Raw genomic sequence first — 57,671 nt, forward strand, 5'->3', positions numbered from 1 at the left:
CCCCGCCACAGCACCCCCACCCCCGCCGTCCCGTACGCCCCCGAGCACCCGGCCACCGATCCGTACGCCGATCGCCCCGCGACCGACCCGTACGCGCCTGAGTACCCGGCAGCTCATCCGTACGCCGCTGATCGCCCCGCGACCGATCCGTACGCCCCCGGGTACCCGGCCGCCGATCCGTACGCCGCTGATCGCTCCGCGACCGACCCGTACGCCGCCGATCGCTCCGCCACTGACCCGTACGTCCCTGGGTACCCGGCCGCCGATCCGTACGCTGCCGATCGCCCCGCGACCGACCCGTACACCCCCGATCGCCCCGCCACTGACCCGTACGCCGCCGAGAGGCAGGCCGCCGACCCCTTCGCCTCCGAGCGTCCGCCGGAAGCGTTACCCCCAGCGCCTCCCGCCGGGGACCCGTACGCCGCCCAGAGGGGGGCCGCCGACCCGTACGACCCCGGGTACCCGGACGCCGGTCCGTACGCTCCCGGGTACCCGGCCGCGGATCCGTACGCCGCCGAGAGGCAGGCCAGTGATCAGGGACATGGCTGGCCGGCGGGCCAGGGCGGGCAACAGTCCTACGATCCGTACGACGAAGCGTCCTCAGAGCCTCCTACGCGGCCCACGCCGCGCCGCCGCCTGGTGGACCGTCCGGACAAACTCGTTGCCTCCGGACCCCCACGCCGGCCCCGGCCACGGCACGCGAGTGGCCCTGTCCGTGACAACACTCAGACTGATCCCCACTCAGGGCCCGCTGCCGCCGGCGCCGCTGACGCGGCCGGCGACGCCGGGGCGACGGCGGCCGGCTCCGCCGAAGGAACGGCCGCCGGCCGCGCCGAGGCGCCGGCCGCGGGGTACGCCGGTGGGACGGTGGACGATCGTGCCGAGGCGCCGGCGGCGGGGTACGCCGGTGGGACGGCGGCGGGGTACGCCGGTGGGACGGCTGCGGGGTACGACGAGAGGGCTGCCGCGGGGTACGCCAGAGGGACGGCTGACGATCAAGCCGAGGCGTCGGCCGCGGGGTACGCCAGAGGGACGGCTGACGATCAAGCCGAGGCGTCGGCCGCGGGGTACGCCGGTGGGGCGGTGGACGATCGTGCCGAGGCGTCGGCCGCGGGGTACGACGAGAGGGCTGCCGCGGGGTATGCCGGAGGGGCGGAGTCGGGTCAGGAGGCGGCTGTCGGGTATCCCGCCGGGGCCGGGTACGCCGGGGAGGCGCCGGACGGGGGGAGGGGCGGGTACGCGGCGGGGTATGCGGCCGGTGCTCGGTATGCGGAGCATCACGAGCCGCCGGCTCCGGCTCAGGCCGGGTTTGTCGGGCAGCGGGACGGTGGGGGGGTGTCCGGTATCCGGGTGGGGCGGAACATCCCCGCGGAGCCGGAGATCACCTACACCACGGACATGCCAGACGATCCCGGCTCCACCGATGAACGCATCGGACGGCCCCCAGGAGGGCGTCCCGCCACGCCGAGGCGGCCGTTGGCTTCCAGGCCGCCGCAGCCTGACGTCCTGGTGGCCTCGGGGCCGCCGCGGGGGCGTGGGCGGGGGCGGCACCACCGGGGGCAGGCGACCGCCACGCGCCCGGCCGGGGGGCCGCGGCGGACCGTGGTGCCTCGGCGGGCGGGGCGGGGGCTGCTGACGCCGGTCTTCGTCGTGGTCGTGCTGCTGGCGGCGGCGGGGCTCGGGTTGGTGATCGTCAACTGGGTGAACTCCCCGACCGGTTCGGGGCTGCGCCTGGCCGCGGGGGACGGCGGGTCGGGGGACCAGGCGTTCGTGGCGCCGGCGGGCACCAGCGGGAGCGGTTCGCGGCAGGTGCTCAGCGCCGTCACGTCCGTGGGGTCGACCGTCGTGGCCGTCGGCAGCGACACCACCAGCCCGGTGCCCCGGCCTCTCTTCCTGGTGTCCGAGGACGGCGGCGGTACCTGGCGGCTCGGCAGGGTGTCGGGCCCGGCCGGGTACCAGCAGGCCAGGGCCGCGGGCCGTGTCGCCGGTGGGAACGGCTTGTGGCTGGCCGCGGGCACCGAGGCCCCGGGCGCCGCGGGGCCGGCCGCGCGCGGCATGTGGACCAGCACCGACGGCGGTACGTGGACGGCCGTCGACCCGGCCCGCCTCACCCCGTTCTGGAGCGGTGACCGCATCACCGACCTGGCCCGCACCGAGACGGGCTTCGTCGCCGTCGGCTCCACCGCGCTCCCCGACGGCTACGGCCCGGTCGCCTGGGTCTCCCCGGACGGCCAGAGCTGGAGCCGCGTGGACACCCGCGACATCGGCACCACCGACAAGGTGCGCGCCATCAGGGCGGTGGCCGCGCGCGGCGACGCCGTCGTCGCGCTCGCCGACCCCGGCAAGGACGAGAAGACCTCGGTCATCCTGCGTTCCCCGGACGGCGGCCGCACCTGGCTGCGCACCGCCGCCGCGCTCCCCGGCGTCCGTCCCGAGCCTGGCGCGCTCGCCGCCACGGGCAAGGGCTTCGTTCTGGTGCCGACGCTCCAGGAGCCCGAGGCGGGCAAGGTCAAGGTGTACTGCTCCGAGCTCGGCGACGAGTGGCGTCAGTGCGGCGTCATCGGCGGCCTCGGCCGGGAGGCGACCGGCGTGCGCGGCCTCGCCACGTCCAAGGCGGGTGTGGCGGCGGTCGCCGAGTCAGGCTGGGAGCGGTACGCCGTCTTCACCAGCGACGACGGCAGCAAGTGGACCGAGAGCACCGACCTCGGCCAGATCCCCGGCACCCTGCGCGGCCTCGCCATCACCGACGCGGGCACGCTGGTCGCCGCCGGGGACCAGCGCGCCGACGGCCTGGACAACCTCGCGGTGCTCATGACCGCCGCCAAGGGCAAGGCCGCCGCGCCGGTCCCGCTGGCCGAGGTCGACGGGCTGACCCGCCAGGCCAGGGACACCGCGGCGCTCGTCGCGGCGGGGGAGACGTTCGTCGCCGTCGGCTCGGTCAAGGGCGACGCCGGCATCTGGACCAGCCCCACGGGCCAGAACTGGCGCCCCGCCGGCCCTCCGTCCCTCGGCGGCGCGGGACGCCAGTCGCTGAACGACGTCGCGCACGGCCCGGCGGGCTGGCTCGCGGTCGGCAGCGCCACCGCGGACTCGGCGTTCATCCGCCCGCTGCTGGCCGTCTCGGCCAACGGCCGCGACTGGCGTCCCGCGCCGCAGTCGCCCGCGCTCGGCGCGTCCGGCCGGTACGCCGTGGTGCCGCGGGTGGTCGCGGCCGGGCCCAAGGGGTACGTGCTGGCGGGCGACGACAGCGGCCCCGGCGGGGTGGTCGCCGCGTTGTGGTTCACCGCCGACCTCAAGCGGTTCTCGCGGTCCGCGCCGCAGAGCCTGCCCGCCGGGGGCGCCGACGTGCGCATCGAGGACGTCACCGCGACCGATGACGGCTACCTGGCGGTCGGCGGCTCGGGCACCGCGGGCCGTACCTCCGGCGTGGTGTGGGTGTCGGAGGACGGCCTGAACTGGACGGCACGCAAGCGGGTGGTGCCGGACGGCGCACGCTCGGCGGCGCTGCGCAGGGTGGTGGTCCGCGACGGCGACGTGATCGCGGTGGGCACGGCCACCAACGACAAGGGCGGAGAGCGGCCGTTCGCCGCGGTGTCCGGGGACAACGGGGAGAGCTGGGAGTACTCCTGGCTGCCCGCCGACGACACCGCGACCGTGCTCGACATGAGCTCGTCGCCGTCCGGCCTGGTCGCCGTCGGCTCCTACGGCGCCCCCGCCACCCAGGACGCCACCGTGTGGACGTCCCGCGACGGCCTGGACTGGCAGCGTCACGCGCTCACCGGCGAGGGCATGACCGGTGACGGAGCCCAGTGGCTCGGCGCCATCGCCGTCATCGGCGACCGCGTGGTGGCCATCGGCCGCTCCACGACCTACACCACCGACCACCTGACCCTGTGGCGCACCACCTTCAGCCGGTGACGGCCCGCCGTCGACTCAGCGGGGGTCCAGCACGCGCCAGGCCGTGAGCGCGTCCAGCAGCCCGTGGGTGAGCGGCAGCCCGGTCATGTCGGCGGGGGCGAACCACCCCACCTCGGCGGCGTCGTCCCCTGGACGGGGTGTGCCGTCCTGCGGGGTCGCCAGGTAGTCGTGGATCTCGTACACCACGCCCCCGGGCCCTGGACGTTCCACCGTGCCCGCGAGATCGCCCACCGTCACCGCCAGACCGGTCTCCTCGAGCAGCTCGCGCCGCAGCGCCTCGGCGTCGGACTCCCCTGCCTCCACCCGCCCCCCGGGCAGCGACCACAGGCCCTCACCGGGCGGGCGCCCGCGGCGTACCAGCAGGAAGCGGCCCGCGCCGTCGAGCACGACGCCGCCCACGCACCTCACCCGCATGTACCAAGATTACGCCGAGATAACGGGTAGGGCCTTGACTTCCCCGCACCGGCGGAAGCACCGTGGGTAACTGTGAGAGCCGCGCCCACTTGCCCCCGCTGCTTCGGCGCACTGCGTCCACCCAGCGCGTGGTCCAGCGCGTGGCGCTGTGCCGTGCACGGTTCGGTCCTGCCGTACCGGCCGAGACGGCCGTCCCCCGAGGCGCTCGACCTGGTCACCAGAATCGCCAGAGTGCCGTTCTGGCTGCCGTGGCCCCTGCCCACCGGGTGGCTGGTCACCGGCTTCGGCGACGCGGGCGACGAACGCTCAGGGGCCCGTGCCGGCGTCGTCGCGCTATCAGGGCCGTCCGTCACCCATGGCCCCGCCGACCTGCTCATCGTGGCCGAGGAGCCCGGCATGGGCCTCGGCGCCGCGTTCGCCGGCTTGGACGGCCCCGACCCCGGCCCCGGCTTCGACGACGGCCCGCCGAACGCCAAGATCGAGGCGAACGGCCACCCCACGCCGCTGTGGTGGGTGGAGGGCCTGCCGGACCGCGCGGCGTACGTCGGCGAGGCCATGGGAAACTGGTTGTGGATCGTCGGGTGGCCCACCGAGGCGGGCTGGCTGCTGACGCTCGCCGAGTTCCTGCTGCGGGACCTGACAGAGCGGGACCAGGAACTCGACCTCCCGTTCGGGGCTTTCTCACCGCGGCTCGGTGAGGAACCGTGACATCGGGGCCGGTCGCGGCGGAACGTCATCGGTTTGCTCGCCCTGAGGGGCACGAGTGTTCGGTAAGGTCGTGGCCGTGACAGCGCGTATCGAGCGAGTGGTGACCGAGGGCGTCGTGACAGTCGACGGCGCCGAGCACAAGGTCGAGAACAACACCTGGATCATCGGCGACGACGCGGAGGTCATCGTCATCGACCCCGCGCGCGACGCGGAGACGATCCTCTCCAGCGTGGGCGAACGCGAGGTGCTGGCCGTCGTGTGCACTCACGGCCTGCCTGATCACGTGGGCGGGGCCATCGAGGTGGCCGCGCGCGACGAGGCCGTGATCGCCCTCAACCGCAAGGACCGCCGCGTCTGGCGGGAGACCTGGCAGGAGACCTATCCCGACATCGACATGGAGGACGAAGGCCTGTTCGGCGTCGCCGACGTCGAGCTGGAGGTCATCGCCACGCCCGGCGTGACCCCGGGCGGCGTGTGCCTGTACGTCGAGGCGCTCGGCGTCGTCTTCACCGGCAAGACGCTGCAGGCGGACGGCCCCGGCAAGATCGGCGGGGAGTACCCGGCGCTCGCGGACCAGTTGACCGCCATCGGCGAGCGGCTCTTCACCCTGCCGCACGACACCAGGGTGCTGCCCGCGCACGGCGAGGAGACCACGATCGGCGACCTGGAGCCTCGTTTCGACGACTGGCTCTCGGGCTCGCTCACCGGTGAGACCACCACCGCCGCCGAGGGCCCGCTCGCGGACGGCACCAAGGTCTCCGGCATCAAGCTCGGCCTCGACGACGACTGAGCCGGCCCACCCCCCGATCACCCGGCCGGGCCCCTCACGTGCCACGGGCCCGGCGGTCCCTCCGAGAGGAGCCACAGCCCGCCGTGCGGCAACTCGGTCTCGAACTCGAAGGCATGCCGAGACGGCTGTACTCGTGCACGCCGTCCCGGTTGAACACCTGGCTGGACTGCCCGAGGCGCTACCGCTACACGTACCTCGACCGTCCCGCGCCGCCCAAGGGCCCGCCGTGGGCGCACAACAGCGTCGGCGCATCGGTGCACAACGCCCTCGCGGCGTGGTGGCGCGAGCCGTACGAACGCCGCACGCCCGCCGTGGCCGGCATCCTGCTGACCCGCGGCTGGATCACCGAGGGCTTCCGCGACGACGAGCAGTCCACCGAGTGGCGTGACCGTGCCCGCGACATGGTGATGTCGTACACGGGCACGCTGGACCCCTCAGACGAGCCGGTGGGCGTGGAACGCACCGTGGCCACCCGCACGTCCGTGATCGCCGTCTCCGGCCGCGTGGACCGCATCGACCGCCGCGGCGACGAGCTCGTGATCGTCGACTACAAGACCGGCCGGCGCCCACTCACCGAGGACGACGCCCGGTCCTCCCTCGCGCTGGCCATCTACGCCATGGCGAGCTCCCGCGTCCTGCACCGCCCCTGCCACCAGGTCGAGTTACACCACCTGCCCACCGCCACGACCGCCACGTGGACCCACACCGACGCCTCCCTGCGCCGCCACCTCTCCCGCGCCGAGGACCTCGCCCAGGAAGCCTCGGAAGCCGACGAGTCCTACCGCGCCCTCCGCGAGGAGCACCCGCCCGGCACCGGCGCGGGCCCCGCCAGGACCGCCCGCCTGGACGAACGGTTCCCCGCCCGCCCCGGCCCCATCTGCTCCTGGTGCGACTACCGCAACCACTGCCCCGAAGGCCGCGCCGCCGGCTCCCCGCGCCGGCCCTGGGACGGCCTCGCCGACCCGGACGAGGACGTCAAGGCCACCGGCGGGGATCCCGCAGCCCTCTGAGCCCCCCGCTCATGTCGTACCCGGCCGCCGCCAGCCGCTCGCGCGCCCCGTCGAGCATCTCCCGCGTGCCCGGCATGAAGACCTTCTCGTACACGGTCTCCGGCACCATCTCCAACGCCTGCCGGAACCCCCGCAACGCCACCGTCACCGCCGCGTCCGGCACCGGCGGCAGGAACCCGTACATCCGCCGCGCCCACCGCGGCAGCGTGTAGTAACACAACGCCCCGAACGGCCAGTACAGCGGCTTCCCCAGCCGCAAGTGCCGCAACGACTCCGGCAACGCGGGCGAGACCAGGAACCGCACCGCGGCCGCCGCCTCCGGCGTCACCTCCAGCCGCCCCCGCACCCCCCGGAAGTACTCCCGCATCTGCGCCACCGACCCCGGCACGTCCTCCTCCCGCAACCCCACATACGAAGCACTCCGCCGCTGCTCGAACAGATACCGATCAGCCTGCCCGCGGCTCAGCCCGACCCCCGCCCGCACCACCGTCTCCAAATAGGACACCACCTCCGCGCAATGCACCCACAACAAAAGCTCAGGCTCGTCCACCCGGGAGACCCGCCCGCCGGGCTCCCGGACCCGCAACCCCCGATGCACCCGCTGAACCCGCTGACCGACCGCCTCCGCCTCCTGCGGACTCCCGAACGTCACCCTCCCCACGAAGTCGGCCGTCCTCAGCAACCGCCCGACCGGATCCTCCCGGAAATCCGAGTTCTGCCACACCCCTCGCATCGCCGAAGGATGCAACGCCTGCAACATCAGCCCCCGAACACCCCCCACCCACAGGGCCCGCGAGACATGCACCACCCAGCTGACGGAGGACGGCGGCTGCACCACGACCCCCTCGAGATCGTTGCCGGCCATCGCCCCCCTCCTCTCCGGAGTACTCATCCCCGAATCGCCGCCTTCGGCGCATTTCTATCAAGGCGCCCCGCACCGCACATCCCCAGGTCCGTGTCGCGTGGACGAGCCTTCCGCGAAGCCCTGGCAGGCTAGGGCGAGGCGGCGACCCATCACCATGCGGGAGGTATCACGTGAAACGGCTCGTGGCGCGGGTCTGGCATGCCCTGGCGGGCCCGTTGCAGTGGCGGGTCGTCTATCTGCGGCACGCCAAGTTCGTGGTGGGGGTCACGGGGGTCGTGAGGGACGTGGACGGGAACGTGCTGCTGCTGAAGCATCGGATGTGGCCGCGGACCCGGCCGTGGGGGTTGCCCGGGGGGTACGCGAAGCGGGGGGAGAGCTTCGAGGACACCGTCGTGCGGGAGGTCCGGGAGGAGACGGGGCTCGAGGTGAAGGTGGGAGGGCTGGCCTATCTCAGGAGCGGGTACCGGATGCGGATGGAGATCGCCTACGAGGCGCGGTTCGTGGGGGGCACGCTGCGGGTCGACCCGATGGAGGTCCTGGAGGCCGGGTGGTTCGCTCCGGGGGAACTGCCTGAGGGGCTGCAGGAGCTGCATCGGCGGTTGATTCTCAGGGAGCCGCTGCAGGGGCTTACCAATAGGAGTGAATGACCTGAGACATGCCGACGCGAGTGGGTCTGATTACCTAGGCTACGAACGGGGCGAACCGGTGGAACTCCAGGTCCGTATCCGATGACGCCGGATAAGATCACGGTTTCGTCCCCGAGTCCGATGGGAGGCCCGCCATCGTCAAGCAGGCCCCGGTACGCCGCACCCGGATCCCGGTTCACACCGATCCGTCCGAGGTGACCCTCCAGGACGCGCTGGACGCCCTCGCCGACCCGGTGCGGCGCTCCATCGTGCGTGAGCTGTCCACCGGGCCGGACTTCACCCGGGCCTGCGGCGCCTTCGACCTTCCCGTCTCCAAGGCCACCGCCAGCCATCACTTCGCGGTCCTGCGCGCCGCGGGGCTCCTGGAACAGCTCGACGCCGGGCCCCGGCGCCTCAACCGCCTGCGCCGCCCTGAGTTCGACGCCCGCTTCCCGGGCCTCCTCGCCCTCGTGCTGGCGGAGGAGTAGCCCCGGGAGTGGCAGGTCGGGTCTCACCCCGGGGCGGGAAACTCGGCGTCCGTGTCCACCTCGCCCGGTGAGGAGCACTGGGTCAGGGGTTGTGCAGCAGGTGGCGTTCTGACTGGTTCCAGAAGCGGGTCAGGGTGTGGGCGGTGGTCTCGGGGGCCTCCACGGCGGGGGAGTGGGCCGCGCCGGGGACGACGAAGCAGTCGGCTTCCAGGCGGTCGGCCATTTCCGCCTGGGAGGTGGGGGTCCAGCCGTCGTCGTGCTCGCCGTAGAGGACCAGGGTGGGGACGTCGACCTCGCGGAGGTCGTCCACCCGGTCGATGGCGTCCAGGACCTGTTCGGCCATGGTGGAGAGGCCGGTCAGGGAGTTGGCGAACATCCGGGTGCGGAGGAAGGCCAGGATGTCGTCGGGGACGCCGGCCGCGATGGCGTCCGGCTCGATGCGGTTGGCCCAGAGGTACTCCAGGCCCACCTCGGGGAGGGCGCTGAGCAGGGCGCGGCAGAGTTTCTCGCGCTGGCCGGTGATGCCGGCGGGGCCTGAGCTCATGAGGGTGTAGGACGCCAGCTTGGTGGCGCCGCCGATCACGGTCTCACGGGTGACGAGGCCGCCGAAGGAGTGGCCGACCAGGTGGACGGGCTCGCCGCCGCCGATCGCGGCGGCCACGTGGTCGATGTCCTCACCGAGGGCTTCGCAGGTGTAGGCGGCGGCGTCGTCGGGGCCCTTGGTCTCGTACTGGCCGCGCATGTCGATCGCCACGATGCGGCGCCCGGCGTGGGCGAGGGTCTGCAGGATGGCGATGAAGTCCTCTTTGCTGCCGGTGAAGCCGGGTACCAGCAGCGCGGGCAGCCGCTCGGGCACGCCGTGCAGCGGCAGGGCCTCCAGCGCCGCGAAGGCGCCCACCGGCGTCTCGATCTGCTGAGGACGGACACCCGGAGGCAGCGTCAGGAAGCGCGGCGTGCTCACACGGCACCACGATACTGGGGATTCACGCCGGCATCACCGCCGAGGTCGCCGTGCCGGTCGCGTGGCTGCCTTTCCACATTGCCTCGCACTCCTCCACGGCCGGACCCGTCACGCGGACGGACCCGGCCGTACCCCCTCATCTCGCGTTACCCCCTGCGGCCGCCGCGCTGCTGCGAGCGGCGGCGCTGCCCCCGCTCGGAGGCGGCGGACGGCGCGACCTCCTCGTCCTCGGTGGCGAGGTCGGGCGAGCGGAAGACCACCATGAACGGCGACTCGGGGATGATCCGCTCCGGCTCCGGGCGCGGGACGGCGGTCACCTCCGGCGTGTCGTCCACGTCGTCCCAGTCGTCCTGCTCGTCGTCCCAGTCGTCCACCACCGGCGCGGGGGCGTCGGCGAGGGCCTCGGAGAGCGCGGAGCGGTTGGCGCCCCTGCGCACCCGGCGCACCGGCGGCGTGGCGGCGAGGACGTCGCCCTCCTCCGGGAGCCGGCGGCGCGCGACCCGGCGGGTCACGGCCGGTGCCTCGGCGGGGACGTCGGCGACGACGACGGGCTCCACGGCGATCGGCTCCACGGCGACCGGCTCCGGCGTGAGGACGGTCTCAGCGGCCTCCTCCCCGGCGCCGAGCGCTTGACCGCCGCGGGTGCGGCGGCGCTGCCGGTTGCGGGACGGCCGCTCATGGCGCTCCTCACGATCACGATCACGCTCGTCACGGCGCGAGGTACGGTGCCGGCCGGTCTCACCGAGATCCTCGATGCGCTCGGCGTCCAGCCCGGCCCGCGACCGGTTGGCCCGCGGCAGCACGCCCCTGGTGCCCTCGGGGATGCCGAGGGCGGCGTAGATGTGCGGCGAGGTGGAGTAGGACTCCTCCGGCTCGGCGAAGTCCAGCCCGAGCGTGTTGTTGATGACCTTCCAGCGGGTGAGCTCCTCCCACTCGACGAAGGTCACCGCCACACCGGTGCGGCCCGCCCGGCCGGTGCGGCCGATGCGGTGGACGTAGGTCTTCTCGTCCTGCGGGCAGTCGTAGTTGACGACGTGGGTGACGTCGTCGATGTCGATGCCCCGCGCCGCGACGTCGGTGGCCACCAGCACGTCGATCTTGCCGTTGCGGAACGCGCGCAGCGCCTGCTCGCGCTGGCCCTGCCCGAGGTCGCCGTGCACGGCGGCCGCGGCGAACCCGCGCTCCCTGAGCTGCTCGGAGACCATGTCACAGGCCCGCTTGGTCTCGCAGAAGACCATGGTCAGGCCCCGGCCGTCGCACTGCAGCGCCCGGCCGAGGATCTCGATCTTGTCCATGCGGTGGACCCGCCAGACGAACTGCGTGGTCGTGGACGGGCTGTCGCTGTCGGCGTCGGCGTTCTCGGCCCGCACGTGCGTGGGCCGCGCGAGGTACCGCCGGGACAGCGTGACGATCTCGCCCGGCATGGTGGCAGAGAAGAGCATGGTCTGCCGCTCGGCCGGGATGAGCTTGATGATGCGCTCGATGTCCGGCAGGAAGCCGAGGTCGAGCATGCGGTCGGCCTCGTCCAGCACCAGCATGGACACCTGGCTGAGGTCGAGGTGCTTCTGGCTGACGAGGTCGAGCAGCCGGCCGGGGGTGCCGACGATCACGTCCACGCCCTGCTTGAGGGACTCGATCTGCGGTTCGTACGCGCGTCCGCCGTACACGGTGAGGATGCGCGAGCCGAGCTTGCCGCCGGCGACCAGAAGGTCCTCGGTCACCTGCAGGGCGAGCTCGCGGGTCGGCACGACCACCAGGCCGCGCGGCTTCTTGCGGTTCTTGCGCGGTTTGCCCACCCGCTGGAGCATCGCCACGCCGAAGGCGTAGGTCTTGCCGGTGCCGGTACGCGCCTGGCCGATGACGTCGTGGCCGCCGAGCGCGATGGGCAAAGCCATCTCTTGAATGGGGAAGGGAGAGACGATGCCTTCTGTCTCCAGGGCATCGGCGATCTCCGGTATGACTCCAAGGTCCTTGAACGTGGTCAGCTCTGCCTGCCTAAGTCTCCTGCGAAGGCGGGCTCCGGGACCGCGGGCCGGAGCGTTCTCCCCGGGCCGGTCCGCGCGGACAAGCCAACCCTCATCTCGTCTGGGCGACCGCCGCGGATCTCTCGCGGGGGTTAATCAGTGGGGCGAAACGCCCTGGATGACATACTGCGGTCGCACTCTTACAGAGCAGTGTACTCGATACCACAACTGCGAGCCGATTTCTTCGTGTTCCAGATGGTAAGTGGTCGTCGTCCGGCGCGTCGCGACCGAGGTCACGCGGCGGGGACCGGGGCTACGCTGCCCTCATGAGTGATTCCCCTCCCGGTGTCGTCGACCTGCTCGGTGTGCTCGCCTACGCGGAGCTGACCGCGTTCCTCAAGCTCGCGGAGGACGCCGCGGCCCTCGCCCCCTCGCTCACGGACCGCGCCGCGCTCAGCGACCTGGCGGCGGCGGAATACGCCCATTTCCGGCTGCTGCGCGACCGGCTGGCCTGGCTCGGCGAGGACCCCGAGGCGGCGATGGCGCCGTTCGTCGCGCCACTGGACGACTGGCACGCCCAGACCAAGCCGGGGGACTGGCTGGAGGCGCTGGTGAAGGCCTACGTCGGCACGGGGATCGCGGGCGACTTCTACCGGGAGGCGGCGCGGCAGGTCGAGCCGGAGACCCGCAAGCTGGTCGACGAGGTGCTGGCCGAGGAGAACCGGTCGGAGTTCGCCGTGGAGCGGGTGCGCGCGGCCCTGGCGGAGAACCCCAAGGACGCCGGGCGGCTGGCGTTGTGGGCGCGGCGCCTGGTCGGCGAGGCGCTGAGCCAGGCCCACCGGCTCGCCGCCACCCGCCCGGAGCTCGCCCTGCTCCTGGTGGCCGGCGACCCGGCGGCGGAGGGCGCCGCGGACGCCGGGCTGGTGGGCATCGGGCGGCTGTTCTCCCGCCTCACCGAGGAACACGGCAAGCGCATGTCGGCTCTCGGCCTCGTACCGGGGCCGTAGAGAAGTGTGATTCCCGTGATTCGGGGATCGGCTGGCTGATCGAGCGGCGCGAACGCCCCCGGCGGTTGTAGCGTCGAGACATGAGGGCCTCGCGCCGCTACGGCAGTTCCATGACGAGATGTGCTCCTGATCGCTGGACCTCGCGGCCCGTGCTCCGCAGGGAGTGCGCCGACTGTCCCGCCGCCGCCCGCAAGCGGGACGGCGCGCGCAGACCCCGGCGCCCCTGTGGGTGCTCCCTGGGAGGGCGGGACGTCTGCCCGGGTCTGTGACCCGGGGGTCCTGAAGAACGGGCGGTGCCCGGCCTCGGCGGGCGGTGACCCTCATGGAAGGGTGCCGCCTCGGGATGCCGGACGAGCCCGCACCGGCCCGGACCGGCCGGGCCCGGCCGGGCCCGGTCAGATCAGCGGGTGCCGCCGAAGCCGACGACGCGGCTCTCGTCCTCGCCGATCTCGACGAAGCCGAGGGACGCGACGGGCACGATCACGCGGCGGCCCTTCACGTCGGTGAGGGTGAAGACCCCGCGGTCGGCGGCGAGGGAGTTGCGCAGCTCCTGCTCGACCTCCTCGGCGGTGAGCTCGACTTCGACGACGAGCTCGCGGAGCACGGAGCGTACTGCGATCTTGACTTCCATCGGGGTGCCTTTCCGGCCTCGGCAAGGGGTGGTCGATCCCATCGTGTCCCCCGGTGGGCGATGCCGCCTCCTCTGATCGCGTCAAGCGAACAACGAGGGCGGGCCGGGTGTGAGATCAGGTGGTGCGCGGGAAACCGCTGATGCCCCGCCAGGCCAGGCGCGCCATGAGCTGCGTCGCCATGTCCTTGGGGATGGAGCCGTGCTGGGACAGCCAGTAGCGGGCGCTGACCTCGGCCATGCCGACCAGGCCCACGCCGAGCAGGTGCGCCTCGTCGCTGGAGCAGCCGGTGTCCTCCTGGATGACCTGGCTGATCATCTCGGCGCTCTCGCGCAGCGAGCGCTCCACGCGCTGGCGCACCGGCGCCACGTTGCGCAGGTCGGACTCGAAGACCAGCCGGAACGCCTCACCCTGGCTGGACACGAAGTCGAAGAACGCCCCGATGGCGGCCTGCACGCGCTGCTTGTTGTCTGTCGTGGAGGCGAGCGCCTCGCGGCAGCGGGTGGTCATGTCCTCGACGTGCAGGTCCAGCAGGGCGAGGTACAGCTCGAGCTTGCCCGGGAAGTGCTGGTAGAGCACCGGCTTGCTGACGCCGGCCCGCTCGGCGATCTCGTCCATGGCGGCCGCGTGGTAACCGTTCTCCACGAAGACCTCTTGCGCCGCGTCGAGCAACTGTCGGCGTCGGGCCATCCGGGGCAGCCGGGTGCCCCGGGGCTTGGCGTCCGGGGTAGCGGTCACGGGATTCTCCTTGGGACGATTCACGCGCCACGCCCTCGGTAGGCGCTCAGGCGTTTCATGCTGGTCGATTTGCCGCCGGCCCGGTGCCGCCCAGGCCTCCTGCCCCTCGTCTTCCCCCGGGGCCAGGCCCGGGGGTACACATCCTACGCACGGGTAACCTGCTCAGCGATAGTCGTCGTCGCCGAGGTCGACCTCACGTTCCTGGTCGACGGCGTCTGCGGGGTCCACGTCGTAACGGATCTCCAGCGGCCATTCCCGCTGGTCGGCGCGGATGACCCGGTGCTGCTCGACGGCGTCGGCCTCGGGCACCTCGGTCTCCAGTTCGTCCAGGATGTCGTCCAGAGGGTCCAGCGCGTCCACTGGGCGGCCATCCCCGGTCACGTCCATCTCCGACATGGTGCGTCCCTCCGTCGATGGCGAGCGCGGGCTCGCCGCCTCACATACCCCGCTGGGTCAAGCCTAAGGCCCCTCTCGAGCGGCGCCCCGTTGCGGCACCGCGGACGGCGCCAGGAGATCACCGTGCTCGGCGACGCGTCCCAGCACGTCGTCGGGGGTGAACACCAGCTCGCGGGGATCTTCGCACGCCTCGACCTCCGCCCAGGTGATCGGCGTGGACACCGTGGGTGCCGGGTTCGCGCGCAGCGAGTACGGCGTGACGGTGGTCTTGGCCGGGTTGTTCTGGCTCCAGTCGATGAACACCTTGCCGGGCCGGAGTCGCTTCGCCATCTTGCTCACGATCTGGTCCGGACGCAGGCCCGCCAGCAGCTCGGCGACCGCGCGGGCGACGTCCGAGGGGTCCTCCGCGCGGCCCGTCCACGGCACGTACACCTGCATGCCCTTGTTGCCGCTGGTCTTGGGGAAGCCCTCCATGCCGTGGTCGCGCAGCACCTCGCGCAGGTGGACGGCCACCCGGCAGCACTCGGTGATCGTGGCCGGGGCGCCGGGGTCCAGGTCGAAGACCATGATGTCGGGGGGGAGGGGCCGTCCGGCGGGGTCCACCCGCCACATCGGGGTGTGGAACTCCAGTGCGGCGAGCCCGGCGAAGTACACAAGGGTGGGCAGGTCGTCCACGACGGCGAAGTCGATGGTGTCGCGGTTCTTGGTGCTGCCCGGCGCCGGCAGCCGCGCGGTGCGCACCCAGGACGGCGTGTGCCCGGGGCGGTTCTTCTCGAAGAAGAACGGCGCGCCGACCCCCTCGGGGTAGCGCTTGACGGTGAGCGGACGCCCCCGCAGGTGCGGCAGCATCACCGGCGCGATACGGCTGTAGTAGTCGATGACCTCGGCCTTGGTGAACCCGTGCCCGGGGTACAGCACCTTGCCGAGGTTGGTGAGCGTCAGCTCACGGTCCCCGACCGCCACCCGGACCTTCTCCGCCACCTGTCTCTCCCGCCCCTTCTGCGGCGCTCCCGCCGCCGGTCACCCCTATGCCCGGTTCCCGACAGGGCTATGACCGGATATGGCAATCCACAGTGGGTATCTGCCCATTTAGATACCGCATTGCGCCCTTGTCGCTACCGAACGCGTGTTCGATAGTGGTGCTGAGGTGAGGAGAAGCCATGCGCAGCATCTGGAAAGGCGCCATCTCGTTCGGGCTGGTCACGATCCCGGTGAAGCTCTATTCGGCGACCGAGCAGAAGGACATCGCCTTTCATCAGGTGCATCGGGAGGACGGCGGCCGCATCAAGTACAAGCGTGTGTGCACCGTGGACGGCGAGGAGGTGCCGTACGCCGACATCGCCAAGGGCTACGAGCTGCCCGGCGGCGAGATGGTGGTCCTCACCGACGACGACTTCGCCGACCTGCCGCTCACCACCTCACGCCGGATCGACGTGCTGCAGTTCACCCCCGCCGAGCAGCTCGACCCCATCCTGTTCAACAAGTCGTACTACCTGGAGCCGGAGACCAACGGGGTCAAGCCGTACATCCTGCTGCGCGACGCGCTGGAGCGCACGGGGCAGGTGGCCATCGTGAAGATCGCCATGCGGCAGCGCGAGTCGCTGGCCGCCCTGCGCATCCGTGAGGGCGTGTTCGTGCTGGAGACCATGTTGTGGCCGGACGAGGTGCGCGAGCCCGGGTTCGACTTCAAGGACGAGGACGTCGAGGTGCGGCCCCAGGAACTGAAGATGGCCGAGTCGCTCATCCAGACCATGGCGGGGCGGTTCGACCCCGCCGACTACCACGACGCCTACCGTGAGGCGCTCCAGCAGGTCATCGAGGCCAAGGTGGCGGGCAGGGAGGTCGTGCGGCCGGAGGCGCCGGAGGAGGCCAAGCCCGCCGTCGACCTCATGGCGGCGCTGCGCGCGAGCGTCGAGGCGGCGAAGAAGGAACGTGAGGGTGCGCCGCGCGAACGCAAGCCGGCCGCCAGGACCGGCACGGAGGACGGCGCGGCGGCGGACAGCCCGGAAAAGGAGGAGAAGCCGGCGAAGAAGCGGCGCACCCGGAAGTCGGCGTGACGCGGATTTCGCGGTAATTGCCGTCGGCGATTCGAACGCGGGCCCGCGGAATGCGAAACGGCGCGGGAAGGCCCCGGAGCGGAATTCCGCTCCGGGGCCTCCGGTATGAGATCTCATCGCCGGGCGATCGGTTTCACCGGGCCGGCGTCGGCTGTGAAGGGTCGCCCCGGCGGATGAGGTCAGCGGTCGTGCTTGCCGCCGTGGCCGTGGCCATGGCCGTGGTGGTGCTTGCCGTGGTGCTTGAAGTGCGGGATCCACTTCTTGTCGTTGCGGTAGTAGTTGTGGTGGCCGCCGCCCTGGTTGTGGTGACCGATGATGGCGCGGAAGAACCGCGCCTCGACGACCTTGAAGAAGCAGTTGCGGTGGTGCCCGCCGTGGTGGCGGTGGTGCTTGCGGTGCTTCTTGAAGCCCTTGCCGCCCCAGTCGTCATCGTCGTCGTAGTCGCCGTAGCCGTGGTGGCCGTGGCCGTGGTGGCCATGGTGACCGTGGTGGCAGTGGCTGCCGCCGACGCCGCCGCCGAAGCCGCCGCCGAAGCCGCCGAAGCCGCCGAAGTCGTCGCCCCAGCCGATGTTGGTGGTGACGGCAGCGGACGCGCTGGCGCTGGTGGCGGTGGTGGTCCCCAGGCCGGCGAGGCCGACGGTGAGCGCCGCCGTGACGGTTGCCATAGCGGCGTATTTCTTGACGTTGGGCATTGCGATTTCCCCCTTGACGCATCGGGTTGCCCAGCGGAAAGCATTTACCGAATTAGCTCGACAAATGCTGTGGATTGCTCGGTAAGAGCGTTCCCACTTGTCTAGTTATCCGAGCGCCCCGTGTGACAAACGAGGATCACTCCCTTTTGGCGGCTCCTTAACCTCTCCTTATGTCTTTCAGTTCGATATTTCCCTATTTGTCCGATTTTTCGAGTGATCTTGTCCCCTGTCCCCCCGGCTATCTCCGTCCCCGCCCCAGTGCGGTACGGACCGGGGTACGTCCGGGGGTTATCGTCGGAACGGACGGTTAACGGAAGGGGTGTGACAGTGGAAGAGCCGATACCGCACTGGCCGGGAGAGCTCGTCGAGCTGGACGGGCACACGCTTCACGTCCGCACGACGCCGGCCGGCATCGCGGGCCCGCACGAGAAGGCCGTCTACGTCCACGGCCTCGCGGGTTCCGCCACCAACTGGACCGACCTGATGGCCGAGCTTCGGCCCGACGCCCGCGGCTACGCCCTTGACCTGCCCGGCGCCGGCTACTCGCCCGCCCCGGCCGGCGACGACTACTCCCTCGGCGCCCACGCCGCCGCGGTCACCGCGCTGATCGAGCACATCGGCGGCCCGGTCCACCTGCTCGGCAACTCCCTCGGCGGCGCCGTCTCCGTCCGTGTCGCCGCCACCCGGCCCGACCTCGTGCGCTCCCTCACCCTCGTCTCGCCCGCCCTGCCCGACCTGCTCCCCCGGTACGGCCCGGCCCGGGTGGCGTTCTCCGCCACGCCCCGCCTCGGCGAGTGGGCCGTCGACCGGCTGCGCGTCCTGCCCCCCGAGCAGCGCATCAGGGCCACCATGGCGATGTGCTACGCCGACACCGGCCGGGTGCACCCGCAGCGGCTGGAGGACGCCGTGGCCGAGCTGCGCCGCCGCGACGCGCTGCCGTACGCGGGCCCGGCGCTGCTGCGCTCGGCGCGGGCCCTGGTCAACGAGTACTTCCGCCGCGGCGAGGAGAACCTCTGGCGCCTGGCCGCCAGGGTCGAGGCACCCACCCTGGTGATCCACGGCCGCCACGACCGCCTGGTGGACCCGCGCATGGCCACGCGGGCCGGGCGCACCTTCCCCGACGTGCGGCTGGTGCTGCTCCCGCACGCCGGGCACGTGGCCCAGATGGAGTACCCCGAGGTGGTCGCCCGCCACGTGCGCGGCCTGATGCGGGACACCGTCCTGATGATGCCTCTTTCGGATGATGCGCGAGGCGTGAAGCGTCCTGCATAGTGCGAAGGATCAGGTCGAGTCCGCATGGGTCGGTTAAGATCGCCGATTCGGGAATGCGGGGGAGACCGGGTTAGGTTGTGAAGGACGGCGGGGCGCAAGGCCTGACGGCGAGCCGCCAATCCGGGAGAAAGCCCTGATACGGGAGCGTAGAACTGTGTCGTTGCCACCGCTGGTAGAGCCGGCCGACGAGCTGACCGTTGACGAGGTGCGCCGCTACTCTCGCCACCTGATCATCCCCGACGTGGGCATGGCCGGGCAGAAGCGGCTGAAGAACGCCAAGGTGCTCTGTGTGGGTGCCGGCGGCCTCGGTTCCCCTGCCCTCATGTACCTCGCCGCCGCCGGGGTGGGCACGCTCGGCATCGTGGACTTCGACGTCGTCGACGAGTCGAACCTTCAGCGCCAGATCATCCACGGCCAGTCGGACATCGGCCGCCTGAAGGCCGAGAGTGCCGCCGCGAGCGTGCGCGAGATCAACCCCTACGTCGAGGTGATCATCCACAACGTCGCGCTGACGACGGACAACGTGATGGACATCTTCGCCGGGTACGACCTGATCGTCGACGGCACGGACAACTTCGCGACCCGTTACATGGTCAACGACGCGGCCGTGCTGCTCGGCAAGCCGTACGTCTGGGGCTCGATCTACCGCTTCGACGGCCAGGCCAGCGTCTTCTGGTCCGAGCACGGCCCCTGCTACCGCTGCCTGTACCCCGAGCCCCCGCCGCCCGGCATGGTGCCCTCCTGCGCCGAGGGCGGCGTGCTCGGCGTGTTGTGCGCGTCGATCGGCTCGATCCAGGTCAACGAGGCCATCAAGGTCATCACGGGTGTCGGCGAGCCGCTGGTCGGCCGTCTGATGATCTACGACGCGCTGGAGATGAAGTACCGCGACGTCAAGGTCCGCAAGGACCCCGAGTGCCCGTTGTGCGGCAAGAACCCCTCGATCACCGAGCTGATCGACTACGAGGCGTTCTGCGGCACGATCTCCGAGGAGGCCCAGCAGGCGGCCACCGGCTCCACCATCACGGCCCAGGAGCTCAAGGAGATGCAGGACCGCGGGGACGACATCTTCCTCGTGGACGTGCGCGAGCAGAACGAGTACGAGATCGTCAGCATCCCGGGCGCGGTGCTGATCCCGAAGGGCGACTTCCTGCGCGGCACGGCGCTGGAGCGCCTGCCGAACGACAAGAAGATCGTGCTGCACTGCAAGTCCGGCGCCCGCTCCGCCGAGGCCCTCGCGGTGCTGAAGAGCGCCGGCTTCTCCGACGCCGTCCACGTCGGCGGCGGCGTGCTGAGCTGGGTCAAGACCGTCGACCCGTCCCTGCCCACCTACTGACCTCCGGGGTCCGCGGGCGACCCGTACGGCCGGTGCCCTCCGACGGGGGCACCGGCCGTCGGCGTTCCCGGGGGACGTACGCCGGCGGGCCCGCTGCGGGACGGGTTTCGCCCGGACCGGCCGCGGCCCGTCCGGTGATCGGGTGCTCACGCGCGCGGCGGGGCGGGCTTCGGCGTCCCCGACGACCAGGTCACCACCATCGGGTGCTCACGCGCGCGGCGGGGCGTGGACGGCCACCTCGACGTCGAAGCCGAGTTTCTCGATGCTCATGCGCGCGCGGTGGTGCGGGGAGCACGATGGAATCGCTCGTGGCGGAGCACTCGGTGCTCACGCGCGCGCGGCGGGGCGAGGTGCTCCCGTACGTGCGATCCCGGCCCCCGTGTTTCGGGCGGTCCTGAGGGAACGCCGGATTCCTCCCGGTCAGGGGCGTTAAGGTCGGGCTCGTGAGTGAGTCGCGTGTCTGGCCGTCCCTGCTGGCGGCCTCGGCGCTGATCTTGCTCTGCGCGGTGGTCGCGGGGCTGGCCATGGGCGCCGCCGGGGCCGAGCTGACGCGCGGGCCCACCACCGCCGAGCTTCGGCAGGCCTCGGCCGTGGAACTGGCGCGCCGCTGGCAGGCATGGCCGGCCGGGAGGATCTTCCCCGAGCGGCTGCCGTACGTCGCCGAGCAGGGCGGCCGGGAGTACGCCCGGCGGGTCGGCGTCTCCACCCGCACCGACTGCTCGGCCGCGGTGGACGCCGCGCTGCGCCAGGCGTTCCGCGAGGCGGGCTGCCGGGCCGTGCTGCGTGCCACCTACCTCGACGCGCTTCAGGGAGTGGTGGTGACCGTCGGCGTGGCCGCCTTCCCCGACGCCCGCTCGGCGGTCCGGGCGGGCCGGGCGTTCCCGCGCGGCGGGAAGCCGTCCCCGGGCCTGCGGGCCCTGGCCTTCCCGCACACCGTGGCCGACCGCTTCACCGCCGCCGCCCGCCAGTCCGCCACGCTCGGGCAGGCCGGGCCGTACGTCGTGCTCACCACGGCGGGCCAGGTGGACGGCCGCCCGGCCCGCGCCGTCGGCCGGCAGCGGGCCACGATCTTCGCGTTCGCCGGCGACCTGCGCGAACGGATCCTCACCACGCTCGCCAGCCCCGCACGCCCGGACTGCGCCGGCAAGGACTGGCAGTGCTGAGCCCCAGCCGACGGACCACCCGCATCCCCCTCATCCGCGTCCCGGCCACCCGCGTCCCGGCCACCCGCGTCCCGGCCACCCGCGTCCCGGCCACCCGTGGGCCGGCCACCCGTGGGCCGGCCACCCGTGGGCCGGCCACCCGTGGGCCGGCCGTTCACGGCCTTCGCCGGACGGGGGGCCGGCTGCTGGCGGGGCTTCTGGCGGTCCTGGTGGCGCAGGTCGTGCTCGTGGTGCCGACGGCGGGTGCCGACCAGGTGCGGGGGAGCCAGAGCCGGGTGTTGCGCACCCTCGGCGTGGACGCCGCGTGGCGGGTCACGCGGGGCGCCGGGGCCCTGGTGGCGGTGCTGGACTCCGGTGTGGACCCGCGCCACCACGACCTGGCCGGCTCGGTGGTGACCGGGCCCGACCTCACCAAGGGGGCCGGCCCGCGTGGGGCGCGGCCGAGCCGCCTGCACGGCACCTACATGGCTTCGCTGATCGCCGGGCACGGGCACGGCCCGGGCCGCGCGGACGGCGTGATCGGTGTCGCCCCCGCCGCGAAGATCCTGTCGGTGCGGGTGATCCTGGAGGACGACGAGCCCGGCTTCCGCCGCTTCAACTCCGAGGCGAAGTACGAGAACGTCGTGGCGCGCGGCATCCGCTACGCCGTGGACAAGGGCGCCGACGTCATCAACATGTCGATCTCCAAGGACCGCCCCACCCGGCAGGAGCGCGCCGCCATCAGGTACGCCATCTCCAAGGGCGTCGTGCTGGTCGCCGCGGCGGGCAACGACGGCGCGGGCCGCAGGGACGCGCCGTACTCCTACCCGGCCTCCCTGCCCGGCGTGATCTCGGTCGCCGCGGCCGACCGCGCCCTGCACAGGGCGTCGTTCTCCAACCGCAACTCCCTGGTGCTGGTCGCCGCCCCCGGCGTGGACGTCTTCGGCGCCGGCCCCGGCGACCAGTACTGGGTGGGCCGGGGCACCTCGCAGGCCACGGCCCTGGTCTCCGGCGTCGCGGCGCTGATCAAGGCCAAGTACCCCAGGATGACTCCTGCCCTGGTCGCCCAGGCCCTGACGACCAGCGCCAGGCGCCGCACCGCGCGCCAGTACGACCCCGGCACGGGCTTCGGCGTGGTGAACGCCGCCGGCGCGCTGGCCGAGGCCGCCCGGCTGTCCGGCCACCGCCACACCGCCACGGGGGCGGGCGTGCAGGACCCCGACCTTCCGGTCGCCTCGGGAAGCGGCGGTGAGCGCCCCCAGCTCCCCCCGGTGCGGGTGGTGGACAGGGACACCGGCCTGGTCACGATGTACGGGGCGGTCGCGCTCGGGGCCGCCGGGTGCTCCGTCGCCCTCCTCGCCGTGATGATCTTCCTCATGCGCCGGGCCCGGCGCCGCCGCGAACACGTGGTGATCGAAAATCCCCAACCGGACCGACGCCCCCGGGCGCCGACGTAGCATCGGGGTATGTCGCCTGAAGAGCCGCGGGCGCGGCGGGGTACTCCTTGGCCCGCGCGTGCGCGGACCGCGCGGGGCACACGCCCGCAGTCCTCGGGTGGTTCCGGCGCTCTCCGGGGCGGCCGGGGCGGGCGGCCCTGGGTCGGCACCCGCGAACGCGCCGGGGAGGAGCAAGCGGCACGGGAGCGCCTCCAGTTGGAGCGCGGCGTCCGCTACCGGTCCTTCTTCCTCCTGATCATGGGGGTCATCCTCGCGCTGGCCGCCACCGACGTCCTCCTCGGCGTCGTGGGCCTGCTGCAGGAGACCCGTTCCCGCCCCCTCACCATCGCCGAGCGCGACCGCTACGCCGCGCAGGACATCGCGCGCCGCTGGCACGCCCTGCGCGCCGGCTCGGTCTTCCCCGCCGAGGTCGAGTACGCCGGCCTCAACCGCACCCGGCAACTGGCCCGCCGGGTCGGCATCGCGGCCGAGGCGCCCTGCCCGTCCGTCGTGGATCCCCCCGTGGCGACGGTGCTCAAGCAACACGGCTGCCGCACCATGCTGCGCGCCACCTACGTCGACCAGACCTCGGCGTTCGTGGTGACCGTCGGCGTCGCGGTGTTCCCCGACGAGGAGACCCGCGTCGGCACCGCCGGCGACCTGCCGGTGGACGACCGCGTGGGCGTGCGTCCCGTGGCCTTCCCCAGCACGGTCACCGAGCGGTTCGGCGCGGCGCAGCGCCAGCGCACCGGCTGGGTGGGCGCCGGTCCCTACATCGTGTTCTCCACCGCCGGGTACGCCGACGGCCGCACCCGCGAGTCCATCCCCCTGGAGGAGACCCTGCACAGCGAGTTGTGGTCCACGGCACAGACCATCGCCGGGCGCATCGCCCGGGTGCTGGCCCAGCCCCCCGAGATCCCCCGCTGTACCCAGGGCAACGTGTGTTGAGGCACACCGTGGCGCGTCTCGGCGCCGCTGGGACGGCGTTGACGCTCGCTTGCCTCGTGGCCGCACCCATGCCCGCGGCGTCCGCCAGGGACGTGCGCGGCGAGCAGCAGTGGGTCCTGGACGCCCTGAACGCCGAGAAGGCCTGGGAGGTCACCCGCGGCGCCGGCGTCACCGTCGCGGTGCTGGACAGCGGGGTGGATCCGTCGGTGCCGGTGCTGCGCGGCAAGGTGACCGTCGCGCCGGACATGCAGTCGAGCATGTTCGACGACTCTCCGCGCACCGGGTCCCACGGCACCGCGATGGCCTCGGTCATCGCGGGCTCCGGCCATGACGGCGGCCTGCGCGGCACGGCGCCCGACGCCCGCATCCTGTCGGTGCCGGTGATCGAGGACGATGAGGAGGACCGGGACCCGGACAGCGTCGAGCCGGACGACGGCCTGGGCCCGGCGGGCGAGAGCGCGCTGTCGCGGGGCCTGCGGTACGCCACCGACAACGGCGCCCAGGTCATCAGCATGTCCCTCGGCGGCTACGGCAGCCAGCGCTCCGACCGCGAGGCCGTCGCGTACGCCCTGTCGCGGGGCGTGGTGCTGGTGGCGGCGACCGGCAACGACGGCGACAGCGTGTACGCCCGCGAGCGCGGCACGTCCTTCTGGTCGTTCCCCGCGGGCTACCCCGGCGTGATCGGCGTCGGCTCGGTGAACAAGGAGGGCAAGCCCTCCGGCTTCAGCAGCGACAACCTCTCGGTCATGGTGGCGGCGCCCGGCGACGACGTGCCCGCCGTGTTCCCCAACGGCGGCTACGGCCTGGTCGAGGGCACCAGCGTGTCGACGGCCCTGGTCGCCGGGGTGGCGGCGCTGATCAAGTCCGAGTACCCGACGCTGCGTCCCGAGCTGGTGGCGCAGGCCATCACCTCCACGACCCGGGGCAAGCCCGCCGCCGGCTACGACGACAAGGTCGGCTTCGGCGTGGTGGACGCCGCCGCGGCCCTCGCCAAGGCCGGCGAGCTGAGCGGCTACCGCGTGTCGCTGCCGGTCCGCGACGACCTCCACTTCGGCAACGGCACCACGGCGCCACCGCCCACGCCACCGGGCCCCGACCCGCTGCGCATGTGGGTGTTCGGCGGCGGCGTGCTGCTCGGCCTGATCGCCTTCGGCGTGGGGGTGATCGTGCTGATGCGGCGTTCCGAGCGCCACGCGGGTGCCCGTTGACGGGGCATCCGCCCGGTCGGTGGACGCCCGGGCCCGAACGCGGCGCGACCGGCCGCTGACCGCGCACGGTTCGATCGCGGTCCGACAGTAGTTGGTATTTCTTGTCCCGATGAACGGTAAAGGTTCGCTATGGTACCCGTCTCGTGGGATACGAGTTGCGTGTACACCGCGAGCCACCGCTCGCCTATGCCGAGCTCACCGCGGCGACCGGCGGTGACGCCGGCTTCGTGGTGCGGGGCACGGCCGAGGCCGGCGAGGTGCTCGCCAGGCACGGTGACGGTGAACGTCCCGTCGCGACGTGGCAGGGCCGTCTGTTCGGGTGCCCGGCCTCCGACTGGGAGGTCGCCCAGCTCGCCCGGCTCGCCGGGCTGCTCGGCGCGGGCCTGGTCGGCGAGGACGGCGAGCGGTACGGCATCAGGGGCGGCATCGTCGAGCAGGTCAACGGCGGCACGACGTACGAGTTCGGCAAGCTGGAGGAGATCCTCGACGCCGGCCCCGCCCAGTGGAGCGCCTGAGCGCGGCGGGAGCAGGACAGGGTGAACGATCCGACGCCGTTCGCCGAGCGGGTGCTCGACCTGGTGGAGCGCATCCCGCCCGGCAAGGTCATGTCGTACGGCGACGTCGCCGAGTTCCTCGCCGAGGGCGGCCCCCGGCAGGTGGGCCGGGTGATGGCGACATGGGGCGGCGGTGTGCCTTGGTGGCGGGTCGTGCGCGCGGACGGCAAGCCGGTGAGCGGGCACGAGAGCCGGTGTCTGGCCAGGTGGCGGGCGGAGGGCACCCCGATGCGGGGGGAGCGGGCCGACATGCGCCACGCCCGGTGGGGTGGTGATCACCAGTGATTTCTCAGTAAAGCGCATTACCATTCCAGCTAACGGTCGGACTGGAAAGGCGGTGCCTCCCCGATGGCCACCGGAGCCACGCCCGCGCCCACCGGCGACGTCGTCGCCGACCGGCTGCGGGCCGCCCAGGACCTTCACGACCGGGGTGAGCCGCTCGACGCCGTGATCGCGGCCGTCCACGCGGGCGGGCTCTCCCGCGCGCAGCGGCGCCGCATGCACGCCGAGGTGCTCAACGGCCCGCTCGGCCTGCGCCTGGAGGCCGCCGCCCGGCGGGACGCGACACGTTTACGCCACGCCATCGACCTGCTGCGCGACTATCTCGCCGGGGTGGACGACCACGTCAAGCGCCGCCTGCCGGTGGCGCGCAGGCTGGCGTTCCACCTGGTCGAGCACCGCGACCCCGCCGCGCTGGCCCAGGGCGACGAGCTCGCCGGGCTGGTGGCCGCCGCGGCCGAGCCGTCCAAGCGGGTGCGCCGCGGCCTGGCCTGGTACGCCGACCTCCCGGTGAGCGCGCCGCCGGAGCTGTTCCGGCTGCGCCGCTCCGACCTGGTGCCCGTCACCGAGGTCTCCGACGTCTCCTGGCACGACGGGCGGCTGCGCGTCAGCGGCCACGCCTACCTCGTCGGGTTGTCGGTGCGCAGCCGCCGGTTCAACCGCGCCACCATGGTGCTGCGCGGCCCCCGCTGGGTGCCGCCGATCTCCGTGCGCACCCGCCGGGTCTACCGGCCCGAGGCCACCCACGAGGCGGCCGAGCCGGGCTGCAACTACGACTGGGCGGGGTTCGTCGCCGAGATCCGGCCGTGGTCGCTGCGCTGGCGCGCGGGCCTGCGTGCCGCCGTGCACGGCGTCAAGCGCCTGGTGCGCGGCCGTCCCGCGGTGCGCGACACCACCACCTGGCACGCCGACATCGTGATCTGGAGCCGTGGCGCGCGGGCCACCGGCGCGGTGCGCGGCCCGGTGGTCGGCCGCACCGAGCGCCCGGCCGGGCTGCGGGTGCGCCAGGGGCTCTGGATGCGACCCACCTGGACCTCAGACCGGGCGTTCCAGGTCGTGCTCCAGCCGACGAGGGCCGTGCTGACGGCCGTCAGGCACGCGGGCGACCAGGTCGAGCTGGAAGGCTTCCTGCCCGGCACCAAGGCCACCAAGGGCCGCGCGCGGCTCGGCGGGCACCGCATGGCCGCGGACTTCACCCCGGTGGAGGGCGGCACGCGGTTCACCGTGCAGCTCGCGGTGCCCGCGCTGCTGAAGGAACGCGACGCCAGGCGCCTGTGGGTCGAGCCGAAGGGCGACCCGGCGGCGCCGGTGCTCATGGAGGGCGCGGACGAGGTCCACGTGCCGATCGGCCGCAGCGAGGTCACGGTGCTGCGCGACCGGCGCGACCGCCTGGTGTTGTCGGCCCACCGGGTGTGGCCGGTCATCACCTCCGCCGAGTGGGGCGAGGACGGCTCGCTCACCCTGGCGGGGTCCTACCCCGACACCGAGCCCGGCCAGCGCGAGCTGGTGCTGCGCCAGCGCACCGGGCAGACCTACCGCGTGCCGGTCCGCCGGTCCGGCGCGGAGTTCTCCGTGCGGTTGTCGCCCGCCGCCATGTACCGCTTCGGCGGCACGGTGCCGCTGGCGTCCGGCACCTGGGGCCTGTCGATGGCGGGGGGCAAGGGCACCACCGCGCCGTTGCGCGCCGGCCACGACCTGCTCGACACGCTGGACGAGGACCCCCGCGTCGTGGACGGCCGGTCGTACCGCCTGGTGGCCACCCGGTTCGACGTGCCGGTGCTGATCGCCGCCGAGGAGCGGCCGGACGACGAGAAGGGCGCGGGGGGCCTGTGGTCGCTGCGCCGCGTGCACTACCCCGCGCTGCGGCGCACGCCGCTGCGGGAGGCGACCGTGTACGTCTCCTTCGACGGCCGGTCCTACTCCGACAGCGCACGCGCGGTGTACGAGGAGCGGCTGCGGCGCGGCGACGACCGCGAGCACATCTGGGTGGTGCGCGACGGCGCGTTCGTGCCGCCGGACGCCGCGGCGCTCGGCCTCGGCACCGGCATCACGCCCACGGTGGTGCGCGAGGGCAGCCGTGAGCACTACACCGCGATGGCGACGTCCCGCCACATCATCACCAACACCCTGCTGCCCCAGTGGTTCCGCGCCCGCGAGGACCAGATCTGCGTGCAGATGTGGCACGGCTCGCCCCTGAAGCGGGTCGGCGGCGACCAGCGCCACATGTCCCGCGACCCGCGTCCGCCCGCGTGGTACCGGCAGGCCGCCGAGGTGGCCAACTGGGACCTGCTGGTGACGCAGAGCCCGTGGGCGTCCGAGGTGTTGTGCCGGGCCTTCGGGTACGGCGGCGAGGTGCTGGAGTCGGGGTACCCCCGCAACGACGTGCTCGCCCACCGGGACCGCGCCGACCTCGCCACCGCCGTGCGGCGCGCCCTCGGCGTGCCCGCGGGCAAGCGCGTGGTGCTGTACGCCCCCACCTGGCGCGACTACGACCGCCGCAACTCCTCGGTGCGGCTGGACCTCGCGGAGGCGCGGCGGGTGCTCGGGCGCGACCACGTGCTGCTGGTGCGCGGCCACATGATGCAGGCCGCGCCGATGGCGGCCGGGCTCACCGTGCCGGGTCCCGCGACGGTGGTGCGGCCGGGGCCGATGGCGCGGGAGTCCGCGTTCGCCATCGACGTGACCACCTATCCCGACCTGGCCGACCTGCTGCTGATCGCCGACGTGCTCGTCACCGACTACTCCTCGGTGATGTACGACTTCGCGGTGACCCGGCGCCCCATGGTGTTCTTCGCCTACGACCACGAGCGCTACCGCAACAGCCGCGGCATGTACCTCGACCTGCGTGCGCAGGCCCCCGGGCCGGTGTTGTCCGAGGCCGGGGACGTGCTGGAGGCGGTGCGCCTGATCGACGCCCTGTCCGGCGACTACGCCGACCGCTACGAATCGTTCGTCAGGACCTTCACCCCGCGCGACGACGGCAAGGCCACCGCGCGCCTCGTGGACCACGTCTTCACCGACTCCGCCGGCCGCTGACGAAGCCTTTGCCGCAGGTCGTCCACCGTCAATTCGAACCCTAAATCCAGTGGATATGTCGGTAAATGTGGTCGATGATGCCGGACGTGGGGAGGGCTGATCGGCCCAGGGGACGTCATCGGGGGTGTACGTGGTTTCGACGGCTGTCGACGAAGTCAGCGTCACGGACCTGCCGGTCCGCCGGCTCGGACCAGGGGATCTGCGCGCGTGCCTGATGCTCGCGATCGACCGGCGGTGGTTGCCCGAGGAGGCCAAGTGGCGGCTGCTGTTCGACGTGGGCGAGGTCTACGGCGTGGACGACCCGGCGGGGGGTCTGGCGGGGACGGTGGTGCTGACCCGGTACGGGCCCGATCTCGCGGCCGTCAGCATGGTGCTCGTCGCCACCCGCCACGGCCGCCGGGGGCTCGGGCGGCGGCTGATGCTGCACGTCATCGACAGGGCCGCCGGGGCGACGCTCTTCCTCACCGCCACGCCGTACGGGCGGCCCGTGTACGAGCGGGTGGGTTTCACGACGGTCGGGGAGGTCGTCTCCTACACCGGGCACCTCACCGCGGCGCCGGCTGACGGCGTGCTCGAAGGGCTGCGCCCGGCGCGGGCGGCCGACCTGCCGGGCGTCGTGCGGCTGGACACACGGACCAGCGGCGCGCCGCGCGAGCGCCTGATGGAGCGGCTGCCCCGCTTCGCCTCGCGCACGCGCGTGGTGGAGCGCGGCGGGCAGGTCACCGGCTTCGGCGCCGTGTGGCGCAACGTCGAGAACCACGTGCTCGGCCCGATCCTCGCCGACGGCACGCCCGCGGCCATCGCGCTGATCGCCGAGCTGTCCCGCGGGCTGCACGGGCCCGTGCGGCTGGACCTGGACAGCCGTCACACCGACCTGGCCGCCTGGGCGTCGCGGCGCGGCCTGTCCCCGGCGTTCTCCACCGCGCTCATGGTGCACGGCGGGGCGCTCCCCGGTGACCGCCACCACCTGTTCGCCCCGGTGATGGTCGCCCTCGGCTGACCGCGAGGCCCCGGACGGCTCCGCCGGCCAGCCCCAGCAGCAGGCCGCAGGCGACCAGGGCCGTGCCGGTGAGGTCGGCCGCCGTGGGGCCGCCGAAGCCGAGGACGATGCCGCACAGGATCGTGCCGACCGGCAGGAAGCCGGAGAACAGGCCGGCGCGTTCCGGGCCGAGGCGGGGCAGCGCGTCGTACCAGCAGAAGAACGCGAACGCCGTCACCACCACCGCCTGGTAGGCCAGCGCGACCGCCTCTGACGTGGTCGGTGTCCGCAGCACCCCCGGGCCGTCGGCCACCAGGCCGGCGGCCAGCAGGATCGGCACCGACAGCGCCGTCGTGTACGCCGACACGCGGATCGCGCCGAGCCGGGGGAGCAGCGGCACGGCAAGCAGGGAGAACCCGACCTCGCACGCCAGCGCGCCCGCCGCGAGCAGCACCCCGAGGGCCGAGCCGCCGCCGAGGCCGCTGACCACGGCGGCGCCGCCCGCCACCAGGACGGCGGCCGCCACGATGCGCGGGGACGGCCGCCGCCGGGCGAGCAGCGGGCCGATCAGGGCGAGCAGGATGGGCACGGTCGCGACGACGGTGCCCGTGGTGGTCGGGCCGGCGTACCGGGTCGACTCGATGATGAACACGTTGAACGCCGCCAGCCCCGTGGCGGCCAGCGCCGCGAGGAGCCCCAGCTCCCGCGCGCCGAGCCGCAGGTGGGCCAGGCCCCGGGCCCGCATGAACGCCATCAGCAGTACGGCCGCCCCCGCGTACCGCACCGCCTGGCCCCCGTACACGGGGTACTCGTGCAGCACCAGCGACACCGCCGGCAGCGTGCCCATGAGCAACATCGCCGACGCCGCGCCGAGCGGCCCCCGGAGCGCGCCGGGTCCCACCCGCCGGGCGCCCCCTGTCACCCCCTGCCGGGTCTCGCCCGCCCCCTGGACACGCCGGGGCGCGCTCGCCGTCCCCGAAGTGTTCACCGCCGGCCCCGTCCGTGACCCGCCGTCCGTGCGCCCACCGTCGTCCTCCCTTGTTTCCGCTCGTCACCAGGCATGCTGGCAGCGCCGTCCCGGAGGGAGACAGGTCCAAAGCGGGGGCGGCCGTCAGGTCCAAAGCCTCATCGAACGGCCTCGGCGGGAGACTCGTGACGCGCCGGACGGGCCGAGTCGGCACGATCTTCGGGTGTGGTCTGGTGGAATAGCGTGCTGTGAGTGGTCAGACCTACCGGCTGGTGCGCCGGGGAGCGACGGGGCGTACGTCACCTCCCGTGCTGGACGAGCACCAGCGGGCGGTCGTGGCCCACGAGGGCGGCCCGCTGCTCGTGCTGGCCGGGCCCGGCACCGGCAAGACCACCACGATCGTCGAGAGCGTCGTCGACCGGGTGGAGCGCCGCGGCGGCGACCCCGAGCGTGTGCTCGTGCTCACCTTCAGCCGCAAGGCGGCGCAGGAGTTGCGCGAGCGTATCACCGGCCGCATGCGGCGCACCACGAAAACGCCGCTCGCGCTCACCTTCCACGCCTACGCTTACGCGTTGCTGCGCCGCGAGGCCGTGCTCGCGGGCGAGCAGCCGCCGCGCCTGCTCACCGGGCCCGAGCAACTGCTGGAGATCCGCCGCCTGCTGCACGGCGAGCTGGAGGACGGCGCGCCCGAGTGGCCGTCCCCCATGCGGGAGCCGCTGAAGACCCGCGCGTTCGCCGAGGAGCTGCGTGACCTGCTGGCCCGGGCCGCCGAGCGCGGCCTGGACGGCGACGACCTCACGCTGCTCGGCCGGCGGCACGGCCGCGCCGACTGGGAGGCGGCGGGCCGCTTCGCGAACCGCTACGCCGACCGCTTCGACCTCGACCCCACCCCGACCCTCGACTACGCCGAGCTGATCCGCGCCGCCGCGGCCCTGCTGGCGGGCAGCGAGGTGCAGCGGCGCGAGCGCGCGGCGTACGACGTGGTCTACGTGGACGAGTACCAGGACACCGACCCCGCCCAGGAGGCCCTGCTGCGCCACCTCGCCGGGGACGGGCGCGACCTGATCGCCGTGGGCGACCCCGACCAGTCCATCTACGGCTTCCGCGGCGCCGACGTGCGCGGCATCCTCGACTTCCCCCGCCGCTTCCGCACCGCCGACGGCCGCGAGGCCCCCGTGGTGGCCCTGCGCGTCTGCCGCCGCAGCGGCCCCGACCTCCTCACCGCCTCCCGCCGCGTCGCCGCCCGCCTCCCGGTGCCGCCCATGCCGTCCCTCACCCCCGAGCCGAACGTCCCTGACACCGGCGGCCTGCTCGACTGGGGCGGCCTGGACTGGCTGGACACGCCCGACGCGGACGGTCCCGGGCAGCCGGAAGGCGCCGCCGCCAGCGGGAAGGCCGCCAGGCGTTTCAGCGGCGAGGACCACCGGGGGCTGGTGTCCGTGCCGGACGCCGACCCCGGTGAGGTGCGGGTGCTGCTGGCCGACAGCGAGACCCAGGAGGCCGCCGTCGTCGCGGACACGCTGCGGCGGGCCCACCTGCTCGAGGGGGTGCCCTGGTCGCGCATGGCCGTGCTCGTGCGCTCGGCGGAGCTCCAGGTGCCGATGTTGCGCCGCGCCCTCATCGCCGCGGGCGTGCCGGTCATCGTCAACGGCGACGAGGTGCCGCTGGCGCAGGAGCCCGGCGTCCGGCCGCTGATCACCGTGCTGCGTGTGGCCATCGACCCGTCCGCCCTGGACGTCGCGACCGCCGAGGAGCTGCTCACCGGCCCGATCGGCGCCACCGACACCATCGGGGTGCGCCGCCTGCGCCGCGCGCTGCGCGCCGCCGAGCTGGAGGCCGCGTCCGCCGACGACGGCACGCTGCCGCTGCCGCCCCGCACCGCCGACGAGCTGCTCGTGGCCGCCGTGCGCGACACCCGCGTGCTGGTGCCGGTCGAGCCGCACATCGCCAAGCCGGCCGAGCGGGTCGCCGAGCTGGTCGCCGTGGCCCGCGAGGCCGTGCGCCGGGGCGACTCCCCCGAGGAGGCGCTGTGGGACATCTGGCAGGCGTCCGGGCTGGCCGACAGGTGGACCGACGCCAGCGTCGCGGGCGGCTACCGGGGCGCGCAGGCCGACCGCGACCTCGACGCGGTGGTGACGCTGTTCGACCACGCCGCCCGCTTCGTGGACCGCCTCCCGCACGCCGGCCCCGGCGTCTTCCTGGACGACCTGGCGTCCCAGGAGATCCCCGCGAACACCCTGGCCGCGCACGCCCCGGACGCCGAGGCCGTGCGCATCCTGACCGCCCACCGCTCCAAGGGCCTGGAGTGGGACGTCGTGGTGGTCGCGGGCGTGCAGGAGGGCATCTGGCCCGACCTGCGGCTGCGCGGCTCGCTGCTCGGCATCGACGAGCTCGTCGAGGTGGCGAGGGGCACCGTGCTCGACGCCACCGACGCCGCGTCCGCCGCCCTCGCCTCCAAGCTCCTCGCCGAGGAGCGGCGCCTGTTCTACGTCGCCGCGACCCGGGCCCGCCGCCGCCTGGTCGTCACCGCGGTCGGCGGCGAGGACACCGACGAGCGGCCCTCCCGCTTCCTGTCCGAGCTGCTGCCCGGCGCGACGGAGGAGGCCACCGTGGACGAGCGGGCCCGGTGGCTCAGCATGTCCGCCCTGGTGGCCGAGCTGCGGGCGGCGGTGTGCGACGGCACCCGCCCTGACCGGGTGCGCCGCGCAGCGGCCGGTCACCTGGCGCGCCTGGCCCGGTCGGGTGTGCCGGGGGCGCACCCCGACGAGTGGTACGCCCTCACGCCCCTGTCCGACGACCGGCCGCTGAGCTGGCCTGAGCACATCGTGCGCATCTCGCCGTCGGCGGTGGAGAACTTCAGCAAGTGCGGCCTGCGCTGGCTGCTGGAGAACGCGGTCGGGGCGTCCGGCACCGACGTCTCCCGCAGCCTCGGCAGCGTCATCCACGCTCTCGCCGCGCTCTCCACCACGGGCCGGGCGGCCGACGACCTCGGCAAGCGTCTCGACGAGGTGTGGGACGAGCTGGACTTCGGCGGCGTCTGGTTCAACCGCAAGCAGCGGGTGGTGGCCGAGCAGATGGTGGGCCGGTTCCTCGACTGGCAGGAGGGCAATCCCCGCGAGCTGGTCGGCGTCGAGGAGTCCTTCACCGCCGTGTTGTCGGAGGGCGTGCAGATCCGCGGCCGGGTGGACCGCGTGGAGCGCGACGGTGAGGGCCGCGCCGTCATCATCGACATCAAGACCGGCACCACCAAGCCGTCCGACGCCGACCTCGCCCGCCACCCCCAGCTCGGCGTCTACCAGCTCGCCACCCTCCTCGGCGCCTTCGAGCGGCACGGCCTCACCGAGCCCGGCGGCGCCGCGCTCGTCCAGGTCGGCAAGGCCGCGGGCAAGGAGCCCCGCGAGCAGACCCAGCCGGCGCTGTCCGACGACCCCGAGCCCGGCTGGGCCGAGGAGATGGTGCAGACCGTGGCCACCGGCATGGCCGCGGGCGTGTTCACCGCCCAGGTCAACGACGGCTGCCGCACCTGCGCCGCGAGAGCGAGCTGCCCGGTCAACGACGCTGGGAACCAAGTGTGCTAGGCCTGTTTTCCGCGCGAGCCCGAAAGTCCCTGGTCAGGGGCTATATGTCATCCGGCGCGGTGAGTGATCGGTGGAGGTCGTCGAGGGCGATGTGCGGAAAATGGGGCTAGGCCCGCGGGGAGCCGGTGAGGAGGCGGTCCTCCCGGGGGAGCGGCCCGCGCTGATCGGGGCGGACGAGCTGGCGGAGCTGCTCAAGATCCCGCCGCCCACGCCGGAGCAGGCCGAGGTGATCGAGGCGCCGCTGGAGCCGATGGTCGTGGTCGCGGGTGCCGGGTCGGGCAAGAGCGAGACCATGGCGGGACGTGTGGTGTGGCTCGTCGCCAACGGCTTCGTGCGGCCGGAACGGGTGCTCGGGCTCACGTTCACCCGCAAGGCCGCCGCCGAGCTGGCCGCCCGGGTGCGCAAGCGCCTCACCCAGCTCGCCGAGACCGACCGGGCGCCGGCGGAGCTGCTGGAGGCCGAGCCCAGCGTGTCCACCTACCACGCGTACGCCGCGCGGCTGGTCACCGACCACGCGGTGCGCGAGGCCATGGAGCCGACCATGCGCCTGGTCAGCCCGGCCGTGGCCTGGCAGATGGCTTCCCGCGTCGTCGGCGGCTACGACGGGCCGATGGACCGGGTGGACCTCGCGCCGCCGTCGGTCACGGCGGCCGTGCTGGAGCTGGCGGGGGAGCTGTCCGAGCACCTGCGCACCCCAGGGGACGTGCGCGAGATCGGGCAGTGGCTCGCGCAGCGGTTCGGCGCGCTGACCGGCCGCGTCACGCTCGCGCAGCGCAAGCCCGTGCGCGTGCAGGAGATCCGCGAGCAGTTCCTGCCCCTGGTCGAGGCGTACGAGCGGTACAAGCGCCGGCGCGAGGTCATCGACTACGGCGACCAGATGGCGCTCGCCGCGCGCATCGCCGACCGGCACCCGGAGGTCGGGGCGATCGAGCGGGGCCGGTTCTCCGTCGTGCTGCTCGACGAGTACCAGGACACCAGCCACGCCCAGCTCGTGCTGCTGCGGGCCCTGTTCGGCGGCGGGCACCCGGTGACCGCGGTCGGCGACCCCTGCCAGTCCATCTACGGCTGGCGCGGCGCGTCGTCGGGCAACCTCAGCCGCTTCACCTCCGACTTCGCCCGCGCCACCGGCGAGCCCGCCGCCGTGCGCCGGCTGTCGGTCAGCTTCCGCAACGGCGAGGGCGTGCTGGACGTCGCCGCCCGGGTGCAGGGGCCGCTGCGTGAGCAGGCCCGCGAGGTGCCGGTGCTGGTGCCGGGGGAGAACCGCGCCGGCCGGGGGCGGGTGGTGGCGGCGTTCCACGAGACCGCCGAGGACGAGGCCGAGTGGATCGCCGAGGGCGTCGCCCGCATGCTGGGCCGCGAGACCGCCCCCGACGGCCTGCCGTGGGGCGAGGGCGAACGCGACCGGCTGCGCGACAAGGTGAGGACCGGCGCCTTCGGCGGGGTGACCGCGATCCAGCCGCAGGACGTCGCGATCCTGGCCCGCAGACGCGCCCAGTTCCCCGTGTTGCGGCGGGCGCTGGCGTCGCGGGGGGTCCCGGTCGAGGTGGTGGGGCTCGGCGGGCTGCTCACCGTGCCCGAGGTGGCCGACGTGGTGGCCACGTTGCGTGTGCTGTACGACGCCGGCGCCGGGGACGCGCTGGTGCGGCTGCTCGCCGGGCCGCGGTGGCGTATCGGCCCCGCCGACCTCAAGGCGCTCGGCGACCTCGCCCGCGAGCTGACCGTGGCCGACCGCGAGGGCCCGGCGCCGGAGGACCCGCTGGAGCAGGTCGTCGCCGACATGGCCCAGGAGCGGGGCAGCCTGGTGGACGCCCTGGACGAGCTGCCCGACCGTCCCGAGCTGCTGGAGCGCTTCTCGCCGCTGGCCCGCGCCCGGCTGCCCCGGTACGCGCAGGAACTGCGGCTGCTGCGGTCGCACGCCGGGCAGCCGCTGCCCGACCTGATCACCGAGATCGAGCGCCGCACCGGCCTGGACGTCGAGGTGGCCGCCCGCGGCGGCGGCCCGCTGACCGCCCGCGCCGACCTGGACGCGTTCCTGGACGCGGCGTCGCGCTTCGCCGGTGACGCCGAGGACCCGACGCTCGGCGCGTTCCTCGCCTACCTGGAGGCCGCCGAGACCGAGGAGTTCGGCCTGGAGGCCGGTCGGGTCGGCGAGACCAACAGCGTGAAGCTGATGACCGTGCACGCCTCCAAGGGCCTGGAGTGGCCGGTCGTCGTCATCCCCGGGTTGTCCCAGGTGACCACGCAGCGGGGCGGCCTCGCCAAAGGCAGCGTCTTCCCCGCCACCCCCGTGACCAACTCCCGCTGGACCGAGAACCCCCGCAAGCTGCCCTACCCCCTGCGCGGCGACCACTCCGACCTGCCGCAGCTCGCCGGCCTGGAGAAGGACGACCTCGCCGAGTTCGAGGAGCTCTGCCGGGACCGCGACCTGCTGGAGGAACGCCGCCTGGCGTACGTCGCCGTCACCCGCGCCCACTACCTGCTGATCGCCACCGGCTACCGCTGGGGCACCGCCGCCCGCCCGCTGGAGCCGTCCGACTTCCTCCTGGAGATCAGCGAGACCTGCGGTCAGGTCGCCCACTGGGCCCCCGACCTGGAGGAGGGCACCGTGAACCCCCTCCTGGTGGAACCCGCCTCAGCCGAATGGCCCGCCGAACCCGAGGGGGACCGCTACGAGGCCGTCCGCGCCGGCGCCGACCTCGTGCTGGACGCCGTCAACGGCACCGAGGACCCCCTCCCTCTCGACCAGCCCCCCCTGAAGGACTGGGAACGCGAGCGTGTCCGCGCCTGGGCCCGCGACACCGAGCTCCTCCTGCGCGAACGCGACCAGTCGAACCGTCACGGCCGCGCCGTGGTGGAACTGCCGTCACGCCTGACCGTCTCCTCCCTGGTCACCCTGGCCGCCGACCCCTCCGCCCTGGCCCGCCAGATCCGCCGCCCCCTGCCGCACCGCCCCGCCCCGCTGGCCCGCCGCGGCACCGCCTTCCACCGCTGGCTGGAAAGCCGCTGGCAGCAACAACGCCTGATCGACGACCTCTCCCTGCCCGGCGCCTCCGACGACCTCACCGACGCCGACGCCGAGCTGGCCGAACTTCAGTCCCGCTTCGAGGAAAGCGCGTGGTCCACGCAGCGGCCCGTGGACCTGGAGATCCCCTTCGAAACCATGATCGCCGACCGCCTGGTCCGCGGCCGCATGGACGCCGTCTTCGCCGAAGCCGACGGCTACGTGATAGTCGACTGGAAAACCGGCCACCGCCCCCGCGGTAAAGCCGCCCAAACCGCCTCAATCCAACTGGCCGCCTACCGCCTGGCCTGGTCCCACCTGGCCTCCATCCCCCTCTCCAAGGTGAGCGCGGCCTTCCACTACGTCCGCACCAACGAAACCATCCGCCCCGTGGACCTCCTCGACGCCGAAGCCCTGACCCGCCTCATCGAATCCGTCCCCCTCCTCCCCGACGACCGCTGACCGTCACCCGAGTGAGGGCGATGCCACCCTGGTCTGGGATTTCCCACGCCTGATCCACGCTTGATGGCTTAGCGTGACTGGTCGTGAACAGTGGGTCATGTGCGTACCTTGACGAATCCATGCGCCCAGAAGCCGGGATCTACGTGTTGGCCGCCGTCCTGGTGCCTTCCTCCTCCGCCGGCGCGCACCGGGCGGCGCTCCGCGGCTTGCTGATCGGTAGGCAGCCGCGCTTGCGCTGGCGGGACGAGGGGCCGAAGCGGCGTCTGGAGATCGCGTACGCGCTCGCCGAGTTGTCGCTGGACATGATCGCGGTCGTGGGGGCGGAGATGCCGATGTCCAAACAGAAGCGGGCCCGCCGTAAGTGCATGGAACGGCTCTACTGGCGGCTCGCGCGGCGGAGAGTCCATAGGGTGATCATGGAAAGTCGTGGCGCGGCGGGCAACCGGGAGGACCTGGACATGGTGAACGCCATGCGTGCGCAGCGATTGCTGCCGGCTGAGTTGCATGTGACGTGGGGTGATCCGAGACAGGAACCACTTCTGTGGCTGGCCGACATCGTCGCCGGACGGGACGACCTGCTGGAGATCATGGGGGACGGGCTGGTCGTCGAGCGGCTGAGTTGTGCATGATCGCGGTGTCCGCTGAGAGGGCGAACAGCGCGAAGCCCGGGGTCCTGTCAATTCCGGCAGTAAACCCGGGCTCACTTCCTCTCCCCCTCGCAGGGGGCGGCACTTGCCATCGTACATCGTATTTATCTGGTGACGCAGCGTTTCCTTGTGGCGTGGTTCATCCGGCCGCGTGGGCCCTCAGGGGGGTGGGGTGGAGGCCGGGGCTGAAGGTGGTGAGGAAGTGGTCGCGGAAGGTGTTCATGGGCCACGTCGGGGCGGCCGGGGCGGGGTTGAGGCCGGGGTGCCAGTGCCAGCCGGCCATCTGGTTCGTCACGGCGGGGTCGCGGGCGATGAGGGTGATGGGGACGTCGCGGTCGGCGTTCGCGCCGGTGATGATGCGGGCCGGCTGGTGGTCGCCCAGGAAGATGACGACCAGGTTGTCGTCGCCGTAGGTCTCCACGTACGAGATCAGGGTGTTCAGGGATATTCGGGGCGCGGCGGTACTCGGTGCGGACGCGGTTCGAGTCCTGCCAGACGGTTTCCGGGGAGTCGCCGGTGGCCTTGAAGGTGGAGCCGTCGCCCACCCGGTGCCAGTCGGTGAGGTGGGGGACGGGGGCCCAGGGGGCGTGGCTGGAGACCAGGGGGATCTCGGCCATCACCGGCTTGCGGTCGGGCTTGGCGCGTTCGGTGTGCTGGAAGGTGTTCAGGGTGTACTGGTCGGGCATGGTGCCCCAGTTGAAGCGGGGGCCGCGGTAACCGAGGTTCTGTGACGTGTAGATGTGGTCGTAGCCGAAGAACTCGCCTTCCGGCCAGGCGCGGGTGATGCCGGGCATGACGCCGACGGTGCGCCAGCCGGCCTGCTGGAAGGCCCGGTTCAGGGTGAGGCGGCCGGTCTTGACGAGCGCGTCGTAGCGCTGCTGGCTGTTCACCCACAGGCCGGACAGCAGGGTGCTGTGGGCGAGCCAGCTTCCGCCGCCGGTCGTCGGCGAGGTGAGGAAGGCGCTGCGGGAGGAGAAGCCGGCGGCGTCCAGCCGGCGGGTCCCGGCGGCGAGCACGGCGCCGACGCCGGCGGCGTAGCGGGGGTCGGTGACGGCGGAGCGGCCGTAGCTCTCCACGAAGGCGATCACGACGTCCTTGCCGCGCAGGGCCGTGAGCAACCGGTCGGCGGGGGCGCCGTGGAAGGGGTCGTCGGCGATCTGGCCGGCGAACGTCTTCTGGTCCAGCAGGCTCGCGCGGATCTCGGCCAGACGGCCGCTCGCGAGGGTGGCGACCGGCACGCCGGGCACGATCTGCGCGCCGACCAGCGTGCAGACCAGCCACGTGACGCCGAGGACCGTGACGCCGCCCGTGGCCGCGGCGCCGTGCCGTACGGCCACGCGGGTCAGGCGCACGGTGGAGAGGACCATGGCGGCCACGACCGCGCCGGCGAGCACGGCGGCGCCCACCGCGGCCCCGATCGCGCCCGCGCGGCCCGCCGAGCTGTCCAGGAACTCCACGCCGGCCGCCACGAACCCCCAGTCGTACAGCGGGTCGAACGGCCGGTCCAGCACGGAGAAGAAGCCGATGTCGAAGGCCTTCAGCACGGCCAGCAGCCCGAGGACCACCCCGGCGAGCACCGCCGCGACCCGCCGCGCCCGCGACGGGAGCACCAGCAGGACGGCGACGCCGAGCACCCCCTCCACCGGCACGCGCAGGAACGCCCCCGGCGTGAGCTCGGCGAGCGCGTTCGGCGCGGCGAGGGCGAACATCACCAGGACGAAGGCGAGGACGGTGGTCAGCGTTCTCACGGCTCGCCGGCCGCGGGACCGGGCCGGAGGTCCGCTCGCCGCGCCGTCCACCGCGAGGTCCGGGGACGACGGCCGGCGAAAGCTCGTGAAGAACGTCAAACCAGAAGCCTTCCGTGTGAGGTCGGACGGGGGCCGTCACGCGCGGGACCACGGCGACCCCTCTGGTGTACGGACGGCGGACGCGGCCGGTTCAGGGGTGCCGGACCGGGCCGACGCGGCGCCTCCGCGCCGCAGAGGGGCGCGGAGATTTCCTGAGAAGAATTCTGCTGGGATGTCGAGAGGACCGGGGCCTGCTTCTACCTGTTGGTGAGAAGCGCCTCCCAGGCGCCCGCGGAAAGTCAGGATGCGAACGATGAAGTACATGATGTTGATGCAGTTCGGCGCCGCCAGTCAGCTCCCGCCGATCACCACCTGGACCGAGGACGAGGTGCGGGCGCACATCGCCTTCATGAGTGCCGCCAACCGGAAGCTGGTCGAGGACGGGGAGTTCGTGGACAATCAGGGGCTCGCCGACCCGAGCCAGGCCAAGATCGTCCGTAGTGGGGACGGCGGGGGGCCGGTCGTCACCGACGGGCCGTTCCCCGAGACCAAGGAGTTCCTCGTCGGGTACTGGATCATCGACGTCGAGACGCCGGAACGCGCGGTCGAGATCGCCGCGTACGTCTCGGCGGCCCCGGGCCCGGAGGGCAAGCCCCTGAACATACCGATCGAGCTCCGGCAGATCATGGACCCCGCGCCGCCGCACCAGGCGTGACGCGCTTCATGGAGAGGTGATCCCTGGACGACGCCCGCTTCGACGACCTGCTGCGCCCTCTGGTGCCGCAGGTCGTCGGCGTGCTCACCCGCCGGTCCGGCGACTTCGCCGCCGCCGAGGACGCCGTGCAGGAGGCCCTGCTCGACGCCCTGGGCCAGTGGCCGCGCGACGGCGTGCCGGGCAACCCACGCGGCTGGCTGATCCAGGTGGCCTACCGGCGGATGATCGAGCAGATCCGCCGGGACGAGGCGCGGCGCCTGCGCGAGGAACGGGTGAGCGCCGAGGACCGCCCGGCAGCGCCCGCCGCCGACGAGCCGGACCCCGCGGACCGCGACGACACGCTGATCATGTTGTTCCTGAGCTGTCACCCCGCGCTGACCCCGGCGTCCGCCATCGCCCTCACCCTGCGTTCAGTGGGCGGTCTCACCACCGCCGAGATCGCGCGGGCCTTCCTCGTGCCCGAGCCCACCATGGCGCAGCGCATCAGCCGGGCCAAACAGCGCATCAAGACCTCCGGCGTGCCGTTCGGCATGCCAGGCCCCGGCGAGCGCGCGGAGCGGCTGGCGTCCGTGCTGCACGTGCTCTACCTGATCTTCAACGAGGGGTACGTCGTCAGCGCCGGCCCCGCGCTGCACCGTGTGGAGCTGGCCCGTGAGGCGATCCGGCTGGCCCGCGTGCTGCGCGCCGAGCTCCCCGGCGACCCCGAGGTGGCCGGGCTGCTCGCGCTGATGCTGCTCACCGACGCCCGCCGCCCCGCGCGCACCGCCCGCGACGGCACCCCGGTCCCGCTCGACGAGCAGGACCGTGGCCTGTGGGACTCCGCCGCCATCGCCGAGGGTGTCGCCCTGGTCACCGGCGCCCTCGCCCGCGGCGCCGTCGGGCCTTACCAGCTCCAGGCGGCGATCGCCGCGCTGCACGACGAGGCCCCGGTGGCCGAGGCGACCGACTGGCCGCAGATCCTCGCGCTGTACGGTCTGCTGGAACGCATGTCAGGCAACCCGGTGGTCTCCCTCAACCGCGCCGTGGCCGCCGCGATGGTGCACGGCCCCGCGACGGGCCTCGACATGCTCAAGGCCCTGGAGGCGGAGGGCCGCCTCGTGGGCAACCACCGCTTCCACGCCGCCCGCGCGCACCTGCTGGAGATGGCCGGCGACCGTCAGGCGGCCGTCGCCGGCTACCGCGAGGCGGCGAGCCGTACCACGAGCGTGCGTGAACACGAGTACCTCATCATGCGCGCGGCCCGGCCGGCCCGGAGGACCCCGGAGTAGTCAGTCGTCGCCGGTGCAGGCGTTGTCGCCGGTGGTGTCCTTGATGCGGTCCAGGATGCGGCGCAGATGGGCGAGGTCCTCGGCGTCGAGGCCGCCGAACAGTTCGCTCTCGACGTTGGCGAACGCCACGTCCACCTCGGTCATCGTCTCGGCGCCCTTGGGGGTGATCTCCACGATGTGACGGCGCCGGTCGGCCGGGTCGCGGCGGCGTTCGGCCAGCCCGTCCCGCTCCAGGTCGTTCAGGATCGCCACCAGCACGCTGGGGTCCACGGCCAGGGTCTCGATGAGCGACTGCTGCCCCATGGGCCCCGCGGAGAGGTGCATGAGCGTGATCGCGTGCCGCAGCGGGAGCCCGGTGACCATCAGGGCATCGCGGATGCGGGTGCCGGTCGTCGCGCCGTGCTGTGCCAGCAGCAGCCCGAGCCGATCGGTGGTCCTCGGCTGCTGCGTGGGTCCTGGCGCCATGTCCCATACCATACCAGCCGCCCAATCGCCGACCTAGGTCAATGAACGGTCAGCCTCAATAGTTGACGAGCTTCAACTATATGCTAGCCTCCACGACATGACGGAAACCGGGCATGGGGACGAGGCCCCCGGCGAACACCTGCTGGCCGAGCTGAGATGGATCCACGACATGATCCGCAGAGACCTGCGGTTCGTACGGCAGCTCGCCGAGCAGACGGCCGCCGGCGCGCCGGTGGGGGAAATCGGCGCCGCGGTCCGCTCTCTGCAGACCAACGGCCCGCTGTGGCAGCTCAAGGTCAACTGCCTGCGGTACTGCCACTTCGTCCACCATCACCACAGCCTGGAGAGCAGCACCCTGTTCCCCGCGCTGCGCCGCGCCGACCCGGGCCTGTCCGCGACCGTGGACCGGCTGGAGTCCGACCACCAGAAGGTGGCGGACATCCTCGACCGGATCGAGGCGCTGGCCGTCCACCTCACCGAGGCGGGGGAGTCCGCCGCGACCCGGCGGGACCTCGTGGAGGCGCTCACCGACCTGAGCGACCACCTCCTCGCGCACCTCGACTTCGAGGAGGAGGCCATCGCCCCGACGCTGCGGCGATGGCACCGGTGGCCGTTCTGACAGGCCGTCCGTCGTCACCAATCCGCATGAACACCCAGAACGGGAATCCGATATGAGCAACGCAGCGACCCCGCGCAGGCCCAAGGTGGCAGTGATCGGCGGCGGGTACGGCGGCATCTCCGTCGCCGGCAAGCTCGACGACGTGGCCGACGTCGTGCTGGTCGAGCCCAAGGAGTCCTTCGAGCACAGCATCGCCGCCCTGCGCGCCCTGGTGGACCCGTCGTGGCTCACCAAGGTCTACCTCCCCTACGACAACCTGCTGACCCACGGCCAGGTGATCCGCGACCACGCCGTCGCCGTGGAGAGCGGGCGGGTGGTGCTCGGCTCCGGACAGGAGATCGCGGCCGACCACATCGTGCTGGCCACCGGCTCGCGCTACCCCTTCCCCGGCAAGGCCGGCCTCCTGGAGACCGACGCCGCGCACGAGCTGTACCGCACCTCCCACGAGGCCCTCGCCGCCGCCGAGCGGGTGCTGCTGCTCGGCTCGGGACCGGTCGGCATCGAGCTTGCCGGGGAGATCAAGGAGGTCTGGCCCGACAAGCACATCACCATCGCCGAGCTCGGCGACGACATCCTCCCGGGCCCCTTCATGCCGGAGCTGCGCGTCGCGCTGCGCCGCCACCTCGACGAGATGGGCATCGAGCTGCTGCTCGGCGGCAAGCTGAGCGAGGAGCCCCCGGTGCACCCCGGCATCGCCAAGACCTTCACCCTCGCCACCGCCGACGGCGGCGAGGTCACCGCCGACATCTGGTTCCGCTGCTACGGCGTCCGGCCCGTCACCGGCTACCTGACCGGCGACCTGACGGCGGCCCTCACCCCCGACGGCCGTGTCGAGGTGACCCCGGAGCTGCGCGTCGTGGGCCAGCGCGACGTGTACGCCGTCGGCGACATCGTCGCCCGCAGCCGCCCCATGGCCGCGCACGCCAACCTGCAGGCCGAGGTGGTCGCGGCCAACATCCGCGTCGCCATCACCGGCGAGGGCGAGGAGCAGCCCTACGTGCCGATCCCGCCGGCCATCGCGGTGCCCCTCGGCTCGCGCCGCGGCGCGGGCCAGTTCCCCGGCGTGGAGGGCGTCGTGGACAGCGAGACCGTCGCCGAGGTCAAGGGCCGCGACCTGATGATCGACAAGATCGCCGGCACCCTCGGCGTACCGGCCTGACGACGGCCGTGGCCCGGCTTCCTCACGTCAGGTAGTGGAAGCCGGGCCTCGGGTGCATCAGGAAGTCGTGGTGGGAGATGGTCCAGGCGTACGCGCCGGCCATGCCGAACGCGACGACGTCCCCCGGCCGCACCGTGGTGACGACCCGGCGGGCGAAGACGTCCTTCGGCGTGCAGAGCTGACCCACCACGGTCACCGGCTCGTCGTCGGCGCCCCGGCCGTTCCCGGTGGGCAGCACGGCGAACGGCTGGTCGTGGCCCTTGGCGGCGGGGGTGCGCAGGTGGTGGGTGCCGCCGGTGACCACGGCGAACACCTCGCCGTGCACACGCTTCACGTCCAGCACCCGGGTGAGGTACCAGCCGCAGTACGCGGTGAGCGCCCGGCCGGGCTCCACGCGCAGCGTCTCGCCGGGAGCGCGCAGCGCCGCGAGGCCCTTGCCGTAGGCGTCCCAGTCGAACCGCTCGTCCGGCCGGCGGTACGGCACCGCCATGCCGCCGCCGACGTTGACCTCGCGGGCGCCGTGCCCCCTGTGCTCCCCGTGCGTCCCGTGCTCCCGCGCGAACTCCACCACGGCGCCCGCCAGGCGCAGCAGCTCCGGGGCGTGCAGACCGCTGGCCAGGTGGGCGTGGAAGCCGCGCGGCCGCACGTGCCCCTGCCCGCGCAGGGACGCGAGGCACTCGGCTATGCCGCCGGGGTCCATGCCGAACGGCGTCGCGCCGCCCCCCATGGCCAGCGACGCGCCGTCCACCGGGACGTCCAGGTTGACCCGCAGCAGCACGTCCGCCGGCCGCCCGGCGGCGATCAGGCGGCGCAACTCCCCGGGGCTCTCCACATGCAGGCGGTGCACGGGGACGGCCAGCTCGGCGTCGGTCTTGCCCGGCCCGCCGAACGCCAGCCGCGCCCCGGGCAGCACCTCGCGCACGTGGGCGGCCTCTCCGCCGGAGCTCACCTCGAACCCGTCCACGTGCGGGGCGAGGGTGCGCAGCAGGGCCGGGTCGGGGTTGGCCTTGACCGCGTAGTACACCTCGACGTCCGCCAGCGCCCGCCGGACGTCCGCCGCGTGCGCGTCCAGCGCCGCCAGGTCGTACACGTAGGCAGGCAGGTCACCGGCCAGTTCCTCGGCGCGCTCGCGCACCCGCCCGGGCAGGATCACGCCCCCACCCCCGCGAACGGGCTCGCCACCGGGACGTACACGGCGTCGCGGTCGGCGGAGCGGGCCCACCGCACCGACAGGTTGGCCTTGGCCGGCAGCGGCGCCCCGGCCAGCAGACGGGCCAGCCGCGGCGGCGGGCGCTCCCCGGCGTACCGCGCGAGCCGGGCGTGGGCCACCGCCCACAACTCCCGCAGCAGCCCGGCCGCGGCGGGGCCGTCCCCTGCGGCGGTGCCGGCCACCGTGGCGGCGATCTCGGGCAGATGGTTCACCATGAGGCAGTACACCACGCGGTCCCAGCCGCGCGCGGCGTCGTAGGTGCACGCGGCGGCGACCCGGCCGGGCAACCCGGACAGGTCGTGCCGCCCGGCCACCAGCTTGGTGCCCTCCAGGTCGCGGAACACCGCCCGCGCCGGCATGCCGTCGCCGTCCAGGCCGGCCAGCACGTTCTGCAGGTGCGGTTCGAGCACCACGCCGTGCCGCAGGTACGCCTCGAGCACCGGCGGCGCCACCCGGTCCACGTACGCCGCCCACCAGGCCAGCGGCTCGGCGCGCATGGCCCGCAGCGCCGCCCTCGTCCGTGCCCCGTGCCCGGCGAGCGGCCCCGGCGCCGCGAGCGCCCCGGCGAGCACCGGCGTGACGCCCGGCCCGGCGACCCGCCAGGGGGACGCGCGGACGATCACGCCGAGGCCCTCCAGCAGGCGGGTGCCGAGCGACGCCGAGCGCCACCCCGGCTCGGGCAGCCAGCGGGTGCCGGGGAAACCCAGCGCCAGGGCGGCGAACACCGGCTCGAGGCGGGCGCTCAGCTCGGCGGACGCGACCAGTTCGTACCACGCGTTCTTGCGCACGCAGTTGGTGATGCGCACGTCCAGGCTGAACTTCAGGCACCGGTCGACACCCGGCTCGTACACCGTGCGCACCGAGGACGTCGGCACGGCGGGCGCGCCGGTCTCGCCGAGATCCACCAGGCGGCCGTCCGCCAGTGGGGCGGCCAGGTCCTCCCGCAGCAGGCCGAGCTGCCAGGGGTGGGCGGGCAGCGCGGTGTACCCGGCCGGCGCGGCGCCGAGCCCGTCCAGCGCGGACGCGTCCCCGCCGGACGCCACCAGGTCGTCCCGCACCCCGAGCAGCCGCAACGGGAACCGCGCGTGCGTCTCCGGCGCGTACCGCAGCCACCCCTGCCCGCCGCGCGCCTTCGGCGAGGGATGGAACGGATGCCCGGACACCAGCGCCTGCTCCGACGCCAGCCACTCGTCCTCCGGCGCCGCGGCCCCCGCCCGCCCCCGCACGACCGCCGCCACCGCCGCCCGGCTGCCGAGCACCTGCCCGGCGAACTCGTCGTTGGCGGGCCCGTCCGCCGGGGCGCTCAGCTCCTCCTGCACCAGCCGGACGAGCCGTTCCAGCGTGAGGCGCCGCCACGCGCCGTCCTCACACAGCAGCGGCGGGCCGTCGAAGCGCAGCGCGAGCCCTCCCGACGCGGGCACCCGGATCAGCCGTCCCCCCAGCCGGAGCGTCAGGCGCACCCCCTGCGCCCACACCTGGCCCCGCGGTCCGGCCACCTCCCGCACGCAGCACCGCAACAACGCCCCGAGCGCCGTCTCCTCGGCGACCGCCTCGGCATCCGGTGAGCCGGTGCTCCGCGCCGGCCCGTCGTCCCGTGCGAAGCCGGTGTCCCGCGCGGGGCCGGTCTCCGTGCCCCGCGCCGTGTGGACGGCCGCTCCCGCCGGTGGGTCGATCGCGACGCCGCTCATCGGGCCGCCTCTCCGTTCAGGTGGTGACGCAGGTAGTTGGGGCCGCTCGTGCCGTAGTGCTTGTTGACGTCGGGGGCGACCCGGGCGCGGTCCAGCAGCGTCCCCGCGCCGACCATCGACTTGCCGACCAGCCGGGCCGCGTCCAGGGTGCGGGCCCGCAGCAGCCGGGCCATCGGGTGGTCGCCGTGCTCGGCCAGCGCCTCGGCGAGTGTCTCGGCGACCAGGTCGCCGTGGCCGGCGCCGAACGCCACCGCGGCGGCGGCCAGGTGGAGCGTGATGGTGACGAACACGTCGGCGAGCCGGTGCGGGTCGCCGGCCGTCAGTCGCCGGTCGGCGAACTCCGGCACCGCGAGGCCCGCCCCGGCCAGCCGGTCCGGCGAGCACAACAACCCGTCGTTGTCCTTGACCAGCAGCCGCGGCCCGCCGTCCGGCCCGAACACCAGGGCGAGGTTCTGCTGGTGGGCCTCCAGCGCGACGCCGTACCGCACGAACAGCAGGACGTTCCACCTGAGCAGCACCCGCAGGTAGTCGGCGAGCAGCCCCCGCACGTCCCCGCCCCGGTACCGGGCCGCCACCTCGTCAAGCACCCGGGGCCCGTCGCCGGGGGACGGCGCGAGCAGCGACGCGACCGGCACGATCTCGCCCTCGGGCAGCCGCCGCAGCATCCACGCGAGGTACTCGTGCCCGCCCTCCGCGTACGTCTGCTCGCCTGCCACCAGCACCGGCAGGCCGGGCTCGCGGGCCAGCACCTCGCGCAGCAGCACCTCGGCCCGCGCGCCGTCCGCCAGCGTGCCCGGCTTGATGGACCTGCGGTTGCGCGCCCCGAGCGTGCTGGTGGGCAGCGGCAGCTTGAGATGGGTGCGCGGGCCGACCTCGACCGTCCGCATCGACAGCGTGGGCCGCACGGTGACCGGCGGCGCCACCTCCCTGATCTCCACCCCCGGGACGCGCCGCACCTCGGGCAGCGCCAGCGGGTGCACCGGGAACAGGCCCGGCTCCGGCCACCAGGGCGGCTCCGCGCCGCGTGCGGTGACCCGGTCACGCGGCACGGCCGCCCAGCGCAGCGGGAAGCTCGGCGCGAACTCCGGGGCGTACGCGGTGAGCTGCTCGTCCGTCAGACCCGGCCGGGCCCGCGAGGTGGGGTGCACCGGGTGGTCGAGGAACGCCGCCAGCGTCTCGCGGGCGATGAGCGTGTCCGGCCCCTCGGCCCGCAGGCGGGCCAGCACCCCGTCGCGGCGTTCCTCGTGCAGATCCCGGGCCCGTCCGGCGGCCCTGCACTCCTCGGCGAACGCGGCGGCCCGGTCCGCGCCGTCCGGCCCGGCGATCCCGGCCACCGCGTCGAGCACCTCGGAGAGCGGCGGGGCCGCGCCGGGCGGCACCGCGAAGTCCTGGAACAACCCGCCGGGCCCGAGCCGCACCGGGCGCCCGGAGGGCAGCACGAGCAGCACGCCGTCCTTGGACCGCGTCACCCGGGCGGCCAGCCCGCCGTAGTCCTCACGCAGCAGGGCGTCCAGCACGCGGCCCGCGAGCTCGTTGGCGACGGGCGGCGCGACGGGGGTCACTCCACCACCCACGGGGCGCGGGCACGGAAGGCGTCGATGGCGTGGTCCACCGCGGCCCGGTCCGGCCCGACGGCCCGGACCACGCCGAGGTAGTCGCGGTTGGTGTTGGTCAGCTCCACCTTGTCCCCGGCGGCCCGCAGCGGACGGTGCCGCAGCCGGGCCGCGCCGATCGTCTCCGCCACGTCCCCCGGCGAACGGGTGATCACCCCGCCCCGCGCGGCGACCAGACTCACCGCGGCACCGTGCCCCACGGCCTGCGGCACGGCGGGCACGGGCTCCCCGAGATGCACCCGCAGCACGTACTCGAACAGCGGCACCCCGAGGATCTCGGCGAGCAGGAAGTCACAGGTGTCACCGATCAGCCGGTAGTTGATCTCGACGATCCGCGGCCCCTGCTCGGTACGCACATACTCGACATGACAGGCCCCGAACCCGGCCCCCACCGCCGCGAGGGCCCGCAGCACATGCCCGGCGTCCCCGCCCCGCCGGGTTTCGTCGGCCCGTCTGGTTTCGTCGGCCCGTCTGGTGTCGTCGGCCCGTCTGGTTTCGTCGGCCCGTCTGGTGTCGTCGGCCCGCCCGGTGTCGCCGCCCTGCCCGTGATCCCGGCGGTGCCCGTGGTCCCCGTCGGGCCCGGGGTCCCAGTCGAGTCGCTCCTCCACGAAGTACGGCAGCGGCCCGAGCGTCGTGCGGAACCCCCCGAGCACCCGGATGGCGCGGCCGTCCCCGAGTGTCTCCAGGGTGTGCAGCGGCCCGCGCAGGTACTCCTCGGCGACCAGTGTGGCGCCAGGCCGCCGTTCCCAGATGCCGCCCGTCACCCGCCGCAGCTCCCCGGGCCCGCTCACCAGCACGACGTCCTCGCTGGCCACCCCCTCGCGCGGCTTCACCACCACGGGGTACGGCAGGTCGCCGGGCGGCGGCTCGCCCGGTGTGAGGCGTGCCGTGCGCACCCGCTCCACCCCGGCCGCCGCGAGCGCGCGGCGGGTGAGGTACTTGTTCTTCGCGGTCAGGCAGGCCCGCCAGTCCTTGGCGGGCAGCCCGAAGTAGGCGGCGGCGAGCGCGGTCTCCGGCTGGATGTGGTCGGAGTTCGAGAAGATCGCGTCCGGCGGGTGGTGCCGCGCCACGGTGTCGATCACCGCACGCGCGTCGCGGACGTCCGTCCGCAGCGTCTCCACATCGGTGTACCGCTCCGGCTGGTCGGTGAGGAGAGTGACCTCACACCCGAGCGCCCGCGCCGCGGGCAGGAATCCACCGGTCACCGAGTCGGTCGGGTTGAGCGCCGTGAGGTAGAGCCGCACGCGAGGCACCCCCGGAGATGATTAAGGCAGGTAAGGCTAACCTAACAACCCGATGAATGGTAGCCGCCTCTAGATCGCACCGCTGCCGGACATGCTAATCACAGCAAATGTCCGTGTTGCACGGCGACAGCGGCCCGAGTACCCCCGCACCGCCGGGCGCACTCCCGCCCCCGGGCACCCGGAGGGCGGCGCCGGGCGGCGGCATAAGATGGTCACTCGGGTGGGAGGAGGCACGCGTGGATGACCGGCGGGGTGAGGTGTTGCTGGGGCCGCTGCTCCTGGCGAGAGGCGGTGTCGACCGGTCCTCGAACCACCGGAGCGACGAGGCGTGGCTGAAGTCCGCCTGGGCCGACCCCGCCACCCGCGTGCTGCTCATCGGCGACGGCCACACCTTGGTGCGGCGGCAGAACGGCACCGCCGAGCTGGTCTTCCTGTCCCCGCTCCAGGCCCCGCCCGGCGAGCGTTACCTGCTCGGCGTGGACGCCGACGGCGTCACCTACTTCGCGGTCGCGGTCACCACCCCGCTGCCCACCGGTCTCCCGCTGCCCCAGGGCACCGAGGTCGCCGGGGCCGTCCAGGACGTCCCCGACTGGGCGGACATCGCCGCCGAAGGACTGCGCAAGGCCGGCGCCGCGCTCGGCGACCGGGACGCCGGGCTGCTCGTCAACGCGGTCGCGCTGGAGGCGTGGCACTCCGGCCACGAGCACTGCCCCCGCTGCGGCGCCCGCACCACCGTCGTCGCGGGCGGCCACATGCGGGTCTGCCCCGACGACGGCAGCCAGCACTTCCCCCGGGTGGACCCGGCCGTGATCATGCTGGTGCACGACGGCGCCGACCGCTGCCTGCTGGCCCGCGGCCCTCAGTGGCCGGAAGGACGGTTCTCGGTGCTCGCGGGTTTCGTGGAGCCGGGCGAGTCCCTGGAGCAGGCCGTCGCCCGCGAGGTGCTGGAGGAGGTCGGCGTCACCGTCACGGCCCCCCGTTACCTCGGCAGCCAGCCGTGGCCGTTCCCCCGCAGCCTGATGCTCGGCTTCTTCGCCGAGGCCACCTCCACCGAGCTGGTCCTCGACTCCCAGGAGATCGCGGAAGCCCGCTGGCTCACCCGCACCGAGCTCGGCGCCGCCGTCGAGAACGGCGACATCAGGCTCCCCCCGGGTGTCTCCATCGCCCGCCGCCTCATCGAGACGTGGTACGGCTCCTACCTCTCCGGCGACTGGTGACGCCGGCCGTGCGCGACGAGCCCCGGGGCCGGTGAGACCGGCTCCCAGGGCGTCGGCCGAAGGGGGCGTCACACGCGCGCGAGCCTGGCCTTGAGCTGGATGACCGACGGATTGGTCAGCGCGCTGCCGTCGGGGAGCACGACGGTCGGTACCACCTGGTTGCCGCCGTTGACGCTCATCACGAACCGGGCGGCCTCGTCGTCGGCCTCGATGTCGATCTCGTCGTAGGCGATGCCTTCCCTGGTGAGCTGGCTCTTCAGCCGCTTGCAGGGACCGCACCAGCTCGTGGTGTACACCTTGAGGGCCATGGGGTGACCGTTCCCTTCACGCTGAGCACCGTTGGCACCAACAGGAAACATCGCCGCCCGCGCCGGTGTTCCCCGGGTCAGCGGGGCTGGACCTTGTGCAGGGCAGGCGCCGGTCGCGCCGCCGTGGTCTGCTTCTGCGGCGTCGCCCGCATCGGCGCGGCCACCTTGGCCGCCACCCAGTCCTGCACGGCCTCGGCCACACCCGGCTCGCGGTACAGCGGGGAGCTGTGGAAGACGCCGGGGACGACGCGGACGTTCATCGCCACGCCCACCTGGTTGAGCTGCTCCTTCAGCAGCTCGCTGTGGTACGCGGGGACGAACTCGTCGGCGGAGTGCACGCTCATCACCGGGGCGTCGTGCGCGCTGGCGTGCCACGGCACCTCCATGCTCGACCACACCTTGGCGCAGGCCCCGGTGGGCCGGCAGCCGCCGGCGAGCGCGATGGCGGCCTGGCGCAGCTTGCGCTGCTCGTGGGTGGCGCCCTCGTCGCCGTCGGAGTACGCCGTGAGCGGGGAGACCACCGGCGAGATGCCGACCACGCCGCGCAGGCCCGGCAGGCCGTCGCGGTAGGTGCCGACGGCCGTCGCGATGTGGCCGCCCGCGGAGAACCCCATGACGACGTACCGGTTCGGGTCGAAGGAGAACCGCTCGGCGTGCCGGCGCGCGGTGGCGATGGCGTCCAGCGCGTCGGTGCGCTGCGCGGGCCACGCGGCGTCCGTGGACAGCCGGTAGTTGAGGTTGAAGACGGTGTAGCCCAGCGCGGCGTACGACTCGCTGACCGCGGTCATGTACCTCTTGTCCCCGCCGCTCCACCAGCCGCCGTGCAGCAGGAACACGGCGGGACGGCGGGCGCCGTCCGGCTGCCACCACACGTCCATGCGCTGGCGGCGGTGCTTGCCGTACGAGAAGGTCTGCACGATCGTCGAGGCGAGAGCGTCCGGCGGGGGCGCCGCGTTCACGCTCGGGCTCGGGGTGGGCGTCGGCGCCAGCTGCGCCATCGCGGGCGTCGCGTACGCCGGGATGAGGAGGGCGGCGGCCAGAGCGAGGGCTCCCAGGGTCACCGGTCTTCTCACTGCGCTTTTTCCTTCCCCGCCATCATGGTCCCCCATTGTGGGGCAAAACGCCTTCGTTGCGCACGCCTGATGCGACGTGTGACGCGTGCTACTGGAAGGATGATGGCACACCTGCCCCGATCGGATGCCAGGAGGCGACTTGGAGCACGACGACGCCCTCGCGGATCTCGACCCGGAACAGCGTCAGGTGGCCGAGGCCGTCCGGGGTCCCGTGTGCGTCCTGGCCGGGGCCGGCACCGGCAAGACCAGGGCGATCACCCATCGCATCGCCCACGCCGTACGCACCGGGGCCGCGGACCCGCAGAGCGTGCTCGCTGTGACCTTCACCACACGTGCCGCCGGTGAGCTCAAGCAGCGGCTGCGGGTGCTCGGCGCGCACGGCGTGCAGGCCCGCACCTTCCACGCCGCGGCGCTGCGCCAGCTCACCTACTTCTGGCCGCGCGTCATCGGCGGCGACCCGCCCCGGGTGATCGAGTCCAAGCTGCCGGTGCTCATCGAGGCCGCCCGCGTGCTGCGCCGCGGCACCGAGCGCGCCGAGCTCCGCGACGTCGCCGCCGAGATCGAGTGGGCCAAGGTCACCCAGATCGCCCCCGAGGACTACCCGGCCGCCGCCGCGAAGGCCGGCCGCACGCCGCCGATCGCGCCGGACGAGGTGGCTCACCTGTTCGACGCCTACGAGACGCTGCGGCGCGAGCGCCACCTGGTCGACTTCGAGACCATCCTGGAGCTCACCGCCGCCGTCATCAGCGAGCACCGCGAGGTGGGCGCGCAGGTCCGCCAGCAGTACCGCTACTTCGTCGTGGACGAGTACCAGGACGTCAACCCGCTGCAGAAGCTGCTGCTCGACACCTGGCTCGGCGGGCGGGACGACCTGTGCGTGGTCGGCGACCCCAACCAGACGATCTACTCGTTCAGCGGCGCCACCCCGCGCTACCTCACCAACTTCGCCGTCGAGCACCCGTCCGCCACCGTGATCAAGCTGGTGCGCGACTACCGTTCCACCCCGCAGGTGGTGGACCTCGCCAACCGCGTGCTCGCCCGCTCGCGCGCCCCGCACCGCATGGAGCTGGTCGCCCAGCGCCCCGAGGGCCCGAAGCCGGTGTTCGCCGAGTGCGAGGACGAGGCCGCCGAGGCCGTCCTGGTGGCCCGGAGGGCCAAGGAGCTGATCTCGCGCGGCGTGCCGAGCCGCGAGATCGCCGTGCTGTACCGGGTGAACGCCCAGTCCGAGGCGTACGAGCAGGCGTTCGCGAAGGCCGGCGTGCCGTACCTGCTGCGCGGCGCCGAGCGGTTCTTCGAGCGGCCCGAGGTGCGTCACGCCGTGGTGCTGCTGCGCGGCGCGGCCCGCTCCGCCAACCAGGAGCAGCCGCTCGCCCAGGTCGTGCACGACATCCTCGGCGGCATCGGGCTCACCCCGGAGCCGCCGGGCGGCGGCACCGCCCGCGAGAAGTGGGAGTCGCTGCGGGCGCTCGCCGACCTCGCCGAGGACATCGCGGCCGAGGGCGGCGATCTGCCGCGCTTCGTCGCCGAGCTGGAACGCCGCGCCACCGAGCAGCACGCCCCGCCCATCGACGGCGTCACCCTGGCGTCGCTGCACGCCGCCAAGGGCCTCGAATGGGACGCCGTGTTCCTCGTCGGGCTCACCGAGGGCATGCTGCCGATCATCTACGCCGAGAGCCCCGAGCAGATCGAGGAGGAGCGGCGCCTGCTGTACGTCGGCATCACCCGGGCCCGCGCCCACCTCCACCTGTCGTGGGCCCTCGCCCGGTCGCCCGGCGGACGCAAGGCCCGGCGCCCGTCCCGCTTCCTTGACGGCCTCACCGGCGTCGCCCCCGCGCGGCCGGCCGTCCCCCGCGAGCGCGCCGCCGTGCCGTCCCGGCACGCCACGACCATCCACTGCCGGGTCTGCGCCAAGACGCTCACCGCCGCCACCGAGCAGAAGCTCGGCCGCTGCGCCACCTGCCCGGCCGACTTCGACGTGGAGCTGCTCGGGCGGCTCAAGGACTGGCGCGCCTCGGCCGCCAAGGAGGCCAAGGTGCCGGCCTACGTGGTCTTCACCGACGTCACCCTCCAGGCCCTCGCCGAGCGTGTGCCCACCTCCGAGGACGACCTGCTCGCCATCGCGGGCATCGGGCGGGTCAAACTAGAGCGATACGGCGAAGCCGTGCTCAATATCTGCCGCGGAGGAGAAATTACGTGAACGAGGCGCTCAAGGAGGTTCTCGACCTGCTCGACCTGGAACAGATCGAGAACGACATCTTCCGGGGACGCAGCCCGGAGGAGCGCATCCAGAGGGTCTTCGGCGGGCAGGTGGCGGCGCAGGCGCTGGTCGCGGCCGGGCGCACGGTGCCGTCCGACCCGGTGGCCCGGTCGGTCCACTCCTTGCACGCCTACTTCATCCGGCCCGGCGACCCGGCCATCCCGATCGTCTACAACGTCGAGCGCGTCAGGGACGGGCGGTCGTTCACCACCCGCAGGGTCACCGCCATCCAGCACGGCAAGGCGATCTTCACGATGTCGGCGTCCTTCCACATCCCCGAGGAAGGCGTCTCCCACCAGGCGGCCGTCATGCCCGACGTGCCGGCGCCCGAGACGCTGCCGCTGTGGCAGGACCGCATGCGCGCCGCCGTGGGCGACGAGGAGCCGTGGCGTGAGTGGCTGTCACGTCCCCGCCCGGTCGACTCGCGGTACGTCACACCCCTCACCTGGGAGGCCGTCGCCGACCCCTCGCTGCGCAGCTCGCAGACGCAGGTGTGGTTCCGCTACGACGCCGACCTGCCCGACGACCCCATCCTGCACGTGGTGCTCGCCGCGTACGCCTCCGACTACACGCTCGTGGACACCGTGCTGCTCGCCAACGGGCTCGCGTGGGGGGCCACCAACATGACCGGGGCCTCCCTGGACCACGCCATGTGGTTCCACCGGCCGCTTCGGGTGGACGACTGGGTGCTGTACGCCCAGGAGTCGCCATGGTCGGGCGGGGCCCGCGGGCTCGCCCGTGGCCAGATGTTCACCCCATCCGGAGAGCTCGCGGTATCGGTCGTACAAGAGGTCATGATTCGTGTATCGAAAACGTGAAATCGCAGGTAGAAAATATGTTGCCGGGGTCCCCGGTCCGCGTTTAGAGTCTTGCACAAGCCGGTTCGGAGAACCGTGTCCGGCCATCGCGACGAACCTGAGAGGGAGGTGACCACAGTGGAGATCAACATCATGAGGACCGCCACGCCGTGGTTCGCCTCCTCCTGCGCTGACTCCGCCGTCGTCACCGGCATGCGGGCCGTCATCGCGCCGACCGCTTGGCAAGGCACCCCCGGCATCACCGCCGATGGCGCCGCCAAACTCCGCCAGGAGAAGACTGCCCCGATCCAGGCCTGCCTGGGACAGGGCGTCGCCCGCCGCAACACCACCGACCTGGTCCTCGACCACCCGGCCGCCTTCGGCCGCGGGCCGGTCGTCGACCCGCAGACCACGAGCACCGCCTATGGCGTGGTGCAGGGTCCGCCACCCTGGAGGCACCCGGTCATAACCTGACCGGGTAAAAAACAGCCTTCAGGCCGCGGATCCGCACCGGGATCCGCGGCCTTTTTGATGTACCGCCGCCGATCACCGCCACGAGGTAACCACCCAGATCACGCCAGACATAGAAAGGTGACGCAGATGGCGGTTTGGACGACCATGGACCTGGTCGACGAAGCCGATATCCCGTGTCGTACCGATCCCGACCTGTGGTTCGCCGAGTCCCCCGACGACGTCGAGTTCGCGAAGGCCCTCTGCGGAGGGTGCCCCATCCAGAAGGCCTGCCTGGCCCGCGCGCTGGAGCGCGAGGAGCCATGGGGCGTCTGGGGCGGCGAGCTCGTCCTGAGGGGAGTCGTCGTCCCCAAGAAGCGGCCCCGGGGGCGTCCGCGTAAGACCCCCGTCGCGGCCTGACCACCCACCTTCTCGTTCGCCACACCGGCGCCTTGGAAAGGACCCGATTCCGATGAGCTTCCTGCCGACCTGGAACGTCGACACACCCTTTATTCATGAAGAACTGGTGCGCGACCGAATACGGACGCTCCACCGGGAGGCCGAGCACCAACGCCTGGTCTCCGGTCTTCAGCGAGTACAGCGGGCCCGCAGGCAGGCCGAACGCGCCTCCGCCCGGCTCCGGCACGCCATCGCGCGACTCGGCTGACGGACCGGACCACCCGTCCCGGCACGACAAGAAAGGGCGGCCCCTCCGAGGGGCCGCCCCTTTTCTTTTGCGCTCAGGTGGTGGCCAGAGCCGGTTCCCCGGGATTGTCGTCGGCGAACCCCGGCACCCAGCGGATCACCTCGTCGCGAAAACGGGCCGTGGTGCCGAGCTGGCACAACACGCCGATACCGGCGATGTGCACCCGGTTGATCAGGGCGTAGGACGGCGGCAGGTTGAGCTGGCGCACGACGTTGGTCGGGCGCAGGTCGGTCACCGAGGCGGCCTGCCGCTGCAGCCACTCGCGGCTGAAGGTGAACTCCTCGACCCGGGTCGGCTCGACGTACGGGGTGAGGAACGCGCGCAGCGCCTCGGGGTCGATCTCGATATGCGGGCGGATGAAACCCTCGTCACGCAGGCCCCGCACCACCGCGTCCATGTCGCCCTGGTTGAAGATCCGCGTCAGCGTGCCGAACACCTCCGGGTAGCCGCCCGGCATGCGGTTGACCGCGCCGAAGTCCAGCACCCCGAGCCGTCCGTCCGGCAGGACGCGGAAGTTCCCCGGGTGCGGGTCGGCGTGCAGCAGGCCCGCGCGGGACGGTGAACTGAACAGAAAACGGACGAACAGCAGGCCCGCCCGGTCCCGTTCCTCCTTGGTGCCCGAGGCGATGATCCGCGACAGCGGTGTGCCGTCGATCCACTCGGTCACCAGGATCTGCTCGTTCGCCGCGATGACCTCCGGCACCTTGAAGTCCGGGTCGTCCCGGTACGCCACGGCGAACCCGTGCTGCGCCTGCGCCTCCTTGAGGTAGTCGAGCTCCTCGGCGACCCGCTCCCGCAGCTCACCGATCAGCGCGTTGATGTCCAGCCCCGGCAGCAGCACCCCGAAGAGCTTGCCGAGCCGCGCGAGCTGGTTGAAGTCGCTGAGCAGCGCCTTCCCCGCCCCCGGATACTGGATCTTCACGGCGACCTGCCGCCCGTCGTGCCAGACCGCCTTGTGCACCTGCCCGATCGACGCCGCCGCCGTCGGCG

Annotated in this window: 50 protein-coding genes (1 of these 50 running past the window's edge); 31 read left to right on the forward strand and 19 right to left on the reverse strand. The window is 73.2% G+C overall.

Translation table 11 applies throughout. The features are described 5' to 3' along the window. Nucleotides 1–1,602 precede the first annotated feature (1,602 nt). Nucleotides 1,603–3,918 carry a hypothetical protein gene (locus ABGB17_RS32570; RefSeq protein WP_347637012.1) on the forward strand — a complete coding sequence of 772 codons (2,316 nt, stop codon included), beginning with the start codon at nucleotides 1,603–1,605 and terminating at the stop codon, nucleotides 3,916–3,918. Between the two features lie 15 nt (nucleotides 3,919–3,933). Here the strand turns inward: ABGB17_RS32570 and ABGB17_RS32575 are convergent, their stop codons facing one another. Further along, nucleotides 3,934–4,332 carry an NUDIX domain-containing protein gene (locus tag ABGB17_RS32575; RefSeq protein WP_347637014.1) on the reverse strand — a complete coding sequence of 133 codons (399 nt, stop codon included), beginning with the start codon at nucleotides 4,330–4,332 and terminating at the stop codon, nucleotides 3,934–3,936. Between the two features lie 72 nt (nucleotides 4,333–4,404). On the opposite strand from ABGB17_RS32575, the gene ABGB17_RS32580 reads away from it, so the two are divergent. The 3 genes from ABGB17_RS32580 to ABGB17_RS32590 all read left to right on the forward strand — a co-directional run bounded on the left by ABGB17_RS32580 (nucleotide 4,405) and on the right by ABGB17_RS32590 (nucleotide 6,840). After that, nucleotides 4,405–5,040, forward strand: a complete 636-nt coding sequence (locus ABGB17_RS32580) for a DUF6758 family protein (protein ID WP_347637016.1) — start codon at nucleotides 4,405–4,407, stop codon at nucleotides 5,038–5,040. Nucleotides 5,041–5,116: 76 nt separating this feature from the next. Further along, nucleotides 5,117–5,830, forward strand: a complete 714-nt coding sequence (locus ABGB17_RS32585) for an MBL fold metallo-hydrolase (RefSeq protein WP_347637018.1) — start codon at nucleotides 5,117–5,119, stop codon at nucleotides 5,828–5,830. An 83-nt stretch (nucleotides 5,831–5,913) separates the two neighbouring features. Further along, entirely contained in the window at nucleotides 5,914–6,840 is a 927-nt protein-coding gene (locus ABGB17_RS32590) for a PD-(D/E)XK nuclease family protein (protein WP_347637020.1), read from the forward strand. Here the strand turns inward: ABGB17_RS32590 and ABGB17_RS32595 are convergent. Beyond that, on the reverse strand, nucleotides 6,806–7,705 hold the full coding sequence (locus tag ABGB17_RS32595; protein ID WP_347637022.1) for an oxygenase MpaB family protein: 900 nt from the start codon (nucleotides 7,703–7,705) through the stop codon (nucleotides 6,806–6,808). The genes ABGB17_RS32590 and ABGB17_RS32595 overlap by 35 nt on opposite strands. A gap of 170 nt (nucleotides 7,706–7,875) precedes the next feature. On the opposite strand from ABGB17_RS32595, the gene ABGB17_RS32600 reads away from it, so the two are divergent. Together ABGB17_RS32600 and ABGB17_RS32605 are read left to right on the forward strand one after the other, a co-directional pair. Then, nucleotides 7,876–8,352: an NUDIX domain-containing protein gene (locus tag ABGB17_RS32600; protein ID WP_347637023.1), complete on the forward strand. Its 477-nt coding sequence runs from the start codon at nucleotides 7,876–7,878 to the stop codon at nucleotides 8,350–8,352. 194 nt (nucleotides 8,353–8,546) lie between these two features. Further along, nucleotides 8,547–8,819, forward strand: a complete 273-nt coding sequence (locus ABGB17_RS32605) for a helix-turn-helix domain-containing protein (protein ID WP_347637025.1) — start codon at nucleotides 8,547–8,549, stop codon at nucleotides 8,817–8,819. Nucleotides 8,820–8,901: 82 nt separating this feature from the next. On the opposite strand, the gene ABGB17_RS32610 is transcribed toward ABGB17_RS32605, so the two are convergent. Next, complete coding sequence (locus ABGB17_RS32610; RefSeq protein ID WP_347637027.1) at nucleotides 8,902–9,780, reverse strand: alpha/beta hydrolase; 879 nt, start codon at nucleotides 9,778–9,780, stop codon at nucleotides 8,902–8,904. 146 nt (nucleotides 9,781–9,926) lie between these two features. After that, nucleotides 9,927–11,675, reverse strand: coding sequence for a DEAD/DEAH box helicase (locus tag ABGB17_RS32615; protein ID WP_347637029.1), 1,749 nt, complete (start codon nucleotides 11,673–11,675; stop codon nucleotides 9,927–9,929). 395 nt (nucleotides 11,676–12,070) lie between these two features. Between ABGB17_RS32615 and ABGB17_RS32620 the strand changes: the two genes are divergently transcribed. After that, nucleotides 12,071–12,751, forward strand: a complete 681-nt coding sequence (locus tag ABGB17_RS32620) for a ferritin-like fold-containing protein (RefSeq protein ID WP_347637031.1) — start codon at nucleotides 12,071–12,073, stop codon at nucleotides 12,749–12,751. A 400-nt stretch (nucleotides 12,752–13,151) separates the two neighbouring features. Here the strand turns inward: ABGB17_RS32620 and ABGB17_RS32625 are convergent, their stop codons facing one another. The 4 genes from ABGB17_RS32625 to ligD all read right to left on the reverse strand — a co-directional run bounded on the left by ABGB17_RS32625 (nucleotide 13,152) and on the right by ligD (nucleotide 15,495). After that, a complete protein-coding gene (locus ABGB17_RS32625; RefSeq protein WP_347637033.1) occupies nucleotides 13,152–13,382 on the reverse strand; it encodes a DUF3107 domain-containing protein in 231 nt (76 codons plus the stop codon). A 115-nt stretch (nucleotides 13,383–13,497) separates the two neighbouring features. After that, the gene (locus ABGB17_RS32630) at nucleotides 13,498–14,118 is read right to left on the reverse strand and encodes a TetR/AcrR family transcriptional regulator (protein ID WP_347637035.1); all 621 of its coding nucleotides are present in this window, start codon (nucleotides 14,116–14,118) and stop codon (nucleotides 13,498–13,500) included. Between the two features lie 162 nt (nucleotides 14,119–14,280). After that, nucleotides 14,281–14,514 (reverse strand): hypothetical protein, encoded by a 234-nt coding sequence (locus ABGB17_RS32635; RefSeq protein WP_347637037.1) that lies wholly within the window; start codon nucleotides 14,512–14,514, stop codon nucleotides 14,281–14,283. 63 nt (nucleotides 14,515–14,577) lie between these two features. Next, nucleotides 14,578–15,495 (reverse strand): non-homologous end-joining DNA ligase, encoded by a 918-nt coding sequence (gene ligD / locus ABGB17_RS32640; RefSeq protein ID WP_347637039.1) that lies wholly within the window; start codon nucleotides 15,493–15,495, stop codon nucleotides 14,578–14,580. Nucleotides 15,496–15,674: 179 nt separating this feature from the next. Between ligD and ABGB17_RS32645 the strand changes: the two genes are divergently transcribed. Continuing rightward, nucleotides 15,675–16,571 (forward strand): Ku protein, encoded by an 897-nt coding sequence (locus tag ABGB17_RS32645; RefSeq protein ID WP_347637041.1) that lies wholly within the window; start codon nucleotides 15,675–15,677, stop codon nucleotides 16,569–16,571. Between the two features lie 179 nt (nucleotides 16,572–16,750). Here the strand turns inward: ABGB17_RS32645 and ABGB17_RS32650 are convergent, their stop codons facing one another. After that, entirely contained in the window at nucleotides 16,751–17,236 is a 486-nt protein-coding gene (locus ABGB17_RS32650; RefSeq protein ID WP_347637042.1) for a hypothetical protein, read from the reverse strand. A 354-nt stretch (nucleotides 17,237–17,590) separates the two neighbouring features. Between ABGB17_RS32650 and ABGB17_RS32655 the strand changes: the two genes are divergently transcribed. From ABGB17_RS32655 to ABGB17_RS32700, 10 genes are all read left to right on the forward strand, one after another. Beyond that, on the forward strand, nucleotides 17,591–18,535 hold the full coding sequence (locus ABGB17_RS32655) for an alpha/beta fold hydrolase (RefSeq protein WP_347637044.1): 945 nt from the start codon (nucleotides 17,591–17,593) through the stop codon (nucleotides 18,533–18,535). Between the two features lie 154 nt (nucleotides 18,536–18,689). Next, nucleotides 18,690–19,868, forward strand: a complete 1,179-nt coding sequence (gene moeZ, locus ABGB17_RS32660; RefSeq protein ID WP_347637046.1) for an adenylyltransferase/sulfurtransferase MoeZ — start codon at nucleotides 18,690–18,692, stop codon at nucleotides 19,866–19,868. Nucleotides 19,869–20,311: 443 nt separating this feature from the next. Beyond that, nucleotides 20,312–21,031 carry a hypothetical protein gene (locus ABGB17_RS32665; RefSeq protein WP_347637048.1) on the forward strand — a complete coding sequence of 240 codons (720 nt, stop codon included), beginning with the start codon at nucleotides 20,312–20,314 and terminating at the stop codon, nucleotides 21,029–21,031. Continuing rightward, nucleotides 21,025–22,467, forward strand: coding sequence for a S8 family serine peptidase (locus tag ABGB17_RS32670; RefSeq protein WP_347637050.1), 1,443 nt, complete (start codon nucleotides 21,025–21,027; stop codon nucleotides 22,465–22,467). Before ABGB17_RS32665 ends, ABGB17_RS32670 begins: the two co-directional genes overlap by 7 nt. A 9-nt stretch (nucleotides 22,468–22,476) precedes the next feature. Then, entirely contained in the window at nucleotides 22,477–23,394 is a 918-nt protein-coding gene (locus ABGB17_RS32675) for a hypothetical protein (protein ID WP_347637052.1), read from the forward strand. Nucleotides 23,395–23,450: 56 nt separating this feature from the next. Then, nucleotides 23,451–24,602, forward strand: a complete 1,152-nt coding sequence (locus ABGB17_RS32680) for a S8 family serine peptidase (protein ID WP_347637054.1) — start codon at nucleotides 23,451–23,453, stop codon at nucleotides 24,600–24,602. A gap of 143 nt (nucleotides 24,603–24,745) precedes the next feature. Then, nucleotides 24,746–25,117: a hypothetical protein gene (locus tag ABGB17_RS32685; RefSeq protein WP_347637056.1), complete on the forward strand. Its 372-nt coding sequence runs from the start codon at nucleotides 24,746–24,748 to the stop codon at nucleotides 25,115–25,117. A gap of 21 nt (nucleotides 25,118–25,138) precedes the next feature. Next, nucleotides 25,139–25,441: an MGMT family protein gene (locus ABGB17_RS32690; protein ID WP_347637058.1), complete on the forward strand. Its 303-nt coding sequence runs from the start codon at nucleotides 25,139–25,141 to the stop codon at nucleotides 25,439–25,441. A gap of 63 nt (nucleotides 25,442–25,504) precedes the next feature. Beyond that, on the forward strand, nucleotides 25,505–28,471 hold the full coding sequence (locus tag ABGB17_RS32695; RefSeq protein ID WP_347637060.1) for a CDP-glycerol glycerophosphotransferase family protein: 2,967 nt from the start codon (nucleotides 25,505–25,507) through the stop codon (nucleotides 28,469–28,471). Nucleotides 28,472–28,601: 130 nt separating this feature from the next. After that, nucleotides 28,602–29,471 carry a GNAT family N-acetyltransferase gene (locus tag ABGB17_RS32700; RefSeq protein WP_347637062.1) on the forward strand — a complete coding sequence of 290 codons (870 nt, stop codon included), beginning with the start codon at nucleotides 28,602–28,604 and terminating at the stop codon, nucleotides 29,469–29,471. Here ABGB17_RS32700 and ABGB17_RS32705 read toward each other — a convergent pair. Further along, entirely contained in the window at nucleotides 29,398–30,438 is a 1,041-nt protein-coding gene (locus ABGB17_RS32705) for a DMT family transporter (protein WP_347637064.1), read from the reverse strand. The two genes, ABGB17_RS32700 and ABGB17_RS32705, sit on opposite strands and share 74 nt — an antisense overlap. 227 nt (nucleotides 30,439–30,665) lie before the next feature. On the opposite strand from ABGB17_RS32705, the gene ABGB17_RS32710 reads away from it, so the two are divergent. From ABGB17_RS32710 to ABGB17_RS32720, 3 genes are all read left to right on the forward strand, one after another. Next, on the forward strand, nucleotides 30,666–33,995 hold the full coding sequence (locus ABGB17_RS32710; RefSeq protein ID WP_347637066.1) for an ATP-dependent DNA helicase: 3,330 nt from the start codon (nucleotides 30,666–30,668) through the stop codon (nucleotides 33,993–33,995). 100 nt (nucleotides 33,996–34,095) lie between these two features. Then, nucleotides 34,096–37,458, forward strand: a complete 3,363-nt coding sequence (locus tag ABGB17_RS32715) for a UvrD-helicase domain-containing protein (RefSeq protein WP_347637068.1) — start codon at nucleotides 34,096–34,098, stop codon at nucleotides 37,456–37,458. A gap of 83 nt (nucleotides 37,459–37,541) precedes the next feature. Next, nucleotides 37,542–38,087, forward strand: coding sequence for a DUF3800 domain-containing protein (locus ABGB17_RS32720; RefSeq protein WP_347637070.1), 546 nt, complete (start codon nucleotides 37,542–37,544; stop codon nucleotides 38,085–38,087). Between the two features lie 122 nt (nucleotides 38,088–38,209). On the opposite strand, the gene ABGB17_RS32725 is transcribed toward ABGB17_RS32720, so the two are convergent. Beyond that, nucleotides 38,210–39,853, reverse strand: coding sequence for a sulfatase (locus tag ABGB17_RS32725; protein WP_347637072.1), 1,644 nt, complete (start codon nucleotides 39,851–39,853; stop codon nucleotides 38,210–38,212). Nucleotides 39,854–40,205: 352 nt separating this feature from the next. Here ABGB17_RS32725 and ABGB17_RS32730 point away from each other — a divergent pair, with 352 nt between their 5' ends. Both ABGB17_RS32730 and ABGB17_RS32735 read left to right on the forward strand, forming a co-directional pair. After that, complete coding sequence (locus ABGB17_RS32730) at nucleotides 40,206–40,607, forward strand: YciI family protein (protein ID WP_347637074.1); 402 nt, start codon at nucleotides 40,206–40,208, stop codon at nucleotides 40,605–40,607. Nucleotides 40,608–40,630: 23 nt separating this feature from the next. Then, nucleotides 40,631–41,875 carry a sigma-70 family RNA polymerase sigma factor gene (locus ABGB17_RS32735; RefSeq protein WP_347637107.1) on the forward strand — a complete coding sequence of 415 codons (1,245 nt, stop codon included), beginning with the start codon at nucleotides 40,631–40,633 and terminating at the stop codon, nucleotides 41,873–41,875. Here the strand turns inward: ABGB17_RS32735 and ABGB17_RS32740 are convergent, their stop codons facing one another. Then, a complete protein-coding gene (locus ABGB17_RS32740; protein ID WP_347637076.1) occupies nucleotides 41,876–42,340 on the reverse strand; it encodes a MarR family winged helix-turn-helix transcriptional regulator in 465 nt (154 codons plus the stop codon). 97 nt (nucleotides 42,341–42,437) lie between these two features. Between ABGB17_RS32740 and ABGB17_RS32745 the strand changes: the two genes are divergently transcribed. After that, nucleotides 42,438–42,959, forward strand: coding sequence for a hemerythrin domain-containing protein (locus tag ABGB17_RS32745; RefSeq protein WP_347637078.1), 522 nt, complete (start codon nucleotides 42,438–42,440; stop codon nucleotides 42,957–42,959). A gap of 52 nt (nucleotides 42,960–43,011) precedes the next feature. Further along, the gene (locus ABGB17_RS32750) at nucleotides 43,012–44,118 is read left to right on the forward strand and encodes an FAD-dependent oxidoreductase (RefSeq protein ID WP_347637080.1); all 1,107 of its coding nucleotides are present in this window, start codon (nucleotides 43,012–43,014) and stop codon (nucleotides 44,116–44,118) included. 22 nt (nucleotides 44,119–44,140) lie between these two features. Here the strand turns inward: ABGB17_RS32750 and ABGB17_RS32755 are convergent, their stop codons facing one another. Genes ABGB17_RS32755 through ABGB17_RS32770 form a run of 4 tightly spaced genes read right to left on the reverse strand, consistent with a single transcriptional unit; the run spans nucleotide 44,141 to nucleotide 49,873 of the window. Then, nucleotides 44,141–45,271, reverse strand: a complete 1,131-nt coding sequence (locus tag ABGB17_RS32755; protein WP_347637082.1) for an alanine racemase — start codon at nucleotides 45,269–45,271, stop codon at nucleotides 44,141–44,143. Further along, nucleotides 45,268–47,016 carry an IucA/IucC family protein gene (locus ABGB17_RS32760; RefSeq protein ID WP_347637084.1) on the reverse strand — a complete coding sequence of 583 codons (1,749 nt, stop codon included), beginning with the start codon at nucleotides 47,014–47,016 and terminating at the stop codon, nucleotides 45,268–45,270. The genes ABGB17_RS32755 and ABGB17_RS32760 overlap by 4 nt, the downstream gene beginning before the upstream one ends. Further along, nucleotides 47,013–48,578, reverse strand: coding sequence for an IucA/IucC family protein (locus ABGB17_RS32765; RefSeq protein WP_347637086.1), 1,566 nt, complete (start codon nucleotides 48,576–48,578; stop codon nucleotides 47,013–47,015). Before ABGB17_RS32765 ends, ABGB17_RS32760 begins: the two co-directional genes overlap by 4 nt. Then, nucleotides 48,575–49,873, reverse strand: coding sequence for a siderophore biosynthesis protein (locus ABGB17_RS32770; protein ID WP_347637088.1), 1,299 nt, complete (start codon nucleotides 49,871–49,873; stop codon nucleotides 48,575–48,577). The genes ABGB17_RS32765 and ABGB17_RS32770 overlap by 4 nt, the downstream gene beginning before the upstream one ends. A 236-nt stretch (nucleotides 49,874–50,109) precedes the next feature. Between ABGB17_RS32770 and nudC the strand changes: the two genes are divergently transcribed. Continuing rightward, complete coding sequence (gene nudC, locus ABGB17_RS32775; protein ID WP_347637090.1) at nucleotides 50,110–51,090, forward strand: NAD(+) diphosphatase; 981 nt, start codon at nucleotides 50,110–50,112, stop codon at nucleotides 51,088–51,090. Nucleotides 51,091–51,158: 68 nt separating this feature from the next. On the opposite strand, the gene ABGB17_RS32780 is transcribed toward nudC, so the two are convergent. Next, entirely contained in the window at nucleotides 51,159–51,398 is a 240-nt protein-coding gene (locus ABGB17_RS32780) for a mycoredoxin (protein ID WP_347637092.1), read from the reverse strand. A gap of 77 nt (nucleotides 51,399–51,475) precedes the next feature. After that, nucleotides 51,476–52,471 (reverse strand): alpha/beta hydrolase, encoded by a 996-nt coding sequence (locus ABGB17_RS32785; RefSeq protein WP_347637094.1) that lies wholly within the window; start codon nucleotides 52,469–52,471, stop codon nucleotides 51,476–51,478. Nucleotides 52,472–52,610: 139 nt separating this feature from the next. On the opposite strand from ABGB17_RS32785, the gene ABGB17_RS32790 reads away from it, so the two are divergent. From ABGB17_RS32790 to ABGB17_RS32810, 5 genes are all read left to right on the forward strand, one after another. Next, on the forward strand, nucleotides 52,611–54,668 hold the full coding sequence (locus ABGB17_RS32790) for an ATP-dependent DNA helicase UvrD2 (RefSeq protein WP_347637096.1): 2,058 nt from the start codon (nucleotides 52,611–52,613) through the stop codon (nucleotides 54,666–54,668). Beyond that, on the forward strand, nucleotides 54,665–55,546 hold the full coding sequence (locus tag ABGB17_RS32795) for an acyl-CoA thioesterase II (RefSeq protein WP_347637098.1): 882 nt from the start codon (nucleotides 54,665–54,667) through the stop codon (nucleotides 55,544–55,546). The genes ABGB17_RS32790 and ABGB17_RS32795 overlap by 4 nt, the downstream gene beginning before the upstream one ends. Nucleotides 55,547–55,654: 108 nt before the next feature. Beyond that, nucleotides 55,655–55,999, forward strand: coding sequence for a hypothetical protein (locus ABGB17_RS32800; RefSeq protein WP_347637099.1), 345 nt, complete (start codon nucleotides 55,655–55,657; stop codon nucleotides 55,997–55,999). 126 nt (nucleotides 56,000–56,125) lie between these two features. Next, entirely contained in the window at nucleotides 56,126–56,395 is a 270-nt protein-coding gene (locus ABGB17_RS32805) for a WhiB family transcriptional regulator (protein WP_347637101.1), read from the forward strand. A 52-nt stretch (nucleotides 56,396–56,447) separates the two neighbouring features. After that, entirely contained in the window at nucleotides 56,448–56,642 is a 195-nt protein-coding gene (locus tag ABGB17_RS32810; RefSeq protein ID WP_347637103.1) for a hypothetical protein, read from the forward strand. A gap of 73 nt (nucleotides 56,643–56,715) precedes the next feature. On the opposite strand, the gene ABGB17_RS32815 is transcribed toward ABGB17_RS32810, so the two are convergent. Beyond that, on the reverse strand, nucleotides 56,716–57,671 hold the 3' portion of the coding sequence (locus ABGB17_RS32815; protein ID WP_347637105.1) for an AarF/ABC1/UbiB kinase family protein. 382 nt of this gene lie beyond the right edge of the window; 956 of the gene's 1,338 nt are visible here — the last part of the coding sequence; the start codon falls outside the window, past its right edge — the gene reads right to left on this strand; it ends in the stop codon at nucleotides 56,716–56,718.

Source organism: Sphaerisporangium sp. B11E5, from assembly GCF_039871875.1.
Taxonomy (GTDB): Bacteria; Actinomycetota; Actinomycetes; order Streptosporangiales; family Streptosporangiaceae; genus Sphaerisporangium.

Bases quoted from the DNA above. Each gene is read 5' to 3' on its own strand.
- ABGB17_RS32575 (WP_347637014.1), bottom strand. From the start codon at position 4,332: ATGCGGGTGAGGTGCGTGGGCGGCGTCGTGCTCGACGGCGCGGGCCGC.
- ABGB17_RS32595 (WP_347637022.1), bottom strand. From the start codon at position 7,705: ATGGCCGGCAACGATCTCGAGGGGGTCGTGGTGCAGCCGCCGTCCTCC.
- ABGB17_RS32615 (WP_347637029.1), bottom strand. From the start codon at position 11,675: ATGGCTTTGCCCATCGCGCTCGGCGGCCACGACGTCATCGGCCAGGCG.
- ABGB17_RS32620 (WP_347637031.1), top strand. From the start codon at position 12,071: ATGAGTGATTCCCCTCCCGGTGTCGTCGACCTGCTCGGTGTGCTCGCC.
- ABGB17_RS32625 (WP_347637033.1), bottom strand. From the start codon at position 13,382: ATGGAAGTCAAGATCGCAGTACGCTCCGTGCTCCGCGAGCTCGTCGTC.
- ABGB17_RS32635 (WP_347637037.1), bottom strand. From the start codon at position 14,514: ATGTCGGAGATGGACGTGACCGGGGATGGCCGCCCAGTGGACGCGCTG.
- ABGB17_RS32645 (WP_347637041.1), top strand. From the start codon at position 15,675: ATGCGCAGCATCTGGAAAGGCGCCATCTCGTTCGGGCTGGTCACGATC.
- ABGB17_RS32650 (WP_347637042.1), bottom strand. From the start codon at position 17,236: ATGGCAACCGTCACGGCGGCGCTCACCGTCGGCCTCGCCGGCCTGGGG.
- ABGB17_RS32675 (WP_347637052.1), top strand. From the start codon at position 22,477: ATGTCGCCTGAAGAGCCGCGGGCGCGGCGGGGTACTCCTTGGCCCGCG.
- ABGB17_RS32695 (WP_347637060.1), top strand. From the start codon at position 25,505: ATGGCCACCGGAGCCACGCCCGCGCCCACCGGCGACGTCGTCGCCGAC.
- ABGB17_RS32715 (WP_347637068.1), top strand. From the start codon at position 34,096: ATGGGGCTAGGCCCGCGGGGAGCCGGTGAGGAGGCGGTCCTCCCGGGG.
- ABGB17_RS32730 (WP_347637074.1), top strand. From the start codon at position 40,206: ATGAAGTACATGATGTTGATGCAGTTCGGCGCCGCCAGTCAGCTCCCG.
- ABGB17_RS32740 (WP_347637076.1), bottom strand. From the start codon at position 42,340: ATGGCGCCAGGACCCACGCAGCAGCCGAGGACCACCGATCGGCTCGGG.
- ABGB17_RS32745 (WP_347637078.1), top strand. From the start codon at position 42,438: ATGACGGAAACCGGGCATGGGGACGAGGCCCCCGGCGAACACCTGCTG.
- ABGB17_RS32750 (WP_347637080.1), top strand. From the start codon at position 43,012: ATGAGCAACGCAGCGACCCCGCGCAGGCCCAAGGTGGCAGTGATCGGC.
- ABGB17_RS32760 (WP_347637084.1), bottom strand. From the start codon at position 47,016: ATGAGCGGCGTCGCGATCGACCCACCGGCGGGAGCGGCCGTCCACACG.
- ABGB17_RS32780 (WP_347637092.1), bottom strand. From the start codon at position 51,398: ATGGCCCTCAAGGTGTACACCACGAGCTGGTGCGGTCCCTGCAAGCGG.
- ABGB17_RS32805 (WP_347637101.1), top strand. From the start codon at position 56,126: ATGGCGGTTTGGACGACCATGGACCTGGTCGACGAAGCCGATATCCCG.
- ABGB17_RS32810 (WP_347637103.1), top strand. From the start codon at position 56,448: ATGAGCTTCCTGCCGACCTGGAACGTCGACACACCCTTTATTCATGAA.